This is a genomic window from Bacteroides sp. 3_1_13 (assembly GCF_001185845.1).
GTDB lineage: Bacteria > Bacteroidota > Bacteroidia > Bacteroidales > Bacteroidaceae > Bacteroides > Bacteroides xylanisolvens.
On sequence record NZ_KQ236956.1, the window covers coordinates 897646 to 955316 of the forward strand.

49 protein-coding genes and 1 tRNA gene (1 of these 50 running past the window's edge) are annotated in these 57671 nt (G+C 39.4%); 36 read left to right on the forward strand and 14 right to left on the reverse strand.

What is annotated here, in order from left to right:
• The 17 genes from HMPREF9009_RS16155 to HMPREF9009_RS25835 form a co-directional block, all read left to right on the forward strand.
• Nucleotides 1-176, forward strand: the end of a protein-coding gene (locus HMPREF9009_RS16155) for a Coenzyme F420 hydrogenase/dehydrogenase, beta subunit C-terminal domain (RefSeq protein ID WP_049702708.1). The gene continues 1018 nt to the left of window position 1, outside the view; 176 of the gene's 1194 nt are visible here — the last part of the coding sequence; its start codon lies off the left edge, out of view; the stop codon is at nt 174-176.
• The gene (locus HMPREF9009_RS16160; protein ID WP_049702709.1) at nt 169-1665 is read left to right on the forward strand and encodes a lipopolysaccharide biosynthesis protein; all 1497 of its coding nucleotides are present in this window, start codon (nt 169-171) and stop codon (nt 1663-1665) included. The genes HMPREF9009_RS16155 and HMPREF9009_RS16160 overlap by 8 nt, the downstream gene beginning before the upstream one ends.
• Complete coding sequence (locus HMPREF9009_RS16165; RefSeq protein WP_049702710.1) at nt 1662-2357, forward strand: acyltransferase family protein; 696 nt, start codon at nt 1662-1664, stop codon at nt 2355-2357. Before HMPREF9009_RS16160 ends, HMPREF9009_RS16165 begins: the two co-directional genes overlap by 4 nt.
• 540 nt (nt 2358-2897) lie before the next feature.
• On the forward strand, nt 2898-4025 hold the full coding sequence (locus HMPREF9009_RS16175) for an O-antigen ligase family protein (RefSeq protein WP_157446484.1): 1128 nt from the start codon (nt 2898-2900) through the stop codon (nt 4023-4025).
• Complete coding sequence (locus tag HMPREF9009_RS16180; RefSeq protein WP_049702713.1) at nt 4015-4935, forward strand: glycosyltransferase family 2 protein; 921 nt, start codon at nt 4015-4017, stop codon at nt 4933-4935. Before HMPREF9009_RS16175 ends, HMPREF9009_RS16180 begins: the two co-directional genes overlap by 11 nt.
• A 76-nt stretch (nt 4936-5011) precedes the next feature.
• Entirely contained in the window at nt 5012-6133 is a 1122-nt protein-coding gene (locus HMPREF9009_RS16185; protein ID WP_049702714.1) for a glycosyltransferase family 4 protein, read from the forward strand.
• A 19-nt stretch (nt 6134-6152) separates the two neighbouring features.
• Nucleotides 6153-7139 (forward strand): nitroreductase family protein, encoded by a 987-nt coding sequence (locus HMPREF9009_RS16190; protein ID WP_049702715.1) that lies wholly within the window; start codon nt 6153-6155, stop codon nt 7137-7139.
• Nucleotides 7140-7230: 91 nt separating this feature from the next.
• A complete protein-coding gene (locus HMPREF9009_RS16195) occupies nt 7231-8376 on the forward strand; it encodes a polysaccharide pyruvyl transferase family protein (RefSeq protein WP_049702716.1) in 1146 nt (381 codons plus the stop codon).
• A complete protein-coding gene (locus tag HMPREF9009_RS16200) occupies nt 8373-9488 on the forward strand; it encodes a glycosyltransferase (RefSeq protein WP_049702717.1) in 1116 nt (371 codons plus the stop codon). The genes HMPREF9009_RS16195 and HMPREF9009_RS16200 overlap by 4 nt, the downstream gene beginning before the upstream one ends.
• Nucleotides 9489-9506: 18 nt before the next feature.
• Entirely contained in the window at nt 9507-10319 is an 813-nt protein-coding gene (locus HMPREF9009_RS16205; protein ID WP_049702718.1) for a glycosyltransferase, read from the forward strand.
• A 19-nt stretch (nt 10320-10338) separates the two neighbouring features.
• Nucleotides 10339-11352: an NAD-dependent epimerase/dehydratase family protein gene (locus tag HMPREF9009_RS16210; RefSeq protein ID WP_049702719.1), complete on the forward strand. Its 1014-nt coding sequence runs from the start codon at nt 10339-10341 to the stop codon at nt 11350-11352.
• A gap of 29 nt (nt 11353-11381) precedes the next feature.
• Nucleotides 11382-12788, forward strand: a complete 1407-nt coding sequence (locus HMPREF9009_RS16215; RefSeq protein ID WP_049702720.1) for an undecaprenyl-phosphate glucose phosphotransferase — start codon at nt 11382-11384, stop codon at nt 12786-12788.
• Nucleotides 12789-12822: 34 nt separating this feature from the next.
• Nucleotides 12823-13647, forward strand: a complete 825-nt coding sequence (locus tag HMPREF9009_RS16220) for a polysaccharide biosynthesis/export family protein (RefSeq protein WP_049702721.1) — start codon at nt 12823-12825, stop codon at nt 13645-13647.
• Between the two features lie 9 nt (nt 13648-13656).
• Complete coding sequence (locus HMPREF9009_RS16225) at nt 13657-16095, forward strand: GumC family protein (protein WP_049702722.1); 2439 nt, start codon at nt 13657-13659, stop codon at nt 16093-16095.
• Between the two features lie 298 nt (nt 16096-16393).
• A complete protein-coding gene (locus HMPREF9009_RS16230; protein WP_232313597.1) occupies nt 16394-17953 on the forward strand; it encodes an ATP-binding protein in 1560 nt (519 codons plus the stop codon).
• Between the two features lie 161 nt (nt 17954-18114).
• Nucleotides 18115-18645 carry an HU family DNA-binding protein gene (locus HMPREF9009_RS16235; protein WP_008022512.1) on the forward strand — a complete coding sequence of 177 codons (531 nt, stop codon included), beginning with the start codon at nt 18115-18117 and terminating at the stop codon, nt 18643-18645.
• Nucleotides 18646-18712: 67 nt separating this feature from the next.
• Nucleotides 18713-18805 carry a smalltalk protein gene (locus HMPREF9009_RS25835; protein ID WP_151433315.1) on the forward strand — a complete coding sequence of 31 codons (93 nt, stop codon included), beginning with the start codon at nt 18713-18715 and terminating at the stop codon, nt 18803-18805.
• A gap of 87 nt (nt 18806-18892) precedes the next feature.
• Here the strand turns inward: HMPREF9009_RS25835 and HMPREF9009_RS16240 are convergent, their stop codons facing one another.
• Nucleotides 18893-20641 (reverse strand): AAA family ATPase, encoded by a 1749-nt coding sequence (locus HMPREF9009_RS16240; protein ID WP_049702724.1) that lies wholly within the window; start codon nt 20639-20641, stop codon nt 18893-18895.
• Between the two features lie 228 nt (nt 20642-20869).
• Between HMPREF9009_RS16240 and HMPREF9009_RS16245 the strand changes: the two genes are divergently transcribed.
• From HMPREF9009_RS16245 to HMPREF9009_RS16265, 5 genes are all read left to right on the forward strand, one after another.
• Nucleotides 20870-23197, forward strand: a complete 2328-nt coding sequence (locus tag HMPREF9009_RS16245) for a transglycosylase domain-containing protein (RefSeq protein ID WP_049702725.1) — start codon at nt 20870-20872, stop codon at nt 23195-23197.
• Between the two features lie 97 nt (nt 23198-23294).
• Nucleotides 23295-23681, forward strand: a complete 387-nt coding sequence (locus tag HMPREF9009_RS16250; protein WP_008022508.1) for a 2-amino-4-hydroxy-6-hydroxymethyldihydropteridine diphosphokinase — start codon at nt 23295-23297, stop codon at nt 23679-23681.
• Nucleotides 23682-24434, forward strand: a complete 753-nt coding sequence (gene kdsB, locus HMPREF9009_RS16255; RefSeq protein ID WP_015531050.1) for a 3-deoxy-manno-octulosonate cytidylyltransferase — start codon at nt 23682-23684, stop codon at nt 24432-24434.
• 4 nt (nt 24435-24438) lie between these two features.
• Nucleotides 24439-25722: a M16 family metallopeptidase gene (locus tag HMPREF9009_RS16260; RefSeq protein WP_049702726.1), complete on the forward strand. Its 1284-nt coding sequence runs from the start codon at nt 24439-24441 to the stop codon at nt 25720-25722.
• A gap of 85 nt (nt 25723-25807) precedes the next feature.
• Nucleotides 25808-26977 (forward strand): MORN repeat-containing protein, encoded by a 1170-nt coding sequence (locus HMPREF9009_RS16265; protein WP_008640042.1) that lies wholly within the window; start codon nt 25808-25810, stop codon nt 26975-26977.
• 140 nt (nt 26978-27117) lie between these two features.
• Here HMPREF9009_RS16265 and HMPREF9009_RS16270 read toward each other — a convergent pair whose 3' ends face one another.
• Complete coding sequence (locus tag HMPREF9009_RS16270; protein ID WP_008022499.1) at nt 27118-28056, reverse strand: ribose-phosphate pyrophosphokinase; 939 nt, start codon at nt 28054-28056, stop codon at nt 27118-27120.
• Between the two features lie 153 nt (nt 28057-28209).
• On the opposite strand from HMPREF9009_RS16270, the gene HMPREF9009_RS16275 reads away from it, so the two are divergent.
• From HMPREF9009_RS16275 to HMPREF9009_RS16285, 3 genes are read left to right on the forward strand one after another with little or no spacing between them, the layout of a single operon-like run.
• Nucleotides 28210-32526 carry a DUF5113 domain-containing protein gene (locus tag HMPREF9009_RS16275; protein WP_083444204.1) on the forward strand — a complete coding sequence of 1439 codons (4317 nt, stop codon included), beginning with the start codon at nt 28210-28212 and terminating at the stop codon, nt 32524-32526.
• Nucleotides 32527-32560: 34 nt separating this feature from the next.
• Nucleotides 32561-33289: a DUF5932 domain-containing protein gene (locus HMPREF9009_RS16280; protein ID WP_004317459.1), complete on the forward strand. Its 729-nt coding sequence runs from the start codon at nt 32561-32563 to the stop codon at nt 33287-33289.
• Between the two features lie 29 nt (nt 33290-33318).
• Complete coding sequence (locus HMPREF9009_RS16285) at nt 33319-34773, forward strand: AbgT family transporter (protein ID WP_049702727.1); 1455 nt, start codon at nt 33319-33321, stop codon at nt 34771-34773.
• A 100-nt stretch (nt 34774-34873) separates the two neighbouring features.
• Here the strand turns inward: HMPREF9009_RS16285 and HMPREF9009_RS16290 are convergent.
• Nucleotides 34874-34947, reverse strand: a tRNA-Arg gene (locus tag HMPREF9009_RS16290).
• A gap of 286 nt (nt 34948-35233) precedes the next feature.
• On the opposite strand from HMPREF9009_RS16290, the gene HMPREF9009_RS16295 reads away from it, so the two are divergent.
• From HMPREF9009_RS16295 to HMPREF9009_RS16320, 6 genes are all read left to right on the forward strand, one after another.
• Nucleotides 35234-35968, forward strand: coding sequence for a tetratricopeptide repeat protein (locus tag HMPREF9009_RS16295; protein WP_008022494.1), 735 nt, complete (start codon nt 35234-35236; stop codon nt 35966-35968).
• 127 nt (nt 35969-36095) lie between these two features.
• On the forward strand, nt 36096-37103 hold the full coding sequence (locus HMPREF9009_RS16300) for an aminodeoxychorismate synthase component I (RefSeq protein WP_049702728.1): 1008 nt from the start codon (nt 36096-36098) through the stop codon (nt 37101-37103).
• Entirely contained in the window at nt 37087-37683 is a 597-nt protein-coding gene (locus HMPREF9009_RS16305) for an aminotransferase class IV family protein (protein ID WP_049702729.1), read from the forward strand. Before HMPREF9009_RS16300 ends, HMPREF9009_RS16305 begins: the two co-directional genes overlap by 17 nt.
• Nucleotides 37684-37960: 277 nt before the next feature.
• Complete coding sequence (locus HMPREF9009_RS16310; RefSeq protein WP_032811766.1) at nt 37961-38635, forward strand: DUF2461 domain-containing protein; 675 nt, start codon at nt 37961-37963, stop codon at nt 38633-38635.
• 37 nt (nt 38636-38672) lie between these two features.
• Nucleotides 38673-39119 (forward strand): NanQ anomerase/TabA/YiaL family protein, encoded by a 447-nt coding sequence (locus HMPREF9009_RS16315; RefSeq protein WP_008022485.1) that lies wholly within the window; start codon nt 38673-38675, stop codon nt 39117-39119.
• An 18-nt stretch (nt 39120-39137) separates the two neighbouring features.
• Nucleotides 39138-41150, forward strand: a complete 2013-nt coding sequence (locus tag HMPREF9009_RS16320) for an alpha amylase C-terminal domain-containing protein (RefSeq protein ID WP_004316879.1) — start codon at nt 39138-39140, stop codon at nt 41148-41150.
• 87 nt (nt 41151-41237) lie between these two features.
• Here the strand turns inward: HMPREF9009_RS16320 and HMPREF9009_RS16325 are convergent, their stop codons facing one another.
• From HMPREF9009_RS16325 to HMPREF9009_RS16355, 7 genes are all read right to left on the reverse strand, one after another.
• On the reverse strand, nt 41238-41726 hold the full coding sequence (locus HMPREF9009_RS16325) for a PepSY-like domain-containing protein (RefSeq protein ID WP_008640124.1): 489 nt from the start codon (nt 41724-41726) through the stop codon (nt 41238-41240).
• Between the two features lie 141 nt (nt 41727-41867).
• Nucleotides 41868-43565, reverse strand: coding sequence for an alpha-amylase family protein (locus HMPREF9009_RS16330; RefSeq protein WP_049703355.1), 1698 nt, complete (start codon nt 43563-43565; stop codon nt 41868-41870).
• 53 nt (nt 43566-43618) lie between these two features.
• Nucleotides 43619-44425 carry a patatin-like phospholipase family protein gene (locus tag HMPREF9009_RS16335; RefSeq protein ID WP_049702730.1) on the reverse strand — a complete coding sequence of 269 codons (807 nt, stop codon included), beginning with the start codon at nt 44423-44425 and terminating at the stop codon, nt 43619-43621.
• 239 nt (nt 44426-44664) lie between these two features.
• Nucleotides 44665-46212, reverse strand: a complete 1548-nt coding sequence (locus HMPREF9009_RS16340; protein WP_049702731.1) for a 4Fe-4S binding protein — start codon at nt 46210-46212, stop codon at nt 44665-44667.
• A gap of 7 nt (nt 46213-46219) precedes the next feature.
• Nucleotides 46220-47155, reverse strand: coding sequence for a DUF362 domain-containing protein (locus tag HMPREF9009_RS16345; protein ID WP_004316874.1), 936 nt, complete (start codon nt 47153-47155; stop codon nt 46220-46222).
• A 13-nt stretch (nt 47156-47168) separates the two neighbouring features.
• On the reverse strand, nt 47169-47678 hold the full coding sequence (locus HMPREF9009_RS16350; RefSeq protein WP_049702732.1) for a hypothetical protein: 510 nt from the start codon (nt 47676-47678) through the stop codon (nt 47169-47171).
• Between the two features lie 359 nt (nt 47679-48037).
• Nucleotides 48038-48751 carry a DUF169 domain-containing protein gene (locus HMPREF9009_RS16355; RefSeq protein WP_049702733.1) on the reverse strand — a complete coding sequence of 238 codons (714 nt, stop codon included), beginning with the start codon at nt 48749-48751 and terminating at the stop codon, nt 48038-48040.
• 124 nt (nt 48752-48875) lie between these two features.
• On the opposite strand from HMPREF9009_RS16355, the gene HMPREF9009_RS16360 reads away from it, so the two are divergent.
• The 3 genes from HMPREF9009_RS16360 (at nt 48876) to HMPREF9009_RS16370 (ending at nt 51909) form a co-directional block, all read left to right on the forward strand.
• Nucleotides 48876-49682 carry a DUF4846 domain-containing protein gene (locus tag HMPREF9009_RS16360; RefSeq protein ID WP_049702734.1) on the forward strand — a complete coding sequence of 269 codons (807 nt, stop codon included), beginning with the start codon at nt 48876-48878 and terminating at the stop codon, nt 49680-49682.
• Between the two features lie 67 nt (nt 49683-49749).
• Nucleotides 49750-51252 (forward strand): glutamine synthetase family protein, encoded by a 1503-nt coding sequence (locus tag HMPREF9009_RS16365; protein WP_049702735.1) that lies wholly within the window; start codon nt 49750-49752, stop codon nt 51250-51252.
• Nucleotides 51253-51663: 411 nt separating this feature from the next.
• Complete coding sequence (locus HMPREF9009_RS16370) at nt 51664-51909, forward strand: RNA recognition motif domain-containing protein (protein ID WP_008022467.1); 246 nt, start codon at nt 51664-51666, stop codon at nt 51907-51909.
• A gap of 62 nt (nt 51910-51971) precedes the next feature.
• Here HMPREF9009_RS16370 and HMPREF9009_RS26010 read toward each other — a convergent pair whose 3' ends face one another.
• Entirely contained in the window at nt 51972-52145 is a 174-nt protein-coding gene (locus HMPREF9009_RS26010; RefSeq protein ID WP_165450474.1) for a hypothetical protein, read from the reverse strand.
• Nucleotides 52146-52281: 136 nt separating this feature from the next.
• Between HMPREF9009_RS26010 and HMPREF9009_RS16375 the strand changes: the two genes are divergently transcribed.
• Nucleotides 52282-53019 (forward strand): DUF4396 domain-containing protein, encoded by a 738-nt coding sequence (locus tag HMPREF9009_RS16375; protein ID WP_049703356.1) that lies wholly within the window; start codon nt 52282-52284, stop codon nt 53017-53019.
• 104 nt (nt 53020-53123) lie between these two features.
• Here the strand turns inward: HMPREF9009_RS16375 and sucD are convergent, their stop codons facing one another.
• Nucleotides 53124-53984: a succinate--CoA ligase subunit alpha gene (gene sucD / locus HMPREF9009_RS16380; RefSeq protein WP_049702736.1), complete on the reverse strand. Its 861-nt coding sequence runs from the start codon at nt 53982-53984 to the stop codon at nt 53124-53126.
• A gap of 32 nt (nt 53985-54016) precedes the next feature.
• Nucleotides 54017-55147, reverse strand: a complete 1131-nt coding sequence (gene sucC, locus HMPREF9009_RS16385; protein WP_022200160.1) for an ADP-forming succinate--CoA ligase subunit beta — start codon at nt 55145-55147, stop codon at nt 54017-54019.
• 446 nt (nt 55148-55593) lie between these two features.
• On the opposite strand from sucC, the gene HMPREF9009_RS16390 reads away from it, so the two are divergent.
• Nucleotides 55594-56655: an IS110 family transposase gene (locus HMPREF9009_RS16390; RefSeq protein ID WP_049701432.1), complete on the forward strand. Its 1062-nt coding sequence runs from the start codon at nt 55594-55596 to the stop codon at nt 56653-56655.
• Nucleotides 56656-56745: 90 nt separating this feature from the next.
• Here HMPREF9009_RS16390 and fabD read toward each other — a convergent pair whose 3' ends face one another.
• Nucleotides 56746-57633: an ACP S-malonyltransferase gene (gene fabD, locus HMPREF9009_RS16395; protein ID WP_004316407.1), complete on the reverse strand. Its 888-nt coding sequence runs from the start codon at nt 57631-57633 to the stop codon at nt 56746-56748.
• Nucleotides 57634-57671: the final 38 nt, after the last annotated feature.

Here is a 57671-nt window from a genome sequence, read left to right on the forward strand (position 1 = left end):
ATAGACGACATTTGGTAGGCTGGAGAATCATGGCTGTTCAATTTATGACACAAGGTTTGCTAAGTTATACCGGATTAGGTTATTTGCATGCGGCAATGAAGGCTAATAAAATAAAGGCTGTACGGGAACTCGTGGGAACCATAAAAAGATTTAGGAAGTTAAGGAAGCATGGGTAGCGCGAGTAAGATTACCAGTGGAGTATTATGGAGCTTGATTGTAAATCTAGTAAATTCAGTTTATGGATTTATATCTGTTCCTATACTGATTCATTACTTCGGGAAAACAGAATATGGAATCATTGGGCTAGCTATGTCTGTCAATGTTTATATGCAACTGATGGACATGGGATTCAACTCAACCAATATTAGATTCTTTTCAGTATGGTTGGTTAAGAAAAATTTTCAGAAGGCGAGTAAACTTTTTCAAACGAGTTTAGCCTTTTATGGAATTATTGGTATTTTTAATGGAGTCATATTGCTGGGTATATCTTTATTTTCGAAAGAAATATTTCATCTCAATGCTGATCAGGATGAGATCTTAAAGACTCTCTTTTATGTATTGATTATCAGTGCGATAATTAGTTGGTATTCTTCTTGTTTTGATCAACTGATAAAGGCAACAGAGAATGTAGCATGGATACAGAAAAGGACTTTGCTACCCAAGGTTTTGCAGGTGATTGTTCTGTTTATAACAATATATGCAAAATTGAATATCTTCTGGTATTTCGCACTTACCACCTTTTCGATGTTTGCCATATTGCCCCTGTCTGTCAATAAGATATTAAAAGAGATACCGACTATCTCTTTCATACCTAAATTTGATAAAGAAACATTCAAAGAAATATTACCCTATTGCTTAAATATATTCTCATTTAGTATTTTTCAATTCTCATTTTACAATCTACGTCCTGTCTTTTTGGGAATGCAAGGAAGTTTGGATTCGGTGGCAGACTATCGTGTACTAAATGGAATTATAGGAATAGTTTCGATGTTTGGGGGAATCTTTATGGGAGTGTTATTGCCTTCTACTTCAAAAATAGTTGCTCAAGGGAATGCTGAAGCCTACTATAAAGTAGCCTATGATGGAACAAAGTATATTTCGATTGTGCTTTGTTTTTGCACATTTGGCATGATGACAGTGGGGAGTGAAGTGATAACTATGTATGTCGGAGAAAGCTTCTTATATTTAATTCCATGGTTTAATATTTGGCTACTTTGCACATTGGGGGTACATAATCAAGCTATTTCAAGTTTAATATTATCAGGTTCAGATATCAGAGCGATAACCTACAATACATCCATATCTTCCATTATCGGTTTGATAGTAGCTTGGTTCTTGATACCATATTTTGAGATAGGAGGTGTTGTGATAGCATTTGCTATTTATATAATTGTTCAATTGTCATTTTACTATCTATATTATTGGCCTAAGAAAATGAACATTCAATCAGGTAGAGTATTTCTGTATTCATTTTTCCCATTTGTCATGATAGGTGTTGGTGCGACTGTACTGATTGACCTCCTCATTAACTTAGATGGAAAGATTGTTTCTTCCTTTTTTCTAAAAGGCATCCTTTTTACAATCATATACAGTATTGTTTGCTTTAGTTTTTTAAATAAAGAAGATAAAAAAATGCTATACTCAATACTGAAATTAAAGAAATGAAAGACAATTCTGTTTCAATAGCTAAAGGGATAGCCATTATTTTGATGGTTTTAGCCCATACGCGTTTTTCGGAATACGGTAACTATTGGATAAATATGTTTCATATGCCACTATTCTTTTTCTTTGCCGGATATTGTTTTAAAGATAAATATCTGGAAATACCTTCTGATTTTGTCATAAAGAGGTTCAAAGGGTTATATAAACCATTTGTGAAATGGGGCTTGATATTTCTCGTCTTGCATAATTTATTTTTCTATCTCAACATTTACAATGACGAATTTGGATTTCGAGGAATTGTACAACATCTTTACACTTGGCAAGAGATGCTTAAAAAAGCAGTGTCTATTGTTACAAGGATGTCTGACACAGAACAACTTCTTGGTGGCTATTGGTTTCTCAAGTCTTTGTTTTGGGGATCATTGATTGCTTTCTTTATTATTCGTAATGTTAAAATGTTAAATGGGGGGGGTAGCGTTGCTATGTATTACTATTCTTACATCAGTATTTCATCTTCATATACCCTATTTAGGCATTGGTGGAAGAGAACTTTTTGCTGCACTATTTTTTATTTCCGGATATTATTACCAAAAAGGTGGTTTTTGTATTCATCAGAGTTATTGGATTTTCCTAATAGGAATCGTTGTGGTTACATTGGGAGAAAGCTTTTGGCAAGCAACACTTCTGAAATTTGATAGTTGGCAAGTGATACCTTATTATATTTCGGCAATTGCTGGATTATTAGCTGTGTTTTATTTAAGTGGGACTATAAACTCAAGAAAAAATATATTCAGTCAATGCATGATTTACATAGGCAATAATACATTGACAATTTTAACTTGGCATTTTCTGTCATTTAAGCTCGTAAGTTTATTCATTATATTTTATTATCATCTCCCCATTAAACGATTAGCTGAGTTCCCTGTAATTGAGGAATACTCGCGGACGGGATGGTTTATTCTCTATCTTATTATAGGTACAATTGTGCCATTATTATTTACGAAGGTTACTAAATCATAATGTTGATATTTATTCAATTATTTGTCCTGTCCTTAGGCATATTAATGTTCAAGTTGAAGCTTGAATATAAGATTGCTATATTCTTCTTCTCTGTAATTTGTTTAGATGCTGCAATAATTAGATTTATTCCTTTTGGTGGTGCCAAGTTCTTTTTGTCAATGTGCTTTATTGGTTCAGAATTACCTCGTATCAAAAGACGAATAAAACTATTAAAGATGAAGAAAGTATTCCCATTGGTATTGATGATGATACTGGCTACATTTGTGCTAGCTTTTAATAGTGCTCATTATCAAAGTTTTGTTCAGATTTTGAGATTAATAATCGTTGAATTACTGGCAAAATATTTTGTTATCTGTTATGCATTTATTGCCATTTCCAGTCCCAGGCAATTCAAACCGTCTTTTAGAGTAGCTTATGTTGCGTTACTCATTCTTACCGTTTTTGGTATTATTAATCTAATTACAAAATATGCTATATGGATTGATATAAATTACCAAGGTATAGAGGGGGGGACTTTGGGTGATTTAGGTAGAAAATTTGTGGAAGCTGATCGTTTTAGGGTACAGGCAATGTTTCAAAATCCATTTAATTATGGGTATATATGTATCTTAATGTCTTTATTCTTTTTATATGGATATTTGAATAAAATCATATTAAAGAAGCAATTCTATATAGCTCAATTTTGTTGTTTATTTGGTATTGTATTATGTGGTTGTAGAACCGTTGTTTTATGCTATATCGTAGGATTGCTATTATTTGTTTATAATGCTTTTTCTTTAAAAAAATGGTTAGGGAAAGCTTTGGTAGTTGTAATCGTTATATTCCTTTCGCTTCCATTTATTCCTAATATTGATAAATATACTAGTCTTTTTGTCAAAGCCTTTGATACATCTACTATTGCATACGGTAATGAAGTAGGAGGTAGTAGTATTGGAATGCGTATCGTTCAGTTTACCGCAGTTCTTTATCATATAAAAGATCATCTATTATTTGGTAGAGGAAAAGATTTTTTTTCTATTGATTTAGGTTTTGGAGAAGAGGGTATTAAAACATTGATTGATAAAGATCTACTCGGGCTGGAAAGTGTGTTGATGAATTTACTTCTAGAGAGAGGAATAGTCGGTGTATTGTTCTGGTGTGTCTTTTATGGAACATTGTTGTTCTGGGCTTTTAAATTGAGAAGATATGATAAATATGCGTATTCTTTATACTTCTCATTGTTGATTGTGTATTTAACATTCTCAAATATGACAGGAGAATTAAATAGTGTATTTCCTACATTGTTATTAATAGGTGGATGCTTAAGAATTTTAAAAGAAAAGAGTATGACTTATGAAGTTTAGTATTCTAATCCCCGCATATAAAAAAGCATATTTGCAGGAATGCATAGACAGCATACTGCGACAAACTTATGAATGTTTCGAACTCATCATCGTTGATGATGCGTCACCGGAAGATCTATATTCCATTGTATCGTTATATTCCGACCCTCGCATCAAGTATTATCGGAATGAAAAGAACTGTGGAGCAACTAATGTGGTAGATAATTGGAATATTTGTCTTGGTTATGCCACTGGGGATTATGCTATATGTATGGGAGATGATGATAAGTTCCTTCCTAATTGTTTGGAAGAGTATGTCAGGTTAATAGCAAAATATCCAGGTATCGGACTGCTTCATGGTTGGACGGAGATCATTGATGAGAATTCTACAGCCTATCAAAAAACAGTTCATAGATGTGAATATGAATCTGTCATTTCGCTCATTTGGCATAGATGGCATGTTTATAATCAACAGTTTATAGGGGATTTCTGCTTTGAGGCAGCATGGCTTCGCAAACAGGGAGGGTTCTATTTTCTACCTTTAGCTTGGGGAGCTGATGATATTTCCGCTTTTATAGGTGCTTCAAAGAATGGAGTAGCTAATACACAAAGTATTGTATTTCAATATAGGCGTAATCCGTATACAATCAGTTCTACGGGGAATGTAGAGCTGAAGCTAGAAGCAATTCTAAAGGAATATGAATGGTATAAGAAATTCTTGTGTCAAGTTCCCAATAATCAAGAAGATATTTTATATTATAGAGAGTTAGTAAGAAAGCTTGATGTCTATTTCCAAAAAAAACTGGGACATAACTTGTCAAATGCGCTTAAGAATTCTAAACTATTAGTATTTATATGGGTGTTTAGGCGTTGTAAATATAATATCTCTTTTAAGGCATTTGTTTATGCTCTTTCTGAAGCATTTAAATAAGTATGAGTGATTTATGCCGATAAATATTGCAAAATAATTTTTTGTATAGTAAGTACTTACCTATCCCCTGTTTTATATGAATAAGAAAAAAATATGCTGGATTACTCCAGATTGCTTCATTGATTGCGATTTGAATTATTTTAATATGCATGAAATCTTAAAGCATTATGATATTCATTGGATTGTACTGTTTAGTAGAAATAATAGGTTTAAAGAGTCGGACTTTGAGCAAATAAAGAAAGAAAATACAAATCTAACAATTGAATTTTTTAGGTTTAATTATAAAATGCGTAATCCAAAGAATGTTCTAATAAATATACGTATTGGCAAAGCTATAAAGAGGCAAGCTCCTGATATTATCTATATGAATTATAGTATCTATTCACCATGGGAATTGCCTATGTTTTATTTATTACCCAAGAGACATTATATTCAAACAGCACATCAGGGAGAAGCTCATATAGGCATGGGGCATAAGAAATTATTAAATGTACTGCGCAGATTGGTTTATTCGCGAGTAAAATATGTCAATATGTTTTCTAAATCACAAGCAGGGCTTTTTCAAAAACATTTTCCTAATTCGAAGATATTTAAGATTCCTTTAGCTTTAAAAGACTTTGGTATTCCTACTATTGTGAAACCTAAAGATGGTATTATTCGATTCCTTTCATTTGGTACAATTAATTATGCTAAAAATATTGATTTGTTAATAGATGCTGCATGTGTACTTTATGATAAAGGATATCGAAACTTTAGGGTATCGATTAATGGTATGTGTAAAGATTGGAGTTTTTATCAGACAAAAATAAAATATCCAGAGCTTTTTGATATAGATATTCGGTCAATAGATAATTCTGAAATAGCTAATCTATTTGCTTCCGCTGACTATTTTGTTCAACCTTATAGAGTGGTGTCTCAAAGCGGTCCTACAAAGATTTCTTTTAATTATAATCTTCCGATTATAGCTTCGAATTTGCCAGGTTTTTCGGATGAGATTCTTGAAAATGTAAATGGATATCTTTTTGAACCAGGAAACGTAAACGATTTAGTTCGTGTAATGGCTTCTGCTATAGATACGTATACATGTGATTATAGTAAGTTGAAGGCTTCAATGGCAGAGCATACAGAACGGTATTATTCGGCAGAAAAAATAGCCTCTCAATATATAGAAATGTTTGATGAAGTATTATGTAGATAGTTTTTTAGATTAAAATCGTATGAAGGAAAAATTAAAGTTGGCTATTAAAGGAAATGTTTTTATCGTATGGCTACGTATTTTATTTGACAAAATAGGAGAGTCCTTTTCATTGACTTTGTATAGTGGAAGTACAAACCAGACAAAGGATATTTTTAAAAAACAGGCTGAATTACAAATCAGAATACATGCTTTGGAAAAGGGGATGTCTATTGGAAAAGTCAAAGTCGGTTTTGGAAAGGAAAAGGCTTTTGCTATCATAAAAGATCTTGCTGATTTGCTAAAAAGAGGAGGGGAAAAACAATTTGTTATAGAATCGGTTTCCGTATTGCAGAAATATGTAGAATTTAATAAGGATATGGGTGCTGATATGACAGAAGTGGAGATTTCTCTCCATAAGTTGTGTTCTTGTTACGATATTCAGATTATGGATGTAGGTGGAATATATAATCTTAGTTTGAAAGATATTTCTAGCAAATTGAAATCTCCATTTGATGAATTTTCTCAATTACGTTTTTCTATTCGCGATTTTGGATCCTTACCTGTGGATTTAGAACATGTGTGTGCCGCATTAAGACTTTGTGAACGTACTCCATCTGCTTGTAATAGGCAAAGTTGGAGAGTTCATGTGTATACGGAAAATAAGTTAGTTACAAAAATGTTCAAATTACAGGGAGGAAGCAAGGGGTTTAATGAACAAATGCAATGTGCTATTCTTGTATGTGGTGATTTGAGGAATTATGGTTTTTATGAACAAAATCTTCCTTTTGTTGATGGAGGTCTTTATGCAATGAATCTTCTTTACGCTCTTCATTATTATGGTTTAGCGACAATACCATTGACTATGGGGCATAAATGGAGAATTACAAAAAAAATAAAACAGGAGATGCATCTCCCGAGTCATGAGGTTCCAGTTCTTTTGATAGGTGTAGGAACGTTTAAGGACAATTATAAAGTAGCAGTTTCGCATCGCTATTCGTATAATGAATATGTGAAATTCAATCAATAAATAATGAGAGTCGGATTACTGACTTTCGATGATGAAAAGAGAAAAATAATATTTAAAAGTTTTCTTGTAATAGCGATATAAAGATGAATCAATGAAAATATTAATAGTAACTTTTACAGGTGGAGTTAATCCTGGTACTATTATGCAAGCAATAGGGGTGCAAACAGCCTTCAAACAGTTGTATCCTAATGCTCATATAGAGTTCTTGGATTTTCCGGATTTTAAAAGAGGTAAATTATCTGTTAGGGGGAAAAATGATTCACTATGGCATACATTTTTACAGAAAGCGTTTGCTGCATTTCGTTTAATCAAATATAATAAACTTAGAAAGACGTATTTTAATTATTCTCCAAGGGTGGATATGTTCAATTACGACAAGGCGTCTATAGCTTTCATTAAACAGTATGATTTAGTTGTAATTGGAAGTGATACAATCTTAGAGCAAGGCTATAATTTAGATGGAACAAAAATTGGATTGAATTGGATGCCTTTATTTGTCCCAAAACTTTATTTTGCAGCTAGTGCCTCTCCAGCTACTTTTAATCCTAGTATTGACTTAAAAGAGGTGGTGGAAAAGGCTTTGTTTATAGGACTTAGAGATAACCTAACAGTACAGTTCTTTATTAACAAGCTCGGAATAGAAGCAAATCGTTTAGTTAAACAACCGGACCCTTCTTATTATTTAGATATTACAAAATTTATATTGCCTCAAAGATTAAAGAATAAAATTGATTCGAAAAAGAAATATGCTTTATACAATTTCAATTCGGACTTCCCATATCGGAAAAAAATGGCTGATAACTTGAGAAGCTTAGGTTATCAAGTCATTTCAACGGCTTATAATCCTTATGCAGATATGTGTTTTGATACAGTGGATGCTTTTGAATGGGCTGCAGTATTTCCATATATGGATATAATAGTAACAGAAAGATTTCATGATTCTGTTTTTGGTTTACGTAATTGTAGGCCAGTGGTAGCGATTGATTGGGATAAAAACAGATTTGCGGCTGAAGGGGATTCAAAAACATTTAGGATATTAGAAGATTATGGACATCAACATCTACATTTTAATCTGTGTGGCAGTGCAGATTTAACCACTATTTGTACTACTGTCGAAAATATAACTCATTTGTTTGATTTGAAGAAAATAAAGGAAGTAAATAATATTCAAACTGAATTTGCCAATAAGATTCTGATTGTTCTAAAAGATATTCTGTTAAGAAATAATTTGTTATGAAAAAAATTAAAATATGCTATGTAATTTCCTCTTTGAGTAATCAAGGTCCTCCGAATGTCCTCTATAATATTATACAGTATATGGACTTTTCTATATTTGAAGTTTCGATAATTACGATGGTCCCGGAACAAGAAATTTCACGTATTGAGGAATTTAGGGTATTGCCGATAAGAATTATTCAAATGTCTCCGGATAAAATACAAAATCCTATTGCAATGTTCTTTACATTAAAGAAATCAGTGGAACGGATAAATCCGGATATTCTTCATACACATTGTCCTCGTTCAATGTTCTTAGTGCCATTTCTCTCATCTAAATATAAAAAAATAGAGACAGTTCATATCTTCCCGGGTATACAACAGAAAGTGCTGTATGGCAAATGGAAAGGAAAAATTGTAATTGCGCTTAGTCATTTTTTTACAAAGAAGATGGATTTGCCTATTGCTTGTTCGGAAAGTGTAGCACAAAGTTATTGGGATGAACAACACTATAAGATGAAAGCTATCCCAAATGGCTCTTCATTATCATTATGGAAATACGACAAAGAGCAAAAAGCGAAACTAAGAAAAGAGTTGGGATTAAAAGATGATGTGAAGTATTTTATTTTTATCGGGCGTTTTTCACAAGAAAAGAATCCAGATATGATAATACGTGCTTTTGAAGAACTAAAAGATGATAGAATCGGTCTTCTCTTGCTTGGTAATGGAGAACTATACGATGAACTGAAAAAGCATGAAACCGAAAATCTAAAAATGCCTGGATTTAAATCGAATATATATGATTATTTAAAAGCATCAGACTATTATATATCAGCTTCGGATGTAGAAGGGTTGGCTAATACGTTATTGGAAAGTATGACAGTTGGATTACCTTGTGTACTTTCTGATATCCCATCTCACAAAGAGGTTTTAAGTAAGGCAAAACAAACAATTGGATATACGTTCAATAACAAAGATATGAATGGATTAAAAAATGCTATTCATGATATATTGAAAATTGATGAGAATTGTACTAGGATTTACATTCAATCTCTTTTTGATAAATATTACACAGCGCAAAAAATGTCAGAATCTTATCAGAAAGCCTATATTGATTTGGTAAATAATCTATGATATTATTATTGAAAGTTTATGATTACAGTATCTATCGTTGCCTATAAAACAAGTATTGAAGAAATGAGTAAATGCTTGCAGTCATTAACCTCACCACTTGTTTCTACTATTTATATTGTTGATAATTCCAATCAAAAGTATATTGCGAATTTCTGTATGCAATATTCTAATGTTGTGTATATTGGCAGTGAGAATGTAGGTTATGGAGCAGGGCATAATAAGGCTTTGCGACAAGTTCTTCGAACTCAAGAGAAATACCATTTGGTTCTCAATTCAGATGTATATTTTGAGGCATCAGTATTAGATCATTTGGTAGGGTATATGGAGACAAACCCAGATGTAGCACAAGTACAACCGAATGTTGTTTATCCCAACGGGGAAATGCAATATACGTGTAGGCTATTACCTACGCCGGCTAATCTTATTTTTCGTAGGTTTCTGCCTAAAAAGATGGTAGAGAAAATGAATTATCGTTATACGCTTCAGTTTAATGACCATAAGAAAGAAATGAACATTCCTTATCATCAAGGTAGTTTTATGTTTTTTAGATTGGAATGTTTTGAAAAAGTGGGGTTGTTTGACGAAAGATTTTTTATGTATCCGGAGGATATTGATATTACTCGAAGAATGCATAAATATTATCGTACCATGTTTATACCTGATGAGACAATTGTGCATGCACATCGGGCTGCTTCTTATAAAAGCAGGAAAATGCTTAAAATACATATAACAAACATGATTAAGTATTTTAATAAATGGGGATGGATATATGATAAAGAGCGCAGTGTTTGGAACAAACAGTTATTGAAAGAATTGGGGTATAAGAAATAAACTTTTCCATATATAAATTATGAACTACATCATTACGGGTGGTACTGGTTTCATCGGTACTCACTTGACCAATTTAATTAAAACACTTCATCCACAAGCTAAAGTCTATAATCTTGATATTGTGAAGCCGGGTACTCCCTTGCCTACAGTAAAGGATTATAAACCTGCATTGTGTGAAGGACAGTTTTTGCAATCGGAATTTATTTACTGTGATGTGCGAAAACCAATAGAAGTGCCATTTGAGGTGACTTCAGAGGATGTAATTTTCAACTTTGCAGCCGTACATCGCACTCCTGGGCACCCTGACCGTGAGTATTTTGAAACAAATATTCGCGGTGCAGAGAATGTTTGTGCATTTGCCGAGAAATATAATATAAGAAAAATCGTATTTACATCGTCAATTGCCCCTTACGGAGCAGCTGAAACGTTGAAGGAGGAAACTACATTACCTACTCCAAACACTCCTTATGGTATATCTAAATTAGTGGCTGAAAAGGTTCATATTGCTTGGCAGGCTAAGAAACAGGCAGAACGTCAATTGACAATTGTACGTCCGGGTGTAGTATTTGGGAAAGGGGAGAATGGAAACTTTACCCGTCTATATTGGGGGATCAAAATGCACACTTTTGCTTATCCCGGGCGCAAAGATACCATCAAGGCTTGTATTTATGTGAAAGAACTAGTACGTTTCATGTTATATCGTTTGGAGCATCATGAGGAGGGTGTAGAATTGTATAACTGTACTTTTGAGCCTGCCTACACCATACAGCAAATAGTAGACACAATTAAGAAGGTGACAGGTCTGAACCAAGTGGTTCCGTATATACCAAATTCTTTGATTATGCCTGTTGCTTATTGTGCAAAGATGATAGGGAGTCCTATGGGGGTATGTCCGGCGCGTGTAAAGAAGTTACAGATATCCACAAATATTTGTGGAAAGAAACTAGCTGCATCGGGTTATAAATTTCATTATACTTTCGAAGAAGCGATTGCTGACTGGTATAAAGATAATGATAATCTTTATCTGAAATAAAAAATATTGGCTCTTTAATATATTAGTGTATGCAGGAAGTCCAACGTTTTAACAAAGTCCTAAAATCTTTGGTCCTTTTGGGGGATCTTATTTTGCTGAACCTGCTTTTATGGGGATTTAATTTGTTACTGGGTACCCGTTTCTGGTGTGTGCATTGCGGTTCTATCTTTCAGGGCATGACTCTTATCACTCTGTGCTATTTACTTTGTAACATGCATTCAGGTGTTATTCTTCATCGTCCTGTGGTACGTCCTGAGCAGATCATGATCCGTGTCTTACGTAACATGGTTCCTTTTGTCTTTTTTTCGGTTTGTACGTTGCTTGTTTTTCATTTTCATTTTTCTCATTCTCGATATTTCGGACTGTTTTATGTTGCTTTAATAATTGTTATTGTTAGCTATCGTCTAATTTCCCGTCACTGTTTGGAGCTTTATCGGAAAAAGGGAGGAAATGTCCGCAAGGTAGTATTAGTTGGAAGCCATGAGAATATGCAAGAACTTTATCATGCGATGACGGATGATCCTACGTCTGGTTATCGTGTAGTGGGCTATTTTGAGGATTTTCCTTCGGACCGGTATCCGCAGGATGTTCCATACTTGGGACAACCCAATGAAGTAAGTGTTTTCTTAGAAAAACATGCGGGAGAGATCAATCAGCTTTATTGTAGTCTTCCTTCTGTGCGCAGTGCGGAGATTGTTCCCATCATTAATTACTGTGAAAACCATCTGGTCCGTTTTTTTAGTGTTCCTAATGTCCGTAATTATTTGAAGCGTAGAATGCATTTTGAATTATTGGGGAATGTTCCTGTACTTTCTATTCGTTGTGAGCCATTGGAATCACTGGAGAACCGTATTATCAAGCGTGCTTTTGATGTCGTTTGTTCAGGGTTATTTCTTATTACGGTTTTTCCGTTCGTTTATATATTCTTCGGAATTGCAATAAAATTAAGTTCTCCCGGTCCTGTTTTTTTCAAACAAAAACGCAGTGGTGAGGATGGCCGTGAATTCTGGTGTTACAAGTTTCGTTCAATGAAGGTTAATGCGCAATGTGATACTCTTCAGGCTACGGAAAATGATCCTCGTAAAACACGTATCGGAGAGATAATGAGAAAGACTAGTGTGGACGAATTGCCTCAATTTATCAATGTATTGAAAGGAGATATGTCTATTGTAGGTCCTCGTCCTCACATGTTAAAACATACAGAGGAATATTCTAATCTGATAAACAAGTTTATGGTTCGTCACTTCGTTAAACCTGGAATAACTGGCTGGGCTCAAGTGACGGGCTTTCGCGGTGAGACGAAAGAGCTCTGGCAGATGGAGGGACGTGTGCAACGTGATATCTGGTATATAGAGCATTGGACTTTTTTATTGGACTTATATATTATGTATAAGACGGTGTATAATGCTATACATGGAGAAAAAGAAGCATATTAAAAAATAAAACTTAGGAATTAAAGGGCGTTTAATTATGAATTTAAGAATTATGATGAGAAGACTAAACAAAAGAAATTTGTGGTTACTATTGTTGCCATTCCTATTGGCTGGCTGTCAGTCTTATAAAAAGGTTCCCTATTTCCAGAATGTGGAAGTTGTGAACGAGGTAGAACAACAGGAAAAATTGTATGATGCCAAGATCATGCCCAAGGATTTGTTGACTATTGTGGTATCGTGTACTAATCCTGAACTTGCGATACCTTTTAACCTGACAGTTGCCAGCAATGCCGGAATAGCTGTGAGTACTTCGTCTTATGTGACTACTCAACCTGTATTACAGCCTTATTTGGTAGATAATGAAGGAAACATAAATTTTCCGGTGTTAGGAGAATTGAAGTTAGGAGGCTTAACGAAAAGGGAAGCAGAACAGCTGATTATAGATAAATTGAAGCCTTACATGAAGGAGACTCCCATTGTAACGGTCCGTATGGTAAATTATAAAATATCTGTTATCGGTGAGGTTACCCGTCCCGGAACTTTTACTATCTCTAATGAGAAAGTGAATCTGTTGGAGGCATTGGCTATGGCTGGTGATATGACGGTATACGGTCTTCGTGATAATGTAAAGTTGATTCGTGAAGACGCAAACGGCAAACAGCAAATTGTAACCTTGGATTTGAACAAGGCCGAAACCATTCTTTCACCTTACTATTGGTTGCAACAGAATGATATTGTTTATGTAACTCCCAATAAAGCAAAGGCTCGAAATTCAGATGTAGGTAACAGTACCAGTCTCTGGTTCTCAGCCACTTCTATCTTGGTATCCATTGTCAGCCTATTAGTAAATATTTTAAAATAATGATTTGCAATGAAAGAAACAGATTTCAACGAAGCACAAGAATCTAAGGAAGAAAATATAGACGTTAAGGAACTATTGTTTAAATATTTGATCCACTGGCCTTGGTTTGTGGGGGCGGTTGTGGCGTGTTTGATTGCGGCATGGGTCTATTTGTATGTATCCACTCCCGTATATAATATTTCCGCTACGGTTTTAATAAAGGATGATAAGAAAGGGGGGAGTGCCGGAATGCTTTCCGGGTTGGAGAGTCTGGGATTGGATGGTATGATCTCTTCTTCGCAGAATATTGACAATGAGATTGAAGTTCTCCGTTCAAAGACTATCGTCAAAGAGGTGGTTGAAGATTTGGGACTTTATATTTCTTATACAGATGAGGATGAGTTTCCTTCCAGGAACATGTATAAGACTTCACCTGTACAAGTGAGTCTGACTCCGCAGGAGGCTGATTTGTTGGAGGAGCCGATGATAGTGAAGATGGCATTACAACCACAGGGAAGTATGGATGTGACTGTGAAGATTGACGATGATGAATATCAGAAACATTTTGAGAAATTGCCGGCGGTTTTTCCTACCGATAAAGGGACATTGGCTTTTTTCCTGACGCCGGACTCGGTATTATCTTCTAAAAGAACATCGGAAGAAACTACAAATTTGGAAAAGACTACACGTAATATTACAGCAACAATTAATAAGCCTTTGACGGTAGCGAAATGGTGTTGCAAAAATATGACTATAGAACCCACTTCCAAAACTACTTCTGTAGCTGTCATATCGTTGAAAAACTCAAATGTGCAGCGAGGCAAAGATTTTATCAATAAGCTATTGGAGATGTATAATATCAATACGAATAATGATAAAAATGAAGTGGCACAGAAAACTGCAGAATTTATCAATGAACGTATTGGAATTATTTCAAAAGAACTCGGTAGCACGGAAAAGGATTTGGAGAGTTTTAAACGTGGGGCAGGTATTACGGATTTGACCAGTGATGCTCAGATCGCTTTAACTGGTAGTGCTGAATATGAAAAGAAGCGTGTAGAGAATCAAACCCAGATTAATTTGCTGCAGGATCTTCAGAAATATATGCAGAATGAAGGTTATGAGGTTCTGCCCAGTAATATCGGATTGCAGGATTTGAATCTTGCGGCTGCCATTAATCGTTATAATGATGTGCTTGTTGAGAGAAAACGTTTGCTGCGTACGTCAACAGAGAATAATCCTACCATTATAAACCTGGATACCAGCATTAGTGCAATGAAAGAGAATGTGCAAGTTTCTTTAGACAGGGTGTTGCGTGGATTGTTTATCACAAAGGCAGATCTGGATCGTGAAGCGAGCCGTTATTCCCGTCGCATTAGTGAGGCACCTGGGCAGGAGCGCGAATTTGTGAGTATTGCGCGTCAGCAGGAAATTAAGGCCGGACTCTATTTGATGCTTCTTCAGAAACGTGAGGAAAATGCTATAACTCTGGCTGCTACAGCCAATAATGCGAAGATTATAGATGAAGCTATAGCAGATGATGCTCCTGTGGCTCCTAGAAGTAAAATTACTTATTTGATCGCTTTGATACTAGGAGTCGGAATTCCGGTAGGGGTTATATATTTGCTTGAATTAACCAAATTCAAGATTGAAGGTCGTGCAGATGTAGAAAAACTTACTAGTGCACCTATTGTCGGTGATATCCCGTTGACAGATGAAAAGCAGGGAGCTATTGCTGTATTTGAGAATCAAAACAACCTGATGAGTGAAACTTTCCGCAATGTCCGGACGAATCTTCAGTTTATGCTTGGAAATGGCAAGAAGGTGATTTTAGTTACTTCCACAGTCAGTGGTGAAGGTAAATCTTTTATCTCTGGTAATCTTGCTATCAGTCTTTCTTTATTAGGGAAGAAAGTAGTAATAGTTGGTCTTGATATCCGCAAGCCAGGTTTGAATAAGGTATTCAATATATCAAAAAGAGAACAAGGGATAACTCAATATTTGGCTAATCCGGAAAAGAATTTGATGGATTTGGTACAGCTCTCTGATGTCAGTAAGAATCTCTATATTCTTCCTGGTGGAACAGTTCCTCCTAACCCGACAGAATTGTTAGCACGTGATGGATTGGATAAAGCGATTGAGACTCTCAAAAAGAATTTTGAATATGTGATTCTCGATACCGCTCCTGTCGGTATGGTAACTGATACCTTATTAATAGGACGTGTGGCTGATTTATCTGTTTATGTATGTCGTGCGGATTATACCCGTAAAAATGAGTATACTTTGATTAATGAACTTATTGATGGAAATAAGTTGCCTAACCTATGTACAGTAATAAATGGTTTGGATTTGAAGAAAAGAAAGTACGGTTATTATTACGGCTATGGTAAATATGGCAAGTATTATGGTTATGGTAAACGATACGGCTATGGTTATGGATATGGAGAACAATCTGGTAAGGAAGAATAAATCCATTGATAACCAAGATATTTTAAAATTAATAATGTCATAGAGTGGTTTATAATACTTTACACAAAAGTGAGATGAAACATGTAGGTCCCTAACTTTATGCTACACACATGAAGAACCCTACATTTTGTGGTCAGGAAATATACAGCGGTGTATTCCTGATCAACGCCCTCATGTCGGTGTAAATCCGATGTGATTTCTATAATATCAACTGTCTGTGAAGATCGTTGATATTTTTTTTAAAACAGTGAATGGTGCGATGAATATTTTTTGTAGCTTTGTGAAAAATCGAATTGAAATGGAAAATTTACGAAGATACCCCATCGGAATACAGACTTTTTCGGAAATACGGAAAAGTAATTACCTTTATATTGATAAAACGGAATATGTGTATTGGATGGTACATTTCACTAAATACGTATTCTTGAGTCGTCCTCGTCGTTTTGGTAAGTCATTGTTGACTTCTACATTACATAGTTATTTCTCTGGTCAGAAAGAATTATTTCAAGGGTTGGCTATAGAAAAGCTGGAAAAGGAGTGGACGGAATATCCAGTGCTTCACTTTGATATGAGTACAGCCAAGCATGCAGACTGTGAACAGCTGTTGCAAGAGTTGAATATGAAGCTAATTCGTTATGAGGAGGTTTACGGAAAGATGGAGGGAGAGATTAATCCAAATCAGCGTCTGGAAGGACTCATCAAGCGCGCTTACGAGCAGACAGGGAAACAAGTGGTTGTGCTGATAGATGAATACGATGCTCCTCTGCTGGATGTAGTACACGAGGAAGAGAGGCTTGGCGTATTGCGTAACATCATGCGCAATTTCTACAGTCCTCTTAAAGCGTGTGATCCTTATTTGCGGTATGTGTTTTTGACCGGTATCACCAAATTCTCCCAACTTAGTATATTTAGTGAATTGAACAATATCAAGAATATTAGCATGAATGAGTCTTATGCTGCCATTTGCGGTATTACAGAAAACGAGATACTTGTCCAAATGAAAGATGATGTAGACGCATTAGCCCAAAAACTGGAGGTTACTTCTGAAGAGGTATTGGCAAAACTGAAAGAAAACTACGACGGCTATCATTTCACTTATCCGTCTCCTGATATATATAATCCATTCAGTTTGCTTAACGCTTTTGCAGATGGTAAATTTAATTCTTATTGGTTTGGTAGTGGTACGCCTACTTATTTGATAAAGATGCTGGATAAATTTGGTGTAGCGCCTTCCGAGATAGGGAGAAAAACTGCGGTTGCGGAGGATTTTGATGCACCTACAGAAAGAATGGTGAGCATTACTCCATTGTTATATCAAAGTGGCTATATCACGATAAAAGATTATGATAAGGAGTTAGATTTATATACATTGGATATTCCTAATAAGGAGGTAAGAATAGGTTTGATGAAAAGTCTTCTTCCTAATTATGTTGCTAGTAAAACACCGGAAACCAATACTATGGTAGCTTATCTTTCCCGTGATATTCGTAATGATGATATGGATGCTGCTTTACGTCGTTTGCAAACGTTTCTGTCTACCATTCCTCAATGTGATAATACGAAATATGAGGGGCACTACCAACAGATGTTTTATATTATATTCAGTTTGTTGGGCTATTATGTAGATGTGGAGGTTCGTACTGCCAGTGGACGGGTGGATATGGTGCTTCGTACAAAGACTACGTTGTATGTGATGGAATTGAAACTGGACAAGAGTGCGGATAGGGCGATGGAGCAAATTGATCTGAAGAATTACCCCAAACGTTTTGCTTTGTGCGGATTGCCTATAGTAAAGGTGGCTGTCAGTTTTGATAGCGAACAGTGTACAATAGGGGAATGGAAAATTCTAAAAGTTTAATTATATTGCTGATTAATAAATTGTTATATACTAGTATGAATATAAAGAGCTCCGCAAGGGGCTTTTTTCTTTTCTATCCGGAATAAAAGCTTCACCTTTGCAGTGTTGATCAACAAAACGTGAATAAATAATTTGAATTTAAATCTTTAAAAAAACGTAGTATGAGTGTAATTTACAAAGTCATTACGCGCCCAACAGATCCGCGTGTTCCCAATTCTCCCAAGAGATATTATCCGCATCTGATCACTTTAGGTCAGTCTGTCAACCTGAAATATATTGCACAGAAAATGCAGGATCGTTCTTCGTTGTCTGTCGGTGATATCAAGAGTGTGATCCAAAATTTTGTGGAAAAGATGAAGGAGCAGCTGCTGGAAGGTAAGTCTGTGAATATTGAAGGTCTGGGCGTCTTTATGTTGACTGCCCGTTCGAAAGGTGCCGAACTGGCGAAGGATATAAATGCAAAAAGTGTAGAGAGCGTTCGTATCTTTTTTCAGGCGAATAAAGAGCTGCGCGTTACAAAGACTGCTACTCGTGCAGATGAGAAGTTGGATTTGATTAGCTTGGATGAATATCTGAAGAAGCTTAATATGACAATTTCTCCTAATGATCCTGAAAAACCGGATGATGGCGGAGAAGAAGGCGGAGGAAATGAAGGTGGCGGTAGCGGAGAAGCACCGGATCCTGCCGCATAATGAATTGTCAATTAATGATTGATGGTTAGGGTGTTTATTTAGTGTTTAATAAAAAAGAAAAATGTCTATGAAAAAAACGTGGAGTATTATTTTGAAAGTGATTATTGCTGTTGCTGGTGCAATTGCCGGAGTGGTCGGTGTACAGGCAGCAAACTTGTAATTGATTATCTTATAAATAGGTATATTTATGAATGAATAACAGGCGGGAAAAATCCCGCCTGTTTGTGTTTTAGATATAATTAGAGAATTATACTTCCTCGCATACTCTCATTTCCATTCCTTTATACACTACTACAATCTTATGCAACTGTGTGGTGCCAATTGCATTTTTCACTGTATCAGTATCAGCATAACGGTTTGTTTGGGCGATACCTTCCAATCGTAATTCTTCCACACGATTCTCTGAATCTTTGTATTTGGCATATTTCAACTCGATTATGTAGCTGTGTTTCATGTCGGGATAAATATCCAATAATGGAGATAGGAAGATGTCGGCATATCCCTCTTGTGTGTCTGCCTCCGAAATGGGACGGTAGAATCGGTTTTGTGCAGTCATGGCTAATGTGAAACCATGCACGAAAAATTCTCCCTTTTGTTTGTCACGCTGGGAGGCATAACTCTTCAGGCAATCGGCTATATAATCAAAATATGCTTTCCATGTACCTCGATAAGCGAGTGAACTGGATAATTCATTTTTTTCATAATTACTGAAGCTTAAGTTGGCTTCATTGTAAGTGTTCAATAGATAGGTGTAAAGCTGTTCGCGGACTACTTGATTAGGAATGGTGAGTTTGCACTTTCCTTCATGTGTACCATTAATAGTAAGCATACCAAAATAATAGAGTAGGCTGATGAAGTTGTCTGGATCAATAATACTGGCGGCTGGAAATCCTTTCTTCACTTCTCCAGTGATGTAGCCTTGGCTTATTAAGGTCTGTATGATGGAAGCATCGTGCGCAAACTCTTTATCTTTGCGGATGAGCATACGCAATTTCTCGTAGTCGATACGGATGTTGTCTTCTACCATGTCCTTCGGTACTTCACCGTATCGGATGTAGTTTTTGACGAAATAAAGCACCATGTTAGAATTGTACATAGTGGTTTGACCATAACATTCTTGTGCAAAGCAGTAATTATCATACCACGGTTTCATAATTTCTATCAATTCATCGATGGTATGGTTGAAATGCCCTGTATTAGAATAATAAGTTAACATTTCGCGAACTTCACTTTCTGTGAATCCCATCATTTCATTGAATTCTGATGAAAGGGAGTAATTAGTGCCGATATTGAAGCCGCTGGTCAAGTCATCCATTGTTACGGGACTGACACCTGTGATGAAACAACGTTTGATGCTGGAGTCGGTACCGGATTTTATTTTATTGAAGAAGGCACGTAAATAACCTTCTTTGTGTGTCTCATCAGTGTAACGGTTCATGCTGTCGACATCAGAGAGTATTGTATTGGTGAAATGGTCATATTCATCAATGAAGAGATAAATCTTTTGATTTACACGAGCGCATTCCGTAAACAGATATTCGAATTGGCTGACTGCCCCGTCTTTTTCGTTCATTTTTTCTTTGATTCCTTCGGGTAAATAGTCGGCATAAACATCGCAGAAATAGTCAAATACGATTTTGCAATGTTCGTCCAGACCTTTGCGGTAGCTGTGTAAATCTCCACTGATTCCTGAGAAATTTAATTTTATTACTAGATAGCTATTACGGTCTTTCGTAGGGTGCTTTCCGATATAAAGGTCGCCAAATAAAGCGTCAAACTTATCTTTGGTACGTATGTCATAATAATGTTGAAGCATATTCAAGGTCAGACTTTTTCCGAATCGACGCGGACGGATAAAAAAGAAGAAACGATCCGACTGCTCTATCAAAGGGATGAAAGAGGTTTTATCCACGTAATAATAATTGTCCAAACGGATGTCCTCGAAGTTCATCATACCATAAGGTAACAACTTCCTGTCTGATAATACATATTCCATAATTTATGCCTTTTATATGAATATACTTTGAATAAGTGTAGACAAAGATACTTCCTTTCCGCTACTTTCCCAAACAAACGTTCTTTCTTTTTGGTTTCGTGCTATTTGTTATGAGTGCCGCTCCATATTTTAACAAAATAGAAATTATAATCAAACTCGTTGGCTGAATAGCGGATTTTATCTACCTTTGTACCTTAATTAAATGCGTCATTTTAAGCAAGAAAAAACATGATTCGAAAAATAATAAAGGCTCTTTGGATATTTCTGGCAGTCATTGTGTTGGCTATTGTTGTCATCTTTGTCTCTATCTCAAAGGGTTGGATTGGTTATATGCCTCCTGTAGAGGAACTTGAAAATCCGAGTTATAAATTTGCAACGGAGATTTTCTCTGAAGATGAAAAAGTGCTTGGCACGTGGTCTTACAGTAAGGAAAATCGGGTATATACAGCTTACAAGGATTTGTCTCCCAGTATTATCAATGCTCTTATTGCGACGGAAGATGTCCGTTTTGTTAAACATTCTGGAATTGATGCCAAAGCATTGTTCCGTGCGTTTGTGAAACGTGGTTTGATGTTTCAGAAAAATGCAGGTGGAGGTAGTACTTTGTCGCAACAGCTTGCCAAACAGTTGTTTACAGAAAATGTGGCGAGAAACACGCTTCAACGTCTTTTCCAAAAACCGATTGAATGGGTGATTGCGGTGAAGCTTGAACGTTACTACACCAAAGAGGAAATCTTGAGTATGTATCTCAATAAGTTTGATTTTCTGAATAATGCGGTTGGTATTAAAACTGCTGCACATACATACTTCGCATGCGAACCGAAAGATTTGAAGATCGAAGAGGCAGCTACGTTGGTAGGGATGTGCAAGAATCCTTCACTTTATAATCCGGTCCGTTTCAACGAACGTTCCCGTGGCCGTCGTAATGTAGTGCTTGAGCAGATGCGTAAAGCTGGTTATATCACAGATGCAGAATGTGATTCTTTGCAGGCTCTTCCGTTGAAACTAAAATATAACCGCGTTGACCACAAAGAGGGATTGGCTACTTATTTCCGCGAATATCTCCGTGGTGTGATGACAGCACCGAAACCGGTAAAAAGTGATTATCGTGGTTGGCAAATGCAGAAATTCTACGAAGATTCTATCGCGTGGGAAACTAACCCGTTGTATGGTTGGTGTGCAAAAAATAAAAAGAAAGACGGTACGAATTATAACATCTATACAGATGGATTGAAGATTTATACGACGATCAATTCACGTATGCAGCAATATGCAGAGGATGCAGTAAAAGAGCATTTAGGTGATTATTTGCAACCTGTGTTTTTCAAAGAAAAAGAGGGAAGCAAAAATGCTCCATACGCAAGATCACTGCCGGAAAAACGAGTGGAGGAGTTGCTGACAAAAGCTATGAAGCAGACGGATCGTTATCGTCTTATGAAAGAGGCGGGAGCTTCGGAACAGCAGATTCGTAAAGCGTTCGATACCCCGGAAGAAATGACTGTCTTTTCCTGGAAGGGAGATAAAGATACAATTATGACACCGATGGATTCCATCCGTTACTACAAATCTTTCCTGCGAACAGGATTCATGTCGATGGATCCGGTAAGCGGGCATGTGAAGGCTTATGTAGGCGGACCGAATTATGTATATTTCCAGTATGATATGGCAATGGTGGGACGTCGTCAGGTGGGATCTACTATCAAACCGTATTTGTATACATTAGCAATGGAAAATGGCTTTTCTCCTTGTGATCAGACACGCCACGTAGAGCAAACGTTGATTGATGAGAACGGAACTCCTTGGACGCCTCGTAATGCAAATAATAAACGTTATGGGGAAATGGTGACTCTGAAGTGGGGATTGGCTAATTCTGATAACTGGATTTCTGCTTATTTGATGGGCAAACTGAATCCGTATAATCTTGTACGTTTGATCCATAGTTTTGGGGTTCGTAATAAAGCAATCGACCCGGTGGTTTCGCTTTGTCTGGGACCTTGTGAAATTTCTGTGGGTGAGATGGTAAGTGCATATACAGCTTTTGCCAATAAAGGAATTCGTGTAGCTCCATTGTTTGTTACACGCATTGAAGATAGTGATGGTAATGTGCTTTCTACCTTTGCACCGCAAATGGAGGAGGTGATAAGTATTTCAAGTGCATATAAAATGCTGGTTATGTTGCGCGCTGTTATTAATGAAGGAACAGGTGGGCGTGTTCGTCGTTATGGAATTACCGCCGATATGGGTGGGAAAACAGGTACGACCAATGATAACTCTGATGCCTGGTTTATGGGATTCACTCCTTCATTGGTATCCGGTTGTTGGGTAGGAGGTGATGAACGTGACATTCACTTTGGTAGAATGACTTATGGTCAGGGAGCTGCCGCTGCTTTGCCTATTTGGGCATTGTATATGAAGAAAGTGTATGATGACCCGACTTTGGGATATGACCAGCAGGAGAAATTTAAACTCCCTGAAGGATTTGATCCGTGTGCCGGTTCGGAAACTCCGGACGGAGAGGTGATAGAAGAGGGGGGATTGGACGATCTTTTTAACTAAGTCTGAAATAAGTATTAACCCGTAGCGTTTGGGGCACTGAACTGTAGGTGTAATATCTCTAATATCTAATGTTTAATACTTAAATACTTATTTTTTAATGCATAGGTATATTGTTTGCATAGGGAGTAATTACAACAGGAAAGAGAATTTGACTTTTGCCAGACAGGAACTGACTGAATCGTTCTCTTCTATATGTTTTGCGCCCGAATTGGAAACTGAACCTTTATTTTTTAAGAATCCGGCCTTGTTTTCCAACCAAGTGGTTATGTTCTTTTCCGATAAAGATGAAGAGGTAGTGAGGAAAATGCTGAAAGATATAGAGCAAAGGTCCGGACGTCGTCCGGAAGATAAAAAAGAGGAGAAAGTTTGTCTGGACATTGACATGCTTTTATATGATAACAAAATAGTAAAACCGGAAGATTGGCAAAGGGGATATATACAACAGTCATTATCTGCCTTCCATTCTTCATTATTTATTAAGTAGATGAAATTTCTTGGAATTATACCTGCCCGCTATGCATCCACTCGTTTTCCTGCAAAACCGTTGGCTATGTTGGGTGGAAAAACTGTTATACAACGTGTGTATGAACAAGTGGCTGGCGTTTTGGATGATGCTTATGTAGCCACGGACGATGAGCGTATTGAAGCTGCTGTCAAGGCGTTCGGAGGTAAGGTTGTGATGACTTCTGTTCATCACAAAAGCGGTACAGATCGCTGTTATGAAGCTTGTACAAAGATTGGAGGTGACTTTGATGTCGTGGTTAATATACAAGGAGATGAACCTTTTATTCAGCCTTCACAATTGGATGCGGTAAAGGCTTGTTTCGAAGATGTAACCACGCAGATTGCCACGCTGGTGAAACCTTTTACTGCAGATGAACCGTTTGCTGTACTGGAAAACGTAAATTCACCGAAAGTGGTAGTCAATAAGAACTGGAACGCGCTTTATTTTAGCCGATCCATTATTCCTTATCAGCGTAATGCCGAGAAACAGGACTGGCTGAAGGGACATACCTACTACAAGCATATCGGACTGTATGCCTATCGTACAGATGTGCTGAAGGAGATAACCATGCTTCCGCAGTCTTCTCTGGAACTGGCTGAATCTTTGGAGCAGCTCCGTTGGCTGGAGAACGGATATAAGATAAAGGTAGGCATTAGTGAAGTAGAAACTATCGGAATCGATACCCCGCAAGATTTGGAACGGGCAGAAGAGTTTTTGAAGAATAGAATCTAATCGTATGGATCGTAAAATACAACCTGAAATACAAACCCTGAAAAATTTTCGTATACTTCCTCCCGTCCGAATGACATTGCCAAATGGTATTCCATTGACTGTTATTAATGCGGGTGAACAGGAAGTAGTACGCATAGATGTGCTTTTCGCTGGAGCCCGTTGGCAGCAGTCGCAGAAACTGCAAGCCTTGTTTACAAACCGGATGTTGCGCGAAGGTACGACAAAATATACGGCTGCCACCATTGCCGAGAAACTGGATTACTACGGTTCGTGGCTCGAACTGTCCAGCTCGTCGGAGTATGCATACATCACTGTTTATTCGTTGAATAAGTATTTGGCGAAAACATTGGAGGTGGTAGAATCCATGATTAAAGAACCGCTTTTCCCGGAGAAAGAATTGCATACTATCCTCGATACCAATATCCAACAATATCTGGTCAATACTTCCAAAGTTGATTTCCTGGCACATCGCAGTCTGTTGAAGTCGCTTTATGGCGAACAGCATCCATGTGGTAAAATAGTGGTGGAGGAAGATTATCATGCCATCACTCCGGAAGTGCTTCGTGAATTTTATGAACGGTATTACCATTCGGGCAATTGCTCTATATTCTTGTCCGGCAAGGTGACGGAGGATATTATCAGCCGGGTGACGGATACATTCGGCACTTCTTTTGGTCAACATCAACAGCCGGCATCGAAATTAAGCTTTCCTTTTACTGCCGTTCCCGAAAAGAGAATTTTTATAGAACGTGAGGATGCCATGCAGAGTGCTGTAAAGATGGGATATACAACCATCACTCGTAACCATCCTGATTATCTGAAACTCCGGGTATTGATGACTTTATTCGGAGGCTATTTCGGCAGTCGTCTGATGTCTAATATCCGTGAAGAAAAGGGGTATACTTATGGCATTTCAGCAGGAATCATGTTTTATCCGGATAGCGGATTGCTGGCTATCTCGACAGAAACGGATAATGAATATGTGGAACCGTTGATACAGGAAGTATATCATGAAATTGACCGTCTGCATCAGGAACCTGTGTCGATGGAAGAACTGACTATCGTACGCAACTATATGTTGGGCGAAATGTGCCGTAGTTATGAGTCTCCTTTCTCACTTTCGGATGCATGGATCTTTATTGCTACTTCCGGTCTGGATGATGACTACTTTTCACGTTCTCTGCTGGCTGTAAACGAGGTTACTCCTGCAGAAATACAAGATTTGGCACAGCGCTATTTGTGCAAAGAGACATTAAAAGAGGTCATTGCAGGTAAAAAGTTGTCATAAATTGCTTTCCGAAAGTGGGCTGTTTGGGATAGAAATTGTATCTTTGTCCAAATTGTAATTCTAAAATGAGTAACGACTAAAACCAATGAGGAAATATCTATATACTACACTTTTATTGGCTCTCCTCGCACAAGAGGGAGTAATGGCACAAGAAAATGAAGGAAAAAAAGGCGGATTTTTCGGAAAAATTAAAGATACATTCTCCACTGAAATAAAGATTGGCAACTATACTTTTAAGGATGGCAGTGTCTATACGGGAGAAATGAAAGGGCGAAAACCGAACGGAAAAGGAAAAACGGTTTTTAAAAACGGTGATGTCTTTGAAGGTGAATATGTGAAAGGGAAACGTGAAGGATATGGAATTTATATGTTCCCTGACGGAGAAAAGTACGAAGGACAGTGGTTCCAGGACCAGCAGCACGGAAAAGGTATCTATTATTTTATGAATAACAACCGTTACGACGGTATGTGGTATCAGGATTATCAGCATGGTGAAGGAACTATGTATTATCATAACGGTGATTTGTATGTAGGTCATTGGGTGAATGATAAACGTGAAGGCGAAGGTACATATACTTGGGCAAACGGTGCCAAATATACCGGTCACTGGAAAAATGATAAGAAGAACGGTAAAGGTACCATGAACTGGGATGACGGCTCTAAATACGATGGAGACTGGAAGGATGATGTTCGTCACGGAAAAGGGGTCTTTGAATATACCAATGGAGATAAATATGATGGTGACTGGGCGGATGATATTCAACATGGAAAAGGTACTTATTACTTTCACACGGGCGACCGTTATGAGGGCTCGTATCTCTTAGGTGAGCGAACCGGTCCAGGAGTTTATTACCATGCTAACGGTGATAAATATGTAGGTAATTTCAAGAACGGCATGCAAGACGGAAAAGGTACTTTTACCTGGGCGAATGGTGCTGTGTATGAAGGAAGCTGGAAAAATAATAAACGTGATGGTAAAGGAGTTTATAAATGGAGCAATGGCGATGTTTATGACGGTGACTGGAAAGATAACCGTCCCAATGGACAAGGCACTCTGAAAACTGTTGCTGGTATGCAATATAAAGGTGGGTTCGTTGATGGATTGGAAGAGGGTCAAGGCGTACAAATCGACAAAGATGGTAATCGCTTCGATGGCTTTTTCAAACAAGGAAAGAAGGATGGCCCTTTTGTCGAAACAGATAAAGATGGAAAAGTGATTAAAAAAGGAACCTATAAATTCGGAAGACTCCAATAAAATGATGAATGATGAATGAAAAATTGGTTGCTTACTATCACCAATTCAAATTCTTAGTATGTTGAGACAAATAAGAAAGCCGGCTAAACTTGAAATTAGCCGGCTTTCTTATTCTTCATTCTTCATTTATCATTCTTCATTTAAATGATATATTGTGAACTGATAGATTCGTTATTCATTACTCGTTTGATTGTTTCAGCAAACATGTCGGCAATGCTTAACTGTTTCACTTTCGGGCATTTCTTAGCATAAGGGATGCTGTCAGTAAATACCATTTCTGTCAGGGCAGACTCTTGCACACGGAAAGAAGCCGGATCAGACATTACGCAATGACTGGCGATAGCGCGTACAGATTGGGCACCGGCTTCCAACATGATGTTGGCTGCTTTGGTGATTGTTCCTGCTGTGTCTACGATATCATCAATCAAGACAACGTTTTTACCTTCCACGTCACCGATGATTTGCATAGATGCTACTTCATTGGCTTTTTCACGTGATTTGTTGCAGAGTACCAATGGTACGCCGAGGTATTTGGAGAAAGTGCTGGCACGTTTTGAACCTCCTACGTCCGGTGTAGCAATAACCAGATTTTCCAATTGCAATGACTGGATGTAAGGGAGGAATACAGCTGATGCGTACAAGTGATCTACCGGGATATTGAAGAATCCCTGGATCTGGTCAGCATGCAAATCCATCGTAATCAGTCGGTCGATACCTGCAACAGACAGCAGATCAGCTACCAACTTAGCCCCGATAGATACACGAGGTTTGTCTTTTCTATCCTGACGAGCCCATCCGAAATAGGGGATTACAGCTACAACGCTCTTTGCTGATGCACGTTTAGCAGCATCAATCATCAGGAGAAGTTCCATTAAGTTGTCTGAGTTAGGGAAAGTGGATTGAACCAGGAATACATGTGCGCCACGAATTGACTCCTCGTATGAAACCGCAAATTCGCCATCGGCAAAATGGGTAATGTTCATATTTCCCAGAGGACAATCCAGGCTCGCGCAGATTTTTTCTGCAAGATATCTCGAGTTCGTTCCCGAGAATACCATAAAGGGTGCTTTTTCGCTCATTTTGTAATAGATGTTACCTATTTGTTAATTTGCCTGCAAAGGTAGGAATTTCTCTTATTATTTAGAAGGACTTATTGTATAAAAAATATTTTTCTCTCCAACTTATCGGAAATATTTGTAGATTTGCTTTCTGAAAACAGTTAATAGTCAAAAATGAGTTCACGTTTTCCTTTATATATAATAGGTATAGTGTTGTTTACCTCTTTTTTTTCGTGCACTGATATGGTGCCGACCAAAGAGGTGCGCCTGATTGATTCTTTAAACGGGAAAGCGTATACTTATCGTTATCGAAGCTTGGATTCCTCCTATAAATATGCCAATGAAGCTTATCAACAGGTAAATTTTTATAAGTCGGGGAAAGCGGAGGCATCCAATAATCTCGGATTCTGTGCTTTTATGGCGATGGATTTTGACCGGGCGGAAGCGTTACATAAGGAAGTATATAAACTGACTAAAAATGAGCTTGAACTGTTGATTGCTGATATCGGACTGATGAAGATTTGTCAGCGGACAGCTATGAACAAAGAATTTTATGATTATCGTAACAGTGCGCTCCGGCGTATGAAACGTATTCGGGAAGAGAGTGATTTGTTTGCTGACCGCCACGAGGCACTTCGACTGGATTATGCTTTCACCGAATTTTTCATTGTTTCTTCTATTTATTACTATTATCTTCAGCAAAGGCAGGAAGCCATCGCATCTCTCAATCAGATCCCGGAAGATGAAGTATTGGCAGATACGAATCAGTTGCTTTATTATCATTATATCAAAGGATCGGCTTCATTGGTGGAAGCCACCAAGCCGGAGGATAGGAAAATGCGTGAGTTTGACCAACTATATATAACCTGGAGGACTGCGGTTCAGACTAATCATCCTTATTTCGAAGGAAATGGTCTGCAAGGGTTGGCTAATCTGATGGTTTCTCCCAATAACTTCGAACTCTTCCGAACAAGGAGGGGATATGCGCTGGATCAGTTCGGTTTTCCTGTAGATTCGCTTTTACCTTTGCGAATGGCACAGCTTGCGCTTGAAAAATTCCGGGAGTATAATGATTTGTATCAGATTGCCGGTGCGTATGTATCTATCGGTAAGTATATGAATGAGCACGGACGTTATTCGGAAGCATTGGATACGCTTACAAAAGCGTTGGATTGTGTGAACCAACACCATATGCTTTATTATCATCATGCAGTGGATACGTTGGACAAGTTGCGTATTTATGCGGAAGGAGATACGACATATACTGGAGTACCGTGGATTATGGAGGAAGACGTAAGGACGGTGCCTGAATGGATTTCGAGGATTCGGGAACAATTGAGTGTATCGTATGCCGGGCTTGGAATGAAGTATGCTTCTGATTACAACCGAAATATATATCTGGATATTCTGAATTATACTCGTCAGGATAAAGAGTTGGAGAGTCGTTATCTTTCGTTGGAATCCGATTCACGACAAATGACGCTTGTGCTTTCTTTGGTTATTGCCGGACTTGTACTGGTGGTTATTCTTTGGTGGTTTTTCAATAAGCGATCTAAAATAAGGAATCAAGTAGATGTGGAACGTCTGCAACGGATACTGGCTCTTTGCCGGGACATCACTTCTTCTATACCAATGAATGTTCCGTTAATTCAACAAGGCATCGACCAACTGTTCGGAAAAGGGCGTCTTCAACTGGAAATTCCGGAGGAAGGAAAAGCGGCACTGGTTCCTTTGCATCGGTTGAACCGTGATGAAAAAGCGTTGGTGCACGTGCTTGAACCGTATATCGTTTGGGCTGCGGACAATGAGCAGATGGTAGAAGCGTTGAGTGACGAGCGGATGCAATTGGAAAAGCAACGATATGTTTACGAACAACATATCGCGGGAAATAAACGCCAAAATCTGATTAAGAAGGCTTGTCTGGCCATTGTGAATGGGATAAATCCTTATATCGACCGTATCTTGAATGAGGTGCATAAGTTGACGGAACGAGGATATATCGATCATGAAAAGATAAAGAAAGAGAAGTATCAATACATTGACGAGCTGGTAACTACGATTAATGAATACAATGATATTTTGGCTCTTTGGATTAAGATGAAGCAGGGGACGCTTAGCCTGAATATTGAAACGTTCGATCTCAATGAACTCTTTGAACTGTTAGGCAAAGGGAGACGTGCTTTTGAAATGAAAAATCAGAAGTTGGAAATAGAACCGACTACGGTTATGGTGAAGGCTGACCGGGCATTGACTTTGTTTATGATTAACACGCTGGCGGAAAACGCCCGAAAATATACTCCGGAAGGAGGAACAATCAAAGTGTGTGCCCGTACTATGGACGCGTATGTCGAGATTTCCGTAGAAGACAACGGAAGGGGGATTTCCGAAGAAGATGTGGCTCGTATTATCGGTGAGAAAGTATATGACTCTCGTGTCATCGGAATGAAGAATGTAGCTGATCCGGAGGTTCTGAAGGAAAATAAGGGCAGTGGTTTCGGACTGATGAATTGTAAGGGAATCATTGAGAAATATAAGAAAACGAATGAATTGTTCCGGGGATGTGTCTTTGATGTAGAGAGTGAATTGGGGAAGGGGAGTCGTTTCTATTTCCGTTTGCCTTCGGGAGTGCGTAAAGCGATGGGAGTCTTGTTGCTTTGCCTGTTGCTTCCGTTTGGGGTGAGCTCTTGTCTGCATGATCCGATTCCTCCCATGTTGCAGGAGGGCGATTCGATAGTGGTGGTTACGGATTCTGCCTATGAGGATTTACTGGATGCAGCGTCGGATTATGCGAATGCTGCCTATTTTGCTAATGTGGATGAAAATTATGAATTTGCTTTGCAATATATAGATTCTGCTATACTCTTGTTGAACGAGCATTATGAGAAATATGCGCGTCCGGATCGTCCGCATCGGTATATGAAGCTGGTGGGTGAAGGAACGCCTGCCGAAATCAGTTGGTGGAACGAATTGTTTGATTCGGATTATCATGTGATTCTGGATATCAGGAATGAGGCGGCGGTTGCTTTTTTGGCTTTGAAACAGTTGGATGCATACAGTTACAATAATTCGGCATTTACGGATTTGTATAAGTTGCAAGGAGAAGATCAGACTCTTGAAGCATATTGCCGACAGTTGGAACGGTCGAATACGAATAAGACAGTAGGAATTATTTTATGTTTTGTTCTACTGATTGTTTCTTTGGTCGGATACTATTTCCTGTATATGAGAAAACGTTTGCAGAATCGTTTGAATCTCGAACAGGTACTTGAGATTAATCAAAAGGTATTTGCGGCATCTTTGGTCAGACCGCAGGAACAAGAAAATGCAGAGGCACTCCAACGGGAGGAAAGTACGCTTAAAGAAATCCCGCAACGTATTGTGGATGAAGCATTCGCTTCGGTGAATGAACTACTGACAATTGACCGGATGGGAATTGCCGTTTATAACGAAACGACACATCGGCTGGAATACGCTTCTCGTCCCGGGCAGGAAATGCCGGAGATGGTAGAGCAGTGTTTTAGTTCCGGAGAATATCTTTCTGAACAGCATCTTCTGGCAATTCCGCTGATGGTGGAAGCAGGAGGTGAACATCAATGTGTCGGTGTGCTTTATCTGGAACGCAGGGAGGGAACAGAACAGGAAACAGACCGGCTGCTTTTTGAACTGGTAGCGCGATATGTGGCTATTGTCGTATTTAATGCAGTGGTGAAACTGGCTACTAAATACCGGGATATTGAATCGGCGCATGAAGAAACACGCAGAGCTTCCTGGGAAGACAGTATGTTGCATGTACAGAATATGGTACTTGACAACTGCTTGTCGACAATTAAACATGAGACGATCTATTATCCGAATAAAATCAAACAGATTGTAGGGCGGTTGAATACACAGAAGCTTTCGGAAACGGAGGAGCGTGAAGCGGTGGAGACTATGACGGAATTGATTGAATATTATAAGGGAATCTTTACGATTTTGAGCTCGTGCGCTTCCCGTCAATTGGAGGAAGTCACTTTCCGGCGTACTGTAATTCCGGTGCAGGAGCTTTTGGACGCTGCCGGAAAATACTTCAAGAAATCAATGAAGAACCGTTCGGAGAGGATAGAACTGGAGATAGAACCGATGGAAGCGAAGGTGATAGGAGACGTGAACCAGTTGCGTTTTCTATTGGAAAATTTGATTGATGAAGCATTGACTGTGCGTGAAGATGGGGTGATACGTCTGCAAGCACGTCAGGATAATGAATATATTCGTTTTCTCTTTACGGATACGAGACGTGAAAAGAGCGTGGAAGAATTGAATCAATTATTTTATCCGAATCTGGCACGTATGACTTCCGGTGAGAAAGGGGAGTTGAGAGGAACGGAATATCTGGTATGCAAGCAGATTATCCGCGACCATGACGAATTTGCGGGACGCAGAGGATGTCGTATCAATGCCGAACCGGCTGAAGGCGGAGGATTTACGGTTTATTTCACCATTCCGCGCCGATAAAAGGAGAACACATAAAAGTTATTAGATAAGAAACATGGAAGAACAGAAGTTTAAAGTTATTATCGTAGAGGATGTAAAACTGGAGTTGAAAGGGACAGAAGAAATATTCCGTCATGAAATACCGAATGCGGAAGTGATCGGTACGGCAATGACGGAAAGTGAGTTCTGGCCGTTGATGGAGGCGCAGCTTCCCGATTTGGTATTGTTGGACTTAGGACTGGGAGGTTCTACGACCATTGGTGTTGACATTTGCCGGAATATATTCAAACGCTACAAAGGAGTTCGGGTACTGATCTTCACGGGTGAGATTCTGAATGAAAAGTTGTGGGTGGATGTATTGAATGCCGGTGCCGACGGAATTATCCTCAAAACGGGAGAACTACTGACGAAAACAGATGTGCAGGCTGTGATGGACGGAAAGAAGCTGGTATTCAACTATCCGATTTTGGAAAAGATTGTAGATCGTTTCAAGAAATCTGTAGCCAACGATGCCAAGCGTCAGGAAGCAGTCATCAGTTATGACATTGATGAATACGACGAACGTTTTCTCCGCCATTTGGCATTAGGATATACGAAGGAGATGATTGCCAATCTGAAAGGGATGCCTTTCGGCGTAAAATCATTGGAGAAACGACAGAATGATCTTATCGGACGCCTTTTCCCAAATGGAGAACGGGTGGGAGTGAATGCTACCCGATTGGCAGTACGTGCACTGGAATTGCGTATTATCGATTTGGATAATCTGGAGCCTGACGAAGAATAAGTAATGGCAAGTAATACCTCTGGAAAGTAATGAAGAATAAATGGCGTATGCCCCATCCCGCTACGATGTTCCTTCTGCTGACAATGGCAGTGGTCTTTCTTTCATGGATATGTGATATCTATGGGTTGAAAGTGACATTGCCGCAGACAGGTGAGGACATCCGTGTACAAAGCCTGTTGAGTCCGGAAGGAATCCGTTGGTGGTTGCGGAACGCTATTAAGAATTTCACGGGCTTTGCTCCGTTGGGCATGGTGATTATCGCTATGTTCGGACTGGGAGTAGCACAACATTCCGGTTTTATTGATGCGTGCATCCGCATGGGAGTAGGGAACCGGCAGGAAAAGAGGAAAATCATCTTGTGGGTGATTGTGCTCGGTTTGTTGTCGAATGCCATTGGGGATGGTGGATATATTATTTTATTGCCTATTGCTGCTATGCTGTTCCAGTGGGTGGGACTTCACCCGATTGCTGGGATTGTTATAGCTTATGTCTCTGTTGCGTGCGGGTATAGTGCTAATATTGTATTGAGTACGATGGACCCGTTATTGGCGCATACCACACAAGAGGCGGCACTGGCGCAAACGGGTTATCAGGGGAACACGGAACCTCTTTGTAACTACTTCTTTATGAGTGCTTCAACGGTAGTCATTACGGCTATTGTGTATTGGATTACTCAAAAATGGCTTCTTCCCACATTAGGAAAGTATGAAGGCAGTGTGAAAGTGGTGGCTTATCATCCTTTGTCTCGCAAAGAGCGGCGTGCCATTATGATTTCCATTGTTGTAGCAGCTGTTTATGTCGCTCTTATCTTGTGGCTTACTTTTTCTTCTTATGGAATTTTGCGTGGGGTGAACGGAGGTTTGATGCATTCGCCTTTTATTGCCGGTATTTTGTTCTTACTTTCTTTGGGAGCAGGTATTACAGGGATGGCTTATGGATTCAGTTCCGGACGGTATCGCACTGACAATGATGTGATTGAAGGACTTACGCAGCCAATGAAACTTCTTGGAGTGTATTTCGTTATCGCTTTCTTTGCTGCACAGATGTTTGCCTGTTTTGAATATTCCCATCTGGATAAATGTTTAGCTATCATGGGAGCTGATTTACTCTCTTCGTTTGAGCCGGCTCCTTTGTCTGCTCTCATCCTGTTTATTCTATTTACGGCATTGATAAACCTGATTATGGTATCTGCTACCTCCAAATGGGCTTTTATGTCTTTTATCTTTATTCCGATGTTTGCACAGATGGGAATTGCTCCGGATGTAGCACAATGTGCTTTCCGTATCGGAGATAGTTCGACGAATGCCATTACTCCTTTCTTATTCTATATGCCTTTGGTACTGACTTATATGCGGCAGTATGATAAACAGATTACGTATGGCTCATTGCTTAAATATACTTGGAGATATTCATTAGGTATCCTGGTTGCCTGGACATTGATGTTTATTACCTGGTATTTGTTGAAAATACCGATGGGATTGTAGCCGGTACGTGAAAAAATATCAAGTAGGCAACATGTGGACGATTCTATTAAATGAAAAAATCGCAAACGCTATTTTAATAGCTGTTTGCGATTTCTTTAAGTGATTCCGAAGCGATTCGAACGCTTGACCCACGCCTTAGAAGGGCGTTGCTCTATCCAGCTGAGCTACGGAACCAGCCTTATTTGCGGATGCAAAGGTAGTGCTTTTTATGAAAACTCAAAAACTTTCCGGCACTTTTTTATTCATATATTTCTTTGTATCTATGAATCAGTAATTTATAAAAGAGAAATATTTTGTTTAGTTATATGGTTTGGGATGAATAAATAGGAAAACGTCATTTTTACGAAGAATAACGAAAGTTATATAGGTTTCAAAAAGGTCAAAAAAATAAAATACGGTTGTGTTTTTCTATTATAACTTCTACTTTTGGACGATAAACAACTAAAAAACACATAAAGTTATGAAGAAATTGATTTTTTTATTTGCATTTTGTATTGTAGTGACTAATGTTTTTGCACAAACCGCCCCAGAGCAATTGAAAAAAGAAGGAAATGACGCATTTAATGCTAAAAATTATCCAGTAGCGTATGCGAAGTTCAGCGAATATCTGAAACAGACTAATAATCAAGATTCTGCAACAGCTTACTATTGTGGTATAGCAGCAGACGAAGTGAAAAAGTATGCGGAAGCCGTGACCTTTTTCGATATTGCTATTCAGAAAAAATTTAATATAGGAAATGCGTATGCTCGTAAGGCTTTGGCTTTAGATGCACAAAAGAAGACTGCTGAATATGTAGCTACATTAGAAGAAGGGCTGAAAGTCGATCCTAAAAATAAGACAATGGTGAAGAATTATGGTCTTCATTATCTAAAAGCAGGACTTGCAGCACAGAAAGCTGGAAAGGCTGAAGAAGCAGAAGATTGTTTCAAGAAAGTAATTCCGTTGGATCACAAGCAGTATAAAACAAATGCATTGTACAGTTTAGGAGTTTTGTGTTATAATGACGGAGCTAATATCCTGAAGAAAGCTGCTCCTTTGGCAAATTCAGACGCAGACAAATATGCTGCAGAAAAAGCAAAAGCGGATGGAAGATTTAAAGAAGCATTAGACTATTTGGAAGAGGCTGCTAAGATCTCTCCGGAAAATGAAAATGTGAAAAAGATGCTTCCTCAAGTGAAAGCTGTTATGAAGTAATTTGACCAATCTTGTAAATGATAGAGGGTTGCCGGTATGATACGTCGGGCAACCCTTTTTTATTGCTATCTTTTTCTAATCTATACTTTTTGTGTACATTTGCCGTTCCTAAACGCTGAAATATTTTATGCACTTATATAATAAGGAACAGGCCATCAAACGGATGAATCAGTTTGGACAACACCATCGTCCTTTTGTTTTTATTATCAATTATCTGCAGGATGCATCTTATATAGAAGAGGTTGCTGCTGTTGATTCTACTGAACTTTTGTATAATTTGAATGGATTTACCAATCAAGCTACGTCAACTGAAAAGTATACACCTTCTTTTTCTGCTAAACCAGCGAACTCTATCCATTGGCAGCCTTCTGCAGAATCTTTCTATTCCTATCAACGCTCGTTTAATATTGTCCGACAGAATATCTTGGCTGGAAATAGTTTTCTCACAAATCTGACTTGTCGCACTCCGGTAGATACCAATCTCACTCTGAAAGATATTTATTATCACTCTAAAGCGATTTATAAGCTATGGGTTAAAGACACTTTTACTGTTTTTTCTCCAGAAATATTTGTGAGAATTCATCAGGGAAAAATTAGCTCATACCCGATGAAAGGGACTATTGACGCTTCCATTCCTTCTGCTGCCCAATTATTGATGAACGATCCTAAAGAGGCGGCAGAACACGCTACTATCGTAGACTTGATTCGTAATGATTTAAGCATGGTTGCCAATCAAGTGTCCGTTTCCCGGTATCGGTATATCGATACATTGCAGACTAATCAGGGGGCGATTCTTCAGACAAGCTCTGAAATCCAAGGCATATTGCCGGAAAACTATCCGGAACATTTGGGAGAACTTATTTTCCGACTTTTGCCAGCCGGTTCCATTACCGGTGCCCCCAAGAGAAAAACGATGCAGATTATTCGGGAAGCTGAAACTTACGACAGAGGGTTTTATACAGGAATTATGGGCTATTCGGATGGAATTAATCTGGATAGTGCCGTTATGATACGTTTTGTAGAACAGGAAGGAGAAAAAATGTATTTTAAAAGTGGAGGTGGAATCACCTGTCAGAGCGATGCGGAAAGTGAGTATAACGAAATGAAACAAAAAGTATATGTACCCATTTATTGAGACTATCCGGATAGAGGATGGACAGATTTATAATCTTGATTATCACACAGAGCGTTTCAATAAAACCCGTTCAGTCTTTTGGAAAGATACTGTTCCGCTTGATTTGCGTGAGTATATATCGCCACCAGTTTTAAACGGGATTCATAAATGCCGGATTGTGTATGGAAAAGAAGTAGAAGAAGTCACGTATGCTCCTTATCAGATGCGGAAAGTGTCCTCTTTGCATCTGATAGAATCCGATACCATTAATTACACTTACAAAAGCACACATCGGGAAGAACTGAACGCTTTGTATGCCCAAAGAGGAATGGCAGATGACATTTTAATCGTGAAAGACGGCTATCTGACAGATACTTCTATTGCCAATATCGCCCTCTACGATGGGCACACATGGTTTACTCCAGCTCATCCGTTACTCCAGGGAACGAAGCGGGCGGAACTTCTGAATAAGCAATTCATTGTTGAGAAAGACATCGCGCAAGTACATTTAAACGACTATTCACATATCATGTTATTCAACGCCATGATTGACTGGGAACGTATTGTATTGCCTATAAATGAGAAACATTTCATTCTATAAACGATAATTAACTGAAATATACAGAGCATTGCTGAACAAATGTCACTTTTGTACTGTTATATTTATGTGTTTTTCATAGTATTAGATATAAGATTAATTAAAGAGATTGTACTCCACTTGTGAAAGCTAAAGTACGTCAGAGACAGAAGAGTCTGTTTTTTTGATAAATGTGTTAAAGCATCGGTTTTACCAGGCCGATGCTTTTTTTATGTCCTTTTACCCCCTTTTTTAGTTTATATGAAATAAAATTTGTACGTTTGTAGAGTAATAATAGAAAATGATAAAGATGAACATACCTGTTATCTTTCAGTTTTTAAAAGATCTTTCCGCGAATAATAATCGTGAGTGGTTTAATGAGCACAAGGCAGAATATGAAACAGCCCGTGCCGAGTTCGACAACTTTTTGGCAACAGTGATTGCCCGTATTTCCCTGTTTGATGAAACTATCCGGGGAATTCAACCCAAAGACTGTACTTATCGCATTTACCGGGATACCCGCTTCTCTGCGGATAAAACACCTTATAAAATACATTTCGGCGGTTATATCAATGCCAAAGGGAAGAAATCCGACCATTGTGGATATTATGTCCACTTGCAGCCGGATGGTTCGATGCTTGCCGGAGGAAGCTTGTGTCTGCCTCCCAATATCCTGAAAGCAGTGCGTCAGTCTATTTATGACAATATCGAGGAATTTGTTGCGATCGTAGAGGATCCAGAGTTTAAGAAATACTTTCCGGTGATAGGGGAGGATTTTCTGAAAACAGCTCCGAAAGGCTTCCCGAAAGACTTCAAGTATGTCGATTATTTGAAATGTAAAGAGTATGTTTGCTCTTATAATGTTCCTGATGACTTCTTTACCCGGCCGGATATGTTGGAACAGATGGACAAAGCGTTCCGCCAGTTCAAGCGGTTTGCTGATTTTATAAATTATACGATTGATGATTTTGAATAAATAATGCCTGGAATATAAACTTTAAAATTTAACTTATATGGTAGTAGATACTTTAGAAAATCTGGAGAAATATGCGTCTTTAAATCCTTTGTTTGCACAAGCCATTGACTTCTTGAAGTCTCATGACCTCCAAGCCATGGAAATTGGTAAGACAGAACTGAAAGGGAAAGATCTGTTCGTGAATATCGCACAAACCAAGCCTAAAACAAAAGAGGAAGCCAAACTGGAAACTCATAACGAATTTATTGATATTCAAATCCCGTTGTCGGGAACAGAAATTATGGGGTATACCGCTGCTAAAGATTGTGTTCCGGCAGATGCACCTTATAACGCAGAAAAAGACATTACTTTCTTTGAAGGATTGGCAGAAACATACGTTGCCGTAAAACCGGGAATGTTTGCTATCTTCTTCCCGCAAGACGGTCATGCTCCGGGCATCACTCCGGATGGTGTGAAAAAAGTAATCGTAAAAGTAAAAGCATAATCCTAATTCAATTCTGATATGGAAAAGACACTTAATCTCATAAAAAATGATCCCTGGCTGGAACCTTTTGCCGGTGCTATCACCGGGCGTCATCAGCATGTATTAGACAAGGAAGCTGAATTGACGAATAAAGGCAAACAAACCCTTTCAGATTTTGCATCGGGGTATCTTTATTTTGGATTGCATCGCACCGATAAGGGATGGACTTTTCGTGAATGGGCGCCCAATGCTACTCATATTTATATGGTGGGTACATTTAATAATTGGGAGGAAAAAGCAGCCTATAAGCTGAAAAAACTAAAGAATGGCAATTGGGAAATTAACCTGCCGGCGGATGCCATTCATCATGGCGATCTCTACAAATTGAATGTATACTGGGAAGGCGGACAAGGCGAGCGTATTCCTGCATGGGCTACTCGTGTGGTGCAGGATGAACAGACCAAGATATTCAGTGCACAAGTCTGGGCTCCGGAGAAACCCTATAAATTCAAAAAGAAAACATTTAAGCCCGACACGAATCCACTGTTGATTTATGAATGTCATATCGGAATGGCACAACGGGAGGAAAAAGTGGGCACTTATAACGAATTCCGCGAGAAAATACTTCCCCGTATTGCTGAAGAAGGGTATAATTGTATCCAGATTATGGCCATTCAGGAACATCCTTATTATGGAAGTTTCGGCTATCATGTATCCAGCTTTTTTGCTGCTTCTTCCCGTTTTGGTACTCCCGACGAATTGAAAGCATTGATCGATGCCGCTCATGAGATGGGAATTGCTGTGATTATGGACATTGTTCATTCACATGCAGTGAAGAATGAAGTAGAAGGATTAGGAAACTTTGCCGGTGATCCGAATCAGTATTTCTATCCGGGCGTTCGTCGTGAACATCCGGCTTGGGATTCTCTATGCTTCGATTATGGCAAGAACGAAGTGATTCACTTCCTGTTGTCTAACTGCAAGTACTGGCTGGAAGAATATAAATTTGACGGCTTCCGTTTTGACGGAGTCACTTCTATGCTATATTATAGTCACGGTTTGGGTGAAGCCTTCTGTAACTATGGAGATTATTTCAACGGTCATCAGGATGATAATGCGATTTGTTACCTGACATTGGCTAATGAAGTGATTCATCAGGTAAATCCGAAAGCGATAACCATTGCGGAAGAAGTTTCCGGTATGCCGGGGCTGGCTGCAAAAATAGAAGATGGCGGTTACGGCTTCGATTATCGTATGGCCATGAACATTCCGGACTATTGGATCAAGACAATCAAAGAAAAGATTGATGAAGACTGGAAACCTTCCAGCATGTTCTGGGAAGTAACCAACCGTCGTCAGGATGAGAAGACCATTTCGTATGCAGAAAGCCATGACCAGGCATTAGTGGGAGACAAGACAATTATCTTCCGTCTGATTGATGCCGATATGTACTGGCACATGCAAAAGGGAGATGAAAATTATGTTGTCAACCGAGGTATCGCTTTGCACAAGATGATTCGTTTATTGACCTCTTCAACCATCAACGGAGGTTATCTGAACTTCATGGGAAATGAATTCGGGCATCCCGAATGGATTGACTTCCCGCGTGAAGGTAACGGATGGTCATGTAAATATGCCCGTCGCCAATGGGATTTGGTAGACAACAAGAATCTGACCTATCATTATATGGGTGATTTTGATAAGGATATGCTGAAAGTTCTGAAGAGCGTGAAAGACTTCCAGGCAACACCTGTTCAGGAAATATGGCATAATGATGGCGATCAGGTATTGGCATACGGACGTAAAGACCTTATATTTGTCTTTAACTTTAATCCGAAACAGTCATTTACCGACTATGGATTCCTGGTAACTCCGGGAGCTTATGAAGTAATATTGAATACGGACGACGTTGCATTTGGAGGAAACGGTTTGGCAGATGATTCTGTAGTGCACTTTACTATTGCCGATCCGCTGTACAGTAAGGAAAAGAAAGAGTGGTTGAAACTCTACATTCCTGCCCGTACCGCCGTAGTGCTTAGAAAGAAGAAATAATTTTATCTTTAAATAAGAAGCCCCTGCAACTATCATTGTATATCTGCAGGGGTTTTCTCGTATATTGCGCTATTGAATGATTTAGTTCTAGTTTACCAAAAAGGTACTTGGTCCGAGAATATCATACATATCACTCACGTTGCGTGTTTTCAGTAATACTCCTTGTGGAGTATAGAATAACTGATATTTGATGTCAACGTTATCTTGGCCTACTTTAATTACAATAATAGCTTGCCATTTGGGAAACTCTACCATTGTCACATTATCTACCACCCAACTTGCGTATGGCCCGGATACAAAAGCATTATAGACTGCCGGTGACAGACGATCAAGGCTAACAAGGTCAGTCTGTGTCATCACCCATTGCCCTCGGACGTTAAACCACACATTTTTAGTAAATCCGTTCATTACAAAGTTGGCGCAATAATATCCGTCATCTTGTGACCAGGCGATACCATTTGCTTTGGGATACATTTTCTTGAAAGTTGCCTGTACATTGCCGGGAGGGGTATCTCCAAAAACAGATGTAGATAATAGCAAAAACAGTGTGATCGCACAAATCATAAATTTCTTCATAAGCTTTGAGTTTAGAGAATTAGTTATAACTAAACAGCCTTTGAGAATATTTGTTTGAGCGATGTACATAAAATAATCCTCCGGGCATTTATAAGTGAAATGCCCGGAGGATAAGGAGTATGCGGTTCTTACTCTTTTTACTTAAAAAGTAATCTTTAAAATTTTTCCGTTATAACCTCCGACTGAAACGTCTGTCGGTTTATAAGGTAATAAGCTGATTTCTTCTTTAGCACCGGTCATCAAATCGATAGCCTGATAAGACTCCATTTGAGGAATCTGCAAAAAGTCGAAGGCATGTGAAGGCACGTTGATGGCAACATCTACCAGTTGACTGTCGAAATTAATAACGAAAAACAGAATCTCGTTTTTGTATTTCCGCATAAAAGTATATTGTTTATGCTCATTGAAACGCCATCCGTTTATATTAGCATACATCAAGTCAAAGAATACCCCCTTTTTGATTGCCTGCTCTTCGTTGCAAAGCGTCAGTACTTTTTGATAGATAGAGTAGAGGTGCTTATGTTCTTCAGTAAGCATTTTCCCGTCAAACTTTCCTCCGTTGCGCCAACGACGTATAGTATCTACGCTCCAATAATCAAATATGGTAGTCCGTCCGTCTCTTCCGCTGAATCCTTCGCTATCCATGCCCAGCTCTCCGAACTCCTGACCGAAATAGATCATCATAGGATTGGTGTTCATACATGCAGAAACAATTAGTGCGGGAATCCCTTTACGCGGATTACCGGCAAAGAAATCAGATGCGATACGTTGCTCATCGTGGTTCTCCAGGAAGTTGAGCATTTTTTTCTCGATTCCATTCAGACTTTGCCAGCAATGAGTGATTGCAGTGGCAGATTCATATCCGCAGGCTACGTTCCGCAGTGTATCATACAATCCTACCTTATCATATAGATAGTCAAACTTGCCACGGAACAGATAGTTACGATATTCGCTGGGATTATAGACTTCTGCGATGAAAAGTATTTCAGGATAAACCTCTTTTACTTGAGGAATAGCCCATTCCCAAAATTCAACGGGAACCATTTCTGCCATGTCACAACGGAAACCGTCAATGTTCTTTGACGCCCAGAAAAGAAGAATGTCCAGCATCTTTATCCAAGTGTCCGGAGTTGGGGAGAAGTGGCAGGTACCGCCGTTCTGATAATCCACTCCATAGTTTAATTTCACCGTTTCATACCAGTCGGTGATATTGGGCGTAGCATCAAAACGATTGTTACCGGTAGCTTTAGCCGGAAATTCCCGGTAAGGCTCTGCTGCACCGTCTTTCATATCGAACTGGGCACGAAGTTCCGCTTGCGGGATATAATAGAAATTATTGTATGGACTGAAAGATTGACTGGGGTCATCGTTAGCCCCCAATTCCGTCGTACCGTCGGGCTGTGCGTCCGAATGGTACTGGCGTGCTACGTGATTAGGTACAAAATCTATAATCACTTTCAAACCTGTGCGATGTGTACGGTGTACCAGGTTCTCAAATTCTTTCATACGTCCCTGTACATCGTTGGCCAGGTCAGGATCTACATCATAATAATCCTTGATAGCATAGGGAGAGCCAGCTTTTCCTTTCACAATGGCAGGATGATCCGGACTGATGTTATAACGGCGATAATCCGTTTGAGTGGCATGTTCGATGATGCCTGTATACCATATATGTGTAGTACCTAATTTTTTGATTTCACCAAGTGCCTTGAGCGTGAAATCAGCCATTTTCCCACAACCGTTGGTGGCAATGTCGCCATTGTAGACACAGTGGTTGTTGTTATTTCCAAACAGACGGGTGAACACTTGATAGATAATTATTTTATTTTCGTCATTCATATAGAGTAGATTATTAATATTCGTATTCATTCTTTTTTCCGATGGATAGGAGATTACTTCCATATTTTTCCTTTTTCTTCCAACAGTTGATTAAGCACTTCATTGGCTGTATTATATCCCTGTCCGAAGATTTCTTCTGCTTTCTCCAGTTCGGTATTGCTATATCCGTATAAATTGTATGGTTCGATTAATAAATCACACTTTTCCCTTTCTGGAAAAGTATTGGCGCGGAACATAAAATGGAATGAACGCATAGCAATGCTTACAATATTCATTTTGTAGTCCTGTGCCATGATGGGGCTTACGTTGACAGCCACCACCTTGTCGCACACTCTACGCAGGGTAGAGACAGGAAGATTCATCATCAATCCTCCGTCTACATAGTTAGTGCCATCTATATTGACTGGTGCGAACATAACAGGCATACAACAAGAAGCAGCAACCCGTTCAGCAATACTGCCGCGGTGAAAATGAACCATGCGTCCATGATCGAGGTCGGTTGCTGTGATAATCAGAGGAAGTTGTAAATCTTCCAAGTTTTTGGCTTTTACGTTGGTTCGGAGAAAGTCTATAAATTCACAAAGGTCAAATAATCCTTTTTTAGGAATTACCAGTTTGGTTAAATCCTGGAATTTATGTCCGGAGAAATAATCAAGAACTTTGTGGGGTTCGTTGCCATCTGCATAAAAGACACCGGCAAGTGCTCCTGCGCTTACTCCGGAGATGATTTCCGGTTTAATATCATGCTCTAAAAGAGCTTGCATAACTCCCAGATGGGCAAATCCTTTAATAAATCCTCCGCTTAGTGCATAGCCAATCTGATATTTCCGGCTATTCCTGTTATTTGTGAATATCTCCATGAGTTGCTTTCTTTAGTTCGCCACGAATTTAGTGAATTTATTGAAAGTAGGAGGAATATAATGAATAGTTTTTTTAAGAGAACGTTATAAGTAGTTTTTTGTTATCCATAGAACACAATAAATGCGGATAACATGGAACTTTAATTGCGTAAGTATAAAGTTTTGTTATCCGCATTTAAATATATCACAATAGAGCACAAATATATGGATGGAATCTTTACACCAGCACTGGGGGCTGATTAGAATCCGAAATCGTCTATCTCCACTTTATGTTCTTCGTTTTCTTTAAAAGGTTTTGCTTCTTTTTGCACTGGATTTCCTTCGATATAGATAGCGCGGAATGGACGGGCAGGGCAAACATATTCGCATCCTCCACAACCTACGCATATTTCTTTGTTTACATGAGGGATCGTTAATCCGTCTTTATATGGTACCATTGCCACAGCCTGTGTAGGACAGTGCTCGGAGCACGCTCCGCAACTGGTTCCATCAGTATAAACGATGCAATTTTCCTCGATAAAAACAACATATCCCATTTGTGTAAGATGTTTTTGCTCTACACTTATGGGAAGAATTGCTCCATTGGGACAAACGTCTCCGCAAACAGTACAGTCAAAATTACAAAATCCTTTCTCAAAACTAACGGTCGGCTGCATTATACCTGCCAAACCATACTCCATAAAAGCAGGTTGCAGAACATGAGAGGGGCATTTGCTGACACAAAGATGACAGGATGTACATTGCTGTTGAAAGTGTTCCCGACTGATAGAGCCCGGAGGAGTGATTGGATTCTCCTTTTTGTATGCCTTTTTGCCTTCCAGTCTAGCAACAGATTCTTTGGCTTGGGACAGGAGTTTGGGAGCAGCTCCGGCAGTAACAAGACCGGCAACCAAAAAGCGGCGTTTGGATGAATCCGTGTCCGGTGATGATGGTACAGGGGCTTCTACGTTTGCTTGTTGTTTCTTTAAAGAAGGGTTGTAGACCAATGCCTTTTGCTTGCATGCTCCCAGGCAGTCGAAACAATCTACGCAGCGGCTATAATCAATGGCATGTTCCTTACTATTGATGCAGGAGGCTTTGCATTTAGTAGCACAAAGCCCGCATCCATTACATTTCGCAGTATCGATACGGACCTTAAATAATGAAAAGCGGCTCAATAATCCCAATATTGTTCCTACGGGACAAACCGTATTGCACCATGTCCGCCCGTGTTTCCATGCCATTACAAAAATAACTGCAAGAGTGATAACAGCAATGAGAAGAGAAGAAATGCTTAAAACAGAGGTATCTACCTGATAAAATGTATAATTGTCGAATTTGGAAAAGACAGATTCCAACAGATTATTCCCCAACATGTAGATAGGTTTGAATATATGCACTACTACACGTCCATACGCACTGTATGGATCGAGCAGGCCTACAATAAATGTAAATCCGCATAGAAACCCGATTACTGTCAGCCCGAGTATGCCCCAACGCAATTTATTTTTTGCGGGACTGTAACTATATCTTTTTTTCTTTTTCCCTATTGATTTTGAAATGCGTGCAATGACATCCTGCAAAATACCCATAGGGCAAATTGTAGAACAATAAACGCGTCCAAACAAGAGCGTTAACACGGTGAGAAATAATAAGATACCTATACTTAGTGAAAGGACAGCTGGAACAAACTGCAAATGTGCCAGCCGATGAAAACTGTTCGGTAATATTTCTGCAAAATCGAGAAAAAAGAAAGAAATCAGCACAAATAAAAGTGCTGATATTCCAATACGTAGCCTTCTTAACATTGTTATTTTACATCTTAATTCGCTTGACATTCAGCTTGTCAATGTTCATGGTTCCTATTTTCAGTGCTTCTCCTTTAGCGAGGTGTCCCACAGTATCTAGTGGCATCTCACGTACTTGATTGAAGAATTTGGCGGCAGCCGTGTCCACTGCTACAATATCCGGTGAAATGAACAGTCCTTTCGCTAATACGACATCCGAGGCAGAACGTCCTCGCGGACCATTGGTTTTCATGATACGATAAGCGTCCACTACGTTCAGCACAGCTTTCTTTTGCAGTGTGCAGATATCGGCAATACATTGCTGCAAGTCATTCTGGTGGAAAAATCCACGATCCCAGACAATTCCCATGTGATTTTTCATTGAGATAGTCAGATTGGCACCCCCGTGGTTTTTCAGGATGGGAACATTGATCCATACATCGCAATTCAGGATGGCTTCATGTATCTTTGCTTTCTTCATCTTCTGACCGTTGGGTAGGTTTACCGGCTTGTAATAAGACTCCAAATGAGCAGGCATTACTTTTGCTCCGGCAGCTTTTGCCGCCGCTTCGATGCCGCTGTTTTTGTAACACTTCTGCCAATCGTCACAAGTATGATCGAATACGGTCACTTCTTTAGCTCCGGCAGCAAAGCATTGTTTCACGATTTCAGCAATCAGTTGCGGGTTGGTGTTTCCTGCCAGTTCCGGCACTTTATCCCAACCGATATTAGGTTTTACGACCACCTTCTGTCCCGGTTTTACGAATTGTTTCATACCGCCCAGTTCGCTGATAGCACGGCGGAACATAGCTTCCGGTTCTCCACCCATAACGGCTACCAAGTCCGGATTGCCTCCGTTCGTATTATTAATAGTCTGGGTTAATATTTCCATTGCCTCCGAATGCTGAATACTCAATGCGGCACCGGTTATGGCTACTGTTTTTAAAAAGTCCCTTCTGTCCATTTTTGTTTTTACTTTAGAGTTTTGCAATCGCTTTCAGTAGGGCGTAGCCACCAAACCATTGAATTAACATACCGGGAATACCAATGCGGAAATCTTGCACTGCTGCATGGAAATTTCCGATGAATGCCCATTCAAAAGCAGTTCCTATAATCTGATAGGAGAGAACGACACCGAGAATAGCCCATAAAGAAACGGATTTCAGTGTTCGTGCAGCCAAGGCGGAAGTACCGGCAAGTAAAGCGGATTTTATCAATATAATGGGGAGTGCAGCTCCCGAAGGCATTGCAAATAACAGGTGATTGATGACAGGAGAAAGAATTGCCGTCAGTAATCCCACACGAAAGCCATATTTATAAGCTGCGATCAACGTGAAAAAATAGATCGGCAATAAAGTAGGGCCACCGTATGGTACAAGATGACAGATTTGTGGAAGTGCAATGTTGCCCGCCACAAATAGCAGGGCAAAGAGGTAAGTTCTTACATTGCTGTAATTCAGTGAATAGAGTTTAGCAGATGTTTCCATTTTCGTTGATAACTTTAAAGTTTAATAGAACGATAATTTCCTAAAAATTAGACTTCTTTCTTTTAGAAAGGTTTAATCCGGACAAAGAACTATTTGCTAAAGTAACTGTCTAAAATTAGTTAATAGAAAAAAGGAGGCTTCATTGCGTTTTGAATAACAACTTATAATACGAACTAATTTAAGCATTTACTTTATGATATTAAAAATGGGACAGAAAAGTTTCAAGCCTATTTGAAACACTTTGTTTCACTACGGGAAACTGTTTGTTTCACCGCTTGAAACCATTCGTTTCACACCGAGAAACAAACAGTTTCAAAGCTTGAAACATATTTTGAAACTATTTGGTTTGTACTTTTGCCTTATTCGGCGCCCATTCTTTCCCGGATCTTTCCCCATGCATGCGTATCAAACAGGCAACTTTGGCGCATAGTCCCACACATTTCTCTGAATCTGGACATAGGTATCGTATAACTCAACTTATCCGCTTCAAAGTACGGACGCACCGACGGGTCGAAGAAACCGATAAATGTTCGCCTGCCTCCTTTGCGGTTTTCAAGAGTGGCTTGTGTCACTATGGAACTGCAACCGGAACCGAATAAGGAAACGACACCATCTTCGGCATTGTTATCATAGTAAGCCCATGTAGTCAGTCCGGAAAGCATATCAGGATTGGCGATAAACATGACGCCTTCTATTTGTTCCAGACTTGCCACTTTGTCTATACGGGCAAAATGAAGGTATTTCTTTTCAGCTTTAGGCACTCCGATTTGCCGTATGAATTCAACGACCATTTCCGGAGTCTGTTTATATCGTTCTTTTAGTGAGACAAAAGTCGGTACGCGTTCAGGCATTTCTGTAAAACCTGTGTAGAATTTGCCGCCACCGCAACCGATATTTTCTGCATTCAAACTGATAGTGCCACCTTCTCTGACAGTCTTCATACCCTTAAAGAAGCAACCGTTAATTTTCTCTGTTGTTCCTTCCAGTATATCCGAATACCAAAATACAAGAGGTAATTCGGCATTCTCTCCGAATGCCTCCTTGAAGTTCTGAATAAATGTTTGGATGTCCATAGCTTTTCAATTTTAGTTATGTATGTAGGTCTTTGTACAAAGTTAAAATAAAAATAGACATTCATCCTCTTTTTAAACAATAATTACTTATATTTGTCCGGAACAGAATATAAAGAGAAGCGTTATGAAGTATTTACTAATATATATAGGGTTACTTTGTACATCCCTGCAATTGTGGGGACAAGAAACGGTTGCTACAAGAATCGCTCCTCCGACGGGATATGTCAGGGAGGCTTGTGCCGATCATTCGTTTACAGGTTACTTACGTAATTTGCCTTTGATGCCGAAAGGTAGTAAAGTGATGCTTTATAATGGAAAAGAAAAATCGAATCAGTCTGCAGCTTACGCTGTAATCGATATAGAGATAGGTAACCGTGATTTGCAACAGTGTGCCGATGCGGTAATGCGTTTGCGGGCGGAATATCTGTGGAAACATAAACGATATGGAGAAATAAAATTCAACTTCACCAATGGTTTCCCTGCCGGGTATAAGAAATGGGCGGAAGGAAATCGGATAAAAGTCAGCGGCAATCAAGTGCAATGGTATGCTGCGGGCAAAGGAGTGGATTATTCCTATAAAACTTTCCGTAACTATCTCGATATGGTCTTTATGTATGCCGGAACGGCTTCTTTATCCCGCGAGCTTCAGGCTGTGTCTTATACTTCTTTGCAACCCGGTGATGTGTTTATTAAAGGGGGCTCACCCGGACATGCAGTCATTGTTGTAGATGTTGCTGTTCATCCGGTTACCAAAAAGAAAGTATTCCTGTTGGCGCAGAGCTATATGCCTGCACAACAGATTCATATTCTTGTAAATCCTGTCAGTCGCAGCCTTTCCCCCTGGTATGAATTGGCGGAAACGGATGCGGGGAAACTATATACTCCGGAATGGATTTTTAGCCGGAAAGATTTAAAACGCTTTAAGGAGTAGAATCTTTTCGTTATCTTTGGCATTTAACAAACCGTTTTAATCATACAACAACGAAAAACAACCGATTATGAATCAAGATTTGTCAATGAATGCTAACCAGTTGGTAGCATTCCTTCAAAAGCCAACTTCAGAGTTTACCAAAGCCGACATTATCTCATTTATCCAGCAAAAAGATATCCGCATGGTCAATTTCATGTATCCGGCGGGAGACGGTCGTCTGAAAACCCTGAACTTTGTCATCAACAATCAAGCCTATCTGGAAGCTATTCTTACTTGTGGAGAACGGGTAGACGGCTCCAGTCTTTTTTCTTTCATAGAAGCGGGCAGTAGTGACCTTTATGTGATTCCCCGTTTCTGCACTGCATTCGTTGATCCGTTTGCCGAGATTCCGACGCTGTCTATGCTTTGCTCTTTCTTCAACAAAGACGGCGAACCTCTCGAAAGTGCACCAGAACACACCCTTTACAAAGCAAGCAAAACTTTTACAGAAGTTACCGGAATGGAATTTCAGGCAATGGGCGAATTGGAATATTATGTAATAGCTCCGGATACAGGTATGTTTCAGGCAACCGACCAACGTGGTTATCACGAATCGGGCCCATACGCTAAATTTAATGAGTTCCGTACTCAATGTATGTCTTATATCGCACAGACAGGCGGGCAAATAAAGTATGGACACTCCGAAGTGGGTAATTTTACGCTGGATGGCTATATTTATGAGCAGAATGAGATTGAGTTCTTGCCGGTTCCTGTATCGCAGGCGGCAGATCAGTTGATGATTGCCAAATGGGTGATTCGTAATCTGGGATACAGATATGGATATAATGTGACCTTTGCTCCTAAAATAACAGCTGGTAAGGCAGGATCGGGCTTGCACGTACACATGCGTATCATGAAAGACGGAAAGAACCAAATGTTGAAAGACGGCGTCTTGTCGGAAACAGCGCGTAAAGCAATTGCCGGAATGATGGTGCTTGCTCCTTCAATCACTGCCTTTGGAAATACCAATCCTACTTCTTATTTCCGTCTTGTTCCTCATCAGGAGGCACCTACCAATGTTTGCTGGGGAGATCGTAACCGTTCCGTATTAGTACGTGTACCATTAGGATGGGCCGCAAAAACAGATATGTGTACATTGGCCAATCCGTTGGAAGCCGAAAGCCATTTTGACACCAGCCAGAAGCAGACTGTAGAAATGCGTTCTCCGGATGGTTCGGCAGATTTGTATCAACTGTTGGCCGGTTTGGCTGTTGCCTGCCGTCATGGGTTTGAGATTGAAAATGCGCTGGATATCGCTGAAAAGACGTATGTGAATGTGAATATCCATCAGAAAGAGAATGAAGATAAACTGAACTCACTGGCACAACTGCCGGATAGCTGTGAGGCTTCTGCTGATTGCCTGCAACAACAACGGGCAATATTTGAACAATATAATGTCTTTAGTCCGGCAATGATTGATGGTATCATCCGCAGACTTCGCAGTTACGAAGATAAAACGTTGCGTGCGGATTTGGAAGGAAAGCCGATGGAGATGTTAGATCTCGTACATAAGTATTTCCATTGTGGCTAATCTGCAAACGTAAATTGGTATATAATAAAGGCTATCTTCTGTTTCAAAGAAGGTAGCCTTTAAGTTTCTGATGCAGAATTAACTATAAGTATTTGTTTTTCAAAGAGCTTATAACAAAGAAACTATAGAAGGCTAATCAGATGATTGGTGGCAGATAGTTTGATATAATAGAGTTTAAACGTTAAGTATTGGCCTATTTTCATAAAAAAGATGTTTTGAGAAAAGAAAAAGGAGGGAGTATAGTGCATTATCTCCAAATAATGCTTTCCTTTGTACCAACAACAATAAAGAGGTTTATTACGATTTGATTTTTTTACGTGAATCTTCTCATTTATTTGAGCATATCCATTTCTAATTAAGATCTTCCTAAAACTTTCTTATTGAATTATTAATTTTTTATATTTGTATTTTATGAATTTGTACATTGGAAATCTTAGCTATAATGTTAAGGAATCGGATTTGAGAAATGTAATGGAAGAGTATGGAACAGTTGCTTCAGTAAAGTTAATCACAGATCGTGAAACTAGAAGATCAAAAGGCTTTGCGTTTATCGAAATGCCGGATGATGCAGAAGCTAACAACGCTATCAAACAATTGAACGGTGCAGAATATGTAGGTCGTTCAATGGTAGTGAAAGAAGCATTGCCAAAGAACTAATACTGAATAAATAGACAGTAATAGAGAAGGGCGCACTAGGAAACTAGCGCGCCCTTCTTCTGTTAATCCTCATTATTATCTTCTTCATCATCCACCATATTATTGAGTTCCAATTCCAGGTCTACCAGCTCTTGTTTCCATAATTTCAGGATATCCTTCGGTGTATCTTTTGCGGCTTTCTTTATTCTTTCTTGAGCAACAGATACTTCATGCTCTAATTGTCTACGTCTGCTCATATTTTTATTGTTTTGATTATGAAATGATAACAACTCGTGTGTGGAATAGTTCGACAGGCAAAATTAAAAAGTAGTGGGCTGAACTATTCGCAAATAAAGTATGTTTTGTAGTCTGAATCTTTTAAAACATACAATCATGCTTAATTTAATAGCCGTATTCTTAGTCTGTTCAGGTATCGGAATAGCAGTACATATTGCCATAGACCTGACACATCGTCCGCAATCAATGAAAATAATGAATGCAGTTTGGATATTATCTGCATTGTGGGGAAGTTATTTAGCTTTATGGGCGTATAATAAGTTCGGACGGAGCAGTCCGATGAAGATGGAGGATGACGGGATGAAAGGGATGGGCATGTCTGACATGAAAGATATGGATATGCCTGATATGAAGGGGATGGATATGTCAATGGGAGAGATGAGGCGTCCTTATTGGCAATCGGTAGCTTTGTCGGCTCTTCATTGTGGCGCAGGCTGCACATTGGCAGATATCATAGGAGAGTGGTTTACGAATTATGTTCCTGTAACTGTTGCAGGCAGTCAACTTGTAGGGAATTGGGTACTTGATTTTGTATTGGCTTTGATTATTGGCGTTTATTTTCAGTTTTATGCGATTCGGGAAATGGAAAAAATCTCTGTGGGGAACGCGCTGACTCGCGCTTTCAAAGCAGATTTCTTTTCTCTTTTATCCTGGCAGGTAGGAATGTACGGTTGGATGGCAATTGTTTATTTTGTGCTATTCATCAATGAGCCATTGCCCAAAGATACATGGATATTCTGGTTTATGATGCAGTTGGCTATGCTTTTCGGTTTCTTCTGCGCTTATCCGATGAATGCTCTTCTTATAAAATTAGGTATAAAGAAAGGTATGTAAAATAAATGCAGATTCACTTAAAGCGATAAGTATGAAATTACTTATTTTGAGTGAATCTGCATCTGTAATATTACTATTTCTGTTTTTTATTTCTCTTTTGGAGGTTATTTTTTCAATAGTTTGGGTATATCCGAAGGCTCTTGTGCTACCCGGATGCCAGCAGCTTCCAAAGATTCAATTTTCTCTTTTGCCGAACCGGAACTTCCCGAAATAATAGCGCCTGCATGCCCCATTTGTTTTCCCGGAGGAGCTGATTGGCCGGCAATAAATGCAACCACAGGTTTAGTTACATTATTACGGATATATTCAGCTGCTTGTTCTTCCGCATTTCCTCCAATCTCTCCAATCAGAACGATTGCTTCTGTTTCCGGATCATTCTGAAACATTTCCAGCAGTTGGCGAAAGTGAAGCCCTACAACAGGATCGCCCCCGATGCCGATAGCGGTAGATTGTCCCATTCCATTAGCTGTTAAGTGATATACAATCTCGTAAGTAAGTGTTCCGCTGCGGCTGATGACACCTACATTTCCTTCTAAAAAGACTTGTCCTGGTAAGATGCCAACCATGCTTTTTTCCGGAGAGATAAGTCCCGGACAGTTAGGCCCGATCAACATGGCGCCTTTTTGTTCGGCAAACCGATGCGCCTTAATCACGTCCAGTGTGGGAATTCCTTCTGCAATGCAGACTATGATACGGATGCCTGCGTCCGCTGCCTCTATGATAGCATCTGCCGCAAAACGTGCCGGAACGAAAATGATGGAGGTATTAGCCTTTGTCTGCTCGACAGCATCATACATGGTGTTGAATACGGGGATTCCGTCCACATCTGTTCCTCCTTTACCCGGAGAAGTACCCCCGACCACATTGGTTCCATATTCTTTCATCTTCTTGGCATGGAAAAGCCCGTCTCTGCCAGTGATTCCCTGCACAATCAAACGGGTGGATTTATCTATTAGTATGCTCATAATTGCTTTATTTTTTAGTGATTTGGTACGTATTATGCTTTCAGAGCCATAAGAGCAGCCTCTTTCATCGTTGTGGCTATTTGGAAACGGCTGTAATTCCGTAACAGTTCCCGTCCGATATGTTCATTGGTGCCTGTAAGCCGGACGATGACCGGGACATTGCTGTTTATCTGCTCGAATGCCTGAAGAAGTCCCATTGCTACATCATCGCAACGAGTGATCCCACCGAAAATATTAATCAGGACCACTTTTACTTTCTCATCCTGCAATAAGAGTTTCATTGCTTCAATAACCTTGACAGGATTGGAGCTGCCACCGATGTCGAGAAAATTAGCAGGCTGACCGCCATAAAGTTTAATCATGTCCATAGTAGCCATGGCAAGTCCGGCGCCATTTACCATACAACCGATATTGCCGTCCATGTGAACATAACTGAATCCTTTATCTTTGGCATCTGCTTCCACTTTTTCTTCTTCCGTCGGATCAAACAAAGCATGAATCTCCGGATGCCGATAGAGCGCATTGTCATCAAAAACGATCTTTGCGTCAATGGCCATTAACGTACCTTTCTTTGTAAGTGCCAGCGGATTTACTTCCACTAACGACGCGTCATTCTCCACAAAGATTTTATAAAGTTCCTGAAGGATGGCAGCCATTTTACCTGCCTGTTCCATTTGGGGGAAGAGAGTGAAAGCAAAACGCCTTGCCAGATAGTCGGGGAGGCCAATGAACGGATTGATTGAATATCGGATGATTTTCTCCGGTGTCTGACGGGCTACCTCTTCAATATCCATACCACCGGATGCACTCATCATCAGAACGACAGAACGTGTATTCCGGTCGATGGTATAACTGACGTAATATTCTGCAGCAATATCAACCGCTTCGCTGACCAGAACTTGATTGACTGGAAGACCTTTAATGCTCATTCCGAGAATGTTCTTGGCTTCCTGATAAGCATCTTCCGTATTGTTTACCAGTTTCACTCCTCCGGCTTTTCCCCGGCCTCCGGTTAGTACTTGTGCTTTTATAACCACTCTGTCTGTTCCCATCCTCCGGTATGCAGCCAGGACGCCTGCGGCAGTACGGCATAAAGTGTGCCTCTCGACAGGTATTCCGTACTTGGAGAAAATCTCTTTCGCTTGATATTCATGTATTTTCATGGCTCATAAATTTGAGTAAATGATTCCTATAATAAAAACAAAAGAAAGATTCGGAAAGTTTGCCGGAAAAGAAAAGTCTCAGGGTGTTTTACAACATGTTCGTTTGTATTCCATTTATGGTTTTCATATAAAAAAAAGCTCTAAGTTTGCAGTCGCAAGATAAGAGAGTGGAAAATTTATCTTAATAATACCAAGCGTGGCAGATAAATTTGTTCCGAGAACTTATTGAAGCAATGTCAGTCTTAATATCTTTGTTGTATGAAGAAGAAGACTGACAGGCAGGGAGAGGAATCCAGAAAAAAGCAAGTCCTTTGAGACTATCCCGCGTTACGGTCTCTCCCCGCCAAGCTGCAAAACTCCGATAGAATATTAAGGCTACGAGCCTATTTAGAGTTTAGAGTAAAAAACAGCTTTTTATCAGTCTTGAAAAAAAGATATGTAAAGATATGAAGAAACTATTTATCGGCATAGATTTTGCCAAAGAGAAATTCGATGCAGCCATCATCGAGGCTTGTGGACTCAAAGAGTTTGGTAATCGGGAATACGGCACGTTCACAAACGACAAAAAGGGCTATCGACAGTTCTTCAAATGGGTCAAAACGAATGCGGACAAGTCCGTGGAGAACGAGTGGTTATTCTGTGGCGAGGACACCGGATCATGTAGTCTGGGACTGAGCAAATGGCTGTATGGCAAAGGCCTTGACATATGGATTGAGAATGCCTATTCCATCAAGCATAGTAGCGGAATCCAACGTGTCAAGAGTGACAAGACCGACTCATCCATGATCGCAGAGTACGCCTGGAGACATCAAGACAAGGCAGTCCTGTTTGAGCCGCTTAGCGAATCGCTGTCACAACTTCGTGAGGTGTTTCTTTACCGGCATAAATTGGTACAGCAACATATTGCCATGGATGTTAGAAAGCAAGACAAGGAAGCCGCCGAACCCTCGAAGGCTATCAGTTTTATCAAGCGCAAAAGCAAGCATTTAATGTCTGAGATTGATAATGCCATCAAGGAATGCGACCTGATGATAGACCGCATCATAGAAAGTGATGCCGAACTTAAGGAGAACTATGCTATCATCACTTCGATAAAAGGCGTTGCACGTCAAAACGGAGCCTGTTTGCTTATCTTCACCAACAACTTCAGACGTTTTGACCTGGACGCACGCAAAATAGCCTGTTATTATGGTGTTGCCCCGTTTGGAAAAGATTCAGGCACAAGTATCCACTCGCCGGCTAAAACAAGCCATTTCGCCAACAAGCTCATAAAATCCTTGCTGGGACAGGCTGCTCATTGTGCAAAAAAATTCAATCCAGAGATAAGAGAGTATTATAACCGACTGATTGGGCGTGGTAAAAAGCCACAAGTGGCTTTAAACAATGTCAAGAACAAACTCATCAGGATTATTGTGGCTCTTGTGCGAAAGAAGGTCTATTACGACCCAAAAACATACATGTTTTACAATGCTAAATTTACCGATGTTAAGAAAATGTTAAACTCATAAAATGACTTGGATAGAAACATAGAATACGTGTTGGCAACTATTACCAACACGCTCTATATCATTTAAAGATGAAGTCTGTCTTACGGATATTTATGCAATACCGTGAGCATTGACAGTACCGTCAATCTTTTTAATCAATCCTTGAAGTACGGCACCCGGGCCACATTCTGTAAAATCAGTAGCACCGTCAGCAACCATATTCTTTACTGATTGTGTCCAACGTACGGAAGCAGTCAATTGGGCAACCAGGTTCTTTTTGATTTCTGCAGGGTCAGTGTGAGGAAGCGCATCCACATTCTGATATACCGGACATTTAGGAGTATGTATTTCGGTAGCTTTGATAGCAGCTTCCAGTTCTATTTTAGCAGGATCCATCAATGGAGAATGGAAAGCACCACCCACTTTCAGCGGAAGAGCACGTTTGGCTCCGGCAGCTTTCATCAGTTCGCACGCCTTTTCGATACCCGGTACAGAGCCGGAGATAACGATTTGTCCCGGGCAGTTGTAGTTGGCCGGTACGCAAACTTCACCTTCTGCATTTACTGCTGCACAGATTTCTTCTACTTTTTCATCCGGCAATGCGATAATAGCAGCCATGGTGGAAGGAGTAGCTTCGCAAGCTTTCTGCATAGCCATTGCACGTGCATACACAAGTTTCAATCCATCTTCAAAACTCAATGCACCGGCAGCAACCAATGCAGAGAACTCACCAAGTGAGTGGCCGGCAGTCATTTCCGGTTTGAAGTCGTCGCCCATGCAAAGAGCAGAAATAACAGAGTGAAGGAAAACGGCAGGTTGAGTAACCTTTGTCTGACGAAGATCTTCGTCTGTGCCATCGAACATGATATCTGTAATGCGATATCCGAGGATATCATTTGCTTTTTCGAACAATTCTTTTGCTAAAGCTGAGTTTTCATACAGGTCTTTACCCATTCCTACAAATTGAGCGCCTTGACCGGGAAATACAAATGCTTTCATATTTTTATTATTTAATTGATTTTTAATTGCGGGTGCAA

Coding starts and splice junctions, on each gene's coding strand:
- HMPREF9009_RS16160 (WP_049702709.1), top strand. CDS start 169: ATGGGTAGCGCGAGTAAGATTACCAGTGGAGTATTATGGAGCTTGATT.
- HMPREF9009_RS16165 (WP_049702710.1), top strand. CDS start 1,662: ATGAAAGACAATTCTGTTTCAATAGCTAAAGGGATAGCCATTATTTTG.
- HMPREF9009_RS16175 (WP_157446484.1), top strand. CDS start 2,898: ATGAAGAAAGTATTCCCATTGGTATTGATGATGATACTGGCTACATTT.
- HMPREF9009_RS16180 (WP_049702713.1), top strand. CDS start 4,015: ATGAAGTTTAGTATTCTAATCCCCGCATATAAAAAAGCATATTTGCAG.
- HMPREF9009_RS16185 (WP_049702714.1), top strand. CDS start 5,012: ATGAATAAGAAAAAAATATGCTGGATTACTCCAGATTGCTTCATTGAT.
- HMPREF9009_RS16190 (WP_049702715.1), top strand. CDS start 6,153: ATGAAGGAAAAATTAAAGTTGGCTATTAAAGGAAATGTTTTTATCGTA.
- HMPREF9009_RS16195 (WP_049702716.1), top strand. CDS start 7,231: ATGAAAATATTAATAGTAACTTTTACAGGTGGAGTTAATCCTGGTACT.
- HMPREF9009_RS16200 (WP_049702717.1), top strand. CDS start 8,373: ATGAAAAAAATTAAAATATGCTATGTAATTTCCTCTTTGAGTAATCAA.
- HMPREF9009_RS16205 (WP_049702718.1), top strand. CDS start 9,507: ATGATTACAGTATCTATCGTTGCCTATAAAACAAGTATTGAAGAAATG.
- HMPREF9009_RS16210 (WP_049702719.1), top strand. CDS start 10,339: ATGAACTACATCATTACGGGTGGTACTGGTTTCATCGGTACTCACTTG.
- HMPREF9009_RS16215 (WP_049702720.1), top strand. CDS start 11,382: ATGCAGGAAGTCCAACGTTTTAACAAAGTCCTAAAATCTTTGGTCCTT.
- HMPREF9009_RS16220 (WP_049702721.1), top strand. CDS start 12,823: ATGAATTTAAGAATTATGATGAGAAGACTAAACAAAAGAAATTTGTGG.
- HMPREF9009_RS16225 (WP_049702722.1), top strand. CDS start 13,657: ATGAAAGAAACAGATTTCAACGAAGCACAAGAATCTAAGGAAGAAAAT.
- HMPREF9009_RS16230 (WP_232313597.1), top strand. CDS start 16,394: ATGGAAAATTTACGAAGATACCCCATCGGAATACAGACTTTTTCGGAA.
- HMPREF9009_RS16235 (WP_008022512.1), top strand. CDS start 18,115: ATGAGTGTAATTTACAAAGTCATTACGCGCCCAACAGATCCGCGTGTT.
- HMPREF9009_RS25835 (WP_151433315.1), top strand. CDS start 18,713: ATGAAAAAAACGTGGAGTATTATTTTGAAAGTGATTATTGCTGTTGCT.
- HMPREF9009_RS16240 (WP_049702724.1), bottom strand. CDS start 20,641: ATGGAATATGTATTATCAGACAGGAAGTTGTTACCTTATGGTATGATG.
- HMPREF9009_RS16245 (WP_049702725.1), top strand. CDS start 20,870: ATGATTCGAAAAATAATAAAGGCTCTTTGGATATTTCTGGCAGTCATT.
- HMPREF9009_RS16250 (WP_008022508.1), top strand. CDS start 23,295: ATGCATAGGTATATTGTTTGCATAGGGAGTAATTACAACAGGAAAGAG.
- kdsB (WP_015531050.1), top strand. CDS start 23,682: ATGAAATTTCTTGGAATTATACCTGCCCGCTATGCATCCACTCGTTTT.
- HMPREF9009_RS16260 (WP_049702726.1), top strand. CDS start 24,439: ATGGATCGTAAAATACAACCTGAAATACAAACCCTGAAAAATTTTCGT.
- HMPREF9009_RS16265 (WP_008640042.1), top strand. CDS start 25,808: ATGAGGAAATATCTATATACTACACTTTTATTGGCTCTCCTCGCACAA.
- HMPREF9009_RS16270 (WP_008022499.1), bottom strand. CDS start 28,056: ATGAGCGAAAAAGCACCCTTTATGGTATTCTCGGGAACGAACTCGAGA.
- HMPREF9009_RS16275 (WP_083444204.1), top strand. CDS start 28,210: ATGAGTTCACGTTTTCCTTTATATATAATAGGTATAGTGTTGTTTACC.
- HMPREF9009_RS16280 (WP_004317459.1), top strand. CDS start 32,561: ATGGAAGAACAGAAGTTTAAAGTTATTATCGTAGAGGATGTAAAACTG.
- HMPREF9009_RS16285 (WP_049702727.1), top strand. CDS start 33,319: ATGAAGAATAAATGGCGTATGCCCCATCCCGCTACGATGTTCCTTCTG.
- HMPREF9009_RS16295 (WP_008022494.1), top strand. CDS start 35,234: ATGAAGAAATTGATTTTTTTATTTGCATTTTGTATTGTAGTGACTAAT.
- HMPREF9009_RS16300 (WP_049702728.1), top strand. CDS start 36,096: ATGCACTTATATAATAAGGAACAGGCCATCAAACGGATGAATCAGTTT.
- HMPREF9009_RS16305 (WP_049702729.1), top strand. CDS start 37,087: ATGTACCCATTTATTGAGACTATCCGGATAGAGGATGGACAGATTTAT.
- HMPREF9009_RS16310 (WP_032811766.1), top strand. CDS start 37,961: ATGATAAAGATGAACATACCTGTTATCTTTCAGTTTTTAAAAGATCTT.
- HMPREF9009_RS16315 (WP_008022485.1), top strand. CDS start 38,673: ATGGTAGTAGATACTTTAGAAAATCTGGAGAAATATGCGTCTTTAAAT.
- HMPREF9009_RS16320 (WP_004316879.1), top strand. CDS start 39,138: ATGGAAAAGACACTTAATCTCATAAAAAATGATCCCTGGCTGGAACCT.
- HMPREF9009_RS16325 (WP_008640124.1), bottom strand. CDS start 41,726: ATGAAGAAATTTATGATTTGTGCGATCACACTGTTTTTGCTATTATCT.
- HMPREF9009_RS16330 (WP_049703355.1), bottom strand. CDS start 43,565: ATGAATGACGAAAATAAAATAATTATCTATCAAGTGTTCACCCGTCTG.
- HMPREF9009_RS16335 (WP_049702730.1), bottom strand. CDS start 44,425: ATGGAGATATTCACAAATAACAGGAATAGCCGGAAATATCAGATTGGC.
- HMPREF9009_RS16340 (WP_049702731.1), bottom strand. CDS start 46,212: ATGTTAAGAAGGCTACGTATTGGAATATCAGCACTTTTATTTGTGCTG.
- HMPREF9009_RS16345 (WP_004316874.1), bottom strand. CDS start 47,155: ATGGACAGAAGGGACTTTTTAAAAACAGTAGCCATAACCGGTGCCGCA.
- HMPREF9009_RS16350 (WP_049702732.1), bottom strand. CDS start 47,678: ATGGAAACATCTGCTAAACTCTATTCACTGAATTACAGCAATGTAAGA.
- HMPREF9009_RS16355 (WP_049702733.1), bottom strand. CDS start 48,751: ATGGACATCCAAACATTTATTCAGAACTTCAAGGAGGCATTCGGAGAG.
- HMPREF9009_RS16360 (WP_049702734.1), top strand. CDS start 48,876: ATGAAGTATTTACTAATATATATAGGGTTACTTTGTACATCCCTGCAA.
- HMPREF9009_RS16365 (WP_049702735.1), top strand. CDS start 49,750: ATGAATCAAGATTTGTCAATGAATGCTAACCAGTTGGTAGCATTCCTT.
- HMPREF9009_RS16370 (WP_008022467.1), top strand. CDS start 51,664: ATGAATTTGTACATTGGAAATCTTAGCTATAATGTTAAGGAATCGGAT.
- HMPREF9009_RS26010 (WP_165450474.1), bottom strand. CDS start 52,145: ATGAGCAGACGTAGACAATTAGAGCATGAAGTATCTGTTGCTCAAGAA.
- HMPREF9009_RS16375 (WP_049703356.1), top strand. CDS start 52,282: ATGCTTAATTTAATAGCCGTATTCTTAGTCTGTTCAGGTATCGGAATA.
- sucD (WP_049702736.1), bottom strand. CDS start 53,984: ATGAGCATACTAATAGATAAATCCACCCGTTTGATTGTGCAGGGAATC.
- sucC (WP_022200160.1), bottom strand. CDS start 55,147: ATGAAAATACATGAATATCAAGCGAAAGAGATTTTCTCCAAGTACGGA.
- HMPREF9009_RS16390 (WP_049701432.1), top strand. CDS start 55,594: ATGAAGAAACTATTTATCGGCATAGATTTTGCCAAAGAGAAATTCGAT.
- fabD (WP_004316407.1), bottom strand. CDS start 57,633: ATGAAAGCATTTGTATTTCCCGGTCAAGGCGCTCAATTTGTAGGAATG.